Genomic DNA, 48,126 nt, shown 5'->3' on the forward strand with positions numbered 1-48,126 from the left:
ACCATCTCCGTCCAGGTCGCCATAGGCCGAACCGTTGGAAAAAGAAGGATCAGCAAGCCCCCACTCCTTTGCTTTGTTCTGAAAGCGCAGCTCCCCCAGGTTGCTGAACGCATAGTTGGATACCGGGTTGGATGGAATTTGATCGATGAGGCGGGTGATGATGTTTTGTTCTTTTTTTAATACCTGTTGCCTGATATCGGCATAGGAGGCAGCAGCATACTGGATATAGTCCTGGTCGGTAATATCTTTTAAAATGCCGTTGGCCACAAAGATGTCTTTATTGCCATCAAGGTCCATATCGGTGATGAGGGCACCCCAGCTCCAGTCGGTAGCATGTACGCCTGCAAAGCGGCCGATATCGGTAAAGCGAAAAGCTGTGTCGCGGCCCTGTACACCCGAATGTAGTTGGAGTGCGTTGCGTACAAATTGCTTGTAGTACCCGCTTTCAAAGTTGTTGCGGAACTTATCCCAATTTTCAAAAACTGTTTTTGTTTTAACCCTCGACTCCCCTTCCGGAAGCATGTCGGTGACATATACTTCGGGCCAGCCATCGTTGTTGATATCAGCAATATCGGCACCCATGGCATTCATGCTGATCTCCTGCATGTACTGCTCCAAACATTCCTTAAAGCTTCCATTTTTTTTATTGATGTATAGGTAATCGCGTTCAAAAAAATCATTGGACACATAGATATCAGGCCAGCCATCTTTATTGATATCAGAAACAGAGACGCCTAATCCAAAGCCCACCTGGCTGCTGAAGACGCCGGCTTGTTCAGTGATATTGGTAAAATGGTTGCCATCGTTGCGAAAAAATTTATTGCCGCCTAAGGTATCCGGAACATTGCGCTGGTCTTTTACCAATTCATAGTTTCCTACAGAGCGGAACGAGTTGTTGAGGAGGTAACAATCGAGGTCGCCATCGCGGTCGTAATCAAAGAAAGCAGCATGGGTAGAGAGCCCTTTATTTTCCAAGCCATATGCATGGGCACTTTCCGTAAAGGCTGGCTTTCCACCTTTGACAGAGCCATTATTGATGAATAATTCATTGCTTCTGTGCGTGCCTTTGATATCCCCCGACTTGCAAACATAAATATCCAACCAGCCATCACCGTTTACATCTGCCATGGTTACACCGGTGCTCCACACACCTGCCGATTGCAGTCCTGCGGCATCGGTAATGTCTTCAAATTTGAAGTTGCCTTTATTGAGATAAAGCTTATTGGAACCCTGGTTGGAACAAAAGAAAATATCCGGAAGGCTGTCGTTGTTGATATCACCAATGGCCACACCACCACCGTTAAAATAGTTGCGAAAGGTATAAGGGTTGAAGCTTTCGTTGTATGAAATGCTATTGGAAAAACCAATCCCGGTTTGGGATGCGGGAAGCAGGGAGAATAACTTCGGTTGATCATCCTTGTTAGTACAAGCTACCAACAGTAATACTGGTAGCAGGAAAGCGCAAGCGGCTTTTGCGTAGTAAAAAAAAGCGGAAACAAACAGGGATCGGGAAAATGGCATAAGCAATACGCTTTTAAGATAGCACAAAACATCAACCCACAAATCAGGCGGTCTGCTGACGGCCATTCTATCTTAAAACCTTTCTGTAAAAGATTGCGGGAGAAAAAAGGAAACCGGATGATAGAAATCGCCCGGTGTTCCGTTACTCTGCATTATGAGAACATGAGAAAAACTTGTAAAAAGGAAGCCGGAGCAGGTGCAGTTACTGCATGACAGCCGGCTACCTTTCTGCTATCAATAACCAGGATTTTGTTTCAGGTTCTTGTTGGCATTGAGCACCACTTCCGGAATGGGGAAAATGTTCACATGCGTACTGGCATCGGCGGGGTGGAAACGGAAGGCACTGTTATAAGTACCAAAACGAATCATATCCTGCCTGCGGGTTGTTTCAAAGAACATCTCGCGACCACGTTCTGCCATAAAGGTTTCTGCAGTCATAGTAGTGTAAGGTGTTACACCGCCATGTACGGTTCGGATCTGGTTTACAATGGCGAGAGCTTCGGCATTGTTCCAGTTGGCAGCCTTGCGGGCAAGTGCTTCTGCCTTGGTGAGCAGGATGTCGGCATAGCGGAAGATCACCCAGTCGTTGCTCAACTGGCCGGTCATACCGCGGTAGAACTCGTATTTGCCGATCCTTGCTCCCGACTGGCGCCATGCACCGGGCTGGAGTTCGTTGATATAAGGCGTAAAATTGATCTGGCCGCCATCGGGGTCGGTGGCATCTGCAGCACCATCAATCAGGGGCGATACACCATCGCCGCGGAACTGCGGGCCAACGATGAAATTTACCAGTCGCTTGTCCTGTGTGCCGGTAGTGGCTGTGCCTTTTTGATCCAAACCCACCACGGTACCCTGAGGGCCGGGGTTTTGAGCCGGGTCAATGTAGGAGTTGTAAAACTCCTGTACGCTGGCCCAGCCGTTCCAGGGCTGTCCACCCATCTGGTACGAATCCTGGCTGCCCATGTGCAGGGTCATGTGCGGCAACTGAAAACCTGTTGCCTGGATTTCATCGTAAGGAATTACCCAGATAAATTCTGAAGAACCTTTGTTGTCTTTTTTGAAGTTATCGCGGTAGTTGGCCATCAGTGCATAGCCCTTACCCGAGTTGATGATCTCGTCGCAGGCTTTGATGGCTTTGTCCCACTGCGGCCCTGCACCATATACTTCGGCATTGAGGTACAGTTTTGCCAGGGTTGCCTGTGCGGTATAGTAGTTTACACGGCCATAAGTGGAGTTATCGTTGGGACCTGTTTTCTGCAGGTCAGCCATCACATCGTTCAGCTCCTTTTCCACAAAATCATACACCTGCTTACGGGTATTATTGGTGGGCGGCGTTGTGTTTTTAAAGTCGGTGCTGATGGGCACATTTCCAAACAGGTCGAGCAGCCAGTAGTAGTAAATGGCACGCAGGGCTTTCAGCTCGGAAACAAACTTCTTGGAGGCGGGAGTACCCAACGGCTCCAGGATCGACAGTACACGGTTGCAGGTATTTACACCTTTGAACAGGAAATCCCAGGTGCCGCTGATCTTGGGATCGTTGGCGCGATAGGTATGTAGTTTCAGGCGCACCCAGTGGCCGCCATCGCCCCAGTCGGGACCGCGGGTAGGCACCACCACTTCATCGGAAGGCACTTCCTGGAGGCACATGATATTGCCATCGGAGCCAAAGCTGCCATAAAGGTTGGTATAAGCCGCTGCGATAATGGACACCACTTCCGCATCGTTCTGGCCAAAGTTGTCGGAGGTAACCCGGTCGTACAGCAGTTCCTTTTCGTCCAGCCGGGTGCAGGAAGCAGCCATCAGCAGGGCAAGGCAACAGAAGTTCCGGACAGATAAGATTTTCATATCAAAAGAGATGAGGATTGTTAGAGATTAAAGCTTCAGATTTACACCAAACGTGTAGCTGCGGGTACGTACCCAGCTGTCGCGGTTGTCTACACCGGGCGCCAGGATATTGCCGCCATAGCTATAGCGTACTTCAGGATCAACACCGGTATAGTCGGTGATCACAAACAGGTTCTGACCGTTTACAAAAACACGGAGGCCTTTGATGGTCTTGTCGCCTTTGAAGTTGAAATCATAACCCAAGGTGGCGTTATCCAGTTTTACAAAAGAGGCACGCTCCACGTACAGGCTGCTGAAGGTTTGACCAGCTTTCAGTGCAGGGTTGTAGTACTTGGATTTTACTACGTTGTAGCTGGAGATAACCGTAGGCGTCGAGTTCTCGAAGAAGGCGCGATAGGTATTCACCAGGTCGTGGCCAAAAGAACCGCGGAGAAAAAAGTTCAGGTCCAGGTTCTTATAGCGGAAGGTGTTGGTCCAGCCGGCTTCAAACTTGGGCAGGCCATTACCGATCTGTGTTTTGTAAGCATCGCTGCTGGTTTCCTTACCGTTTTCATCGGCAAAGAGGAACTTACCATTGGCATCCACACCTTTGTAAATGGGTCCCCAGATAATACCGATCTTCTGGCCTTCAACGGCACGGGTGATCTGGGTGGCTTCCTGGCCGGGCGAGCCCAGGTTGGAAGCACCAATCACGTTACCTGCCAGGTCCTTATTCAGCTTGGAAAGCTTTACGCTGTAGGTAGAGAAGTTGGCACTGCTGTTCCAGGTGAAATCGCGGTTTTTGAACACGTCATAAGCCACCAGCAATTCCACGCCCTTGTTTTCCATGGTTCCGATATTCATCCAACGACGGTTGGTAGGATATGGCGGTACGGGAACGGTGGCGTTGAAGAGCAGGTCGGTGGTCTGGCGGTTGTAATAATCGAAGCTACCGGTGAGGCGGCTGTTGAATAAAGAGAAGTCCAGGCCAATATCAAACTCGCCCTTTTTCTCCCATTTCAGGTCGGGGTTTTCGTTCTGGGTTGGCTCGTACGAAGGACCAAATACACCGTTGTTCAGGAAGGAACGGCCGGTAGGGCCATAAAGAAACAGGGAGAGGTATGCACTGGGGGGTAGGGCACCGGTTACACCATAGCTTCCCCGCAGCTTCAACGAGTTTACAGTTGGAATATCTACCAGTTTGTCGATGTCCAGGCCAGCAGAGATGGCAGGGAACATACCCCACTTATTGTTTTCACCAAACTGGGTAGAACCCTCACGGCGAAGGCTAGCCGAAAGGAATGCAAAATCGCGGTAGTTCAGGTTCAACCTGCCAAAGAAAGCTACCAGTCGTGAACCATTCTTGTAACTGTTGGATTCGGCACGGCCATTTTTAAAATCCAGTGCGCTGGAAATATTTTCCGCAACGGCATCGGTCAGGAAGTTACCGGCACGGATCAGGAAACCTTTATTTTCAAAATCCTGGTACGAGTAACCGGCAACGGCTGCAACTCCCAGGTCGCCAAACAACTTGGTATCGTAGGCAAGGGTGTTTTCGTACAGGCGGTTCAGGCTTTCATCATCCTGTTTTTGTGCCAGACCATTGCGGGTGAAGCCACTGCCACCCGAAAGCAGGCGGGTATCGAAAGAGGTACGCGGCAGGTAGGCCCAGCGGTAATTGCTGGTGGTTTGCTGCGCATAGCGGGTAGAAAACTTCAGGCCTTTGATGAGTTCGTAAGTTGCCGAAGCGTTGAAGTTGAGGCGCTTGTCCTCACCTTTGTTGGTATTCTGCTCCAGCACCGCCAGTGGGTTGGCATATTCCACGAAGTTCTGCTCCACGTAGCCGCTACCGGTCAGGTTAAGGTTGGGATCGGTGGTACGCAGGGGCGCCGTGGGGTTGAAAATGGTAGCATACTGGAAGGCTCGGTCGAAACCAAACTTAGAAGAACGGCGGTTGGCAGTTACATCCACAGTAAGGGTCAGCTTATCCTTCAGCGCCTTTTGGGTTACGCCCACGTGGCCGTTCAGTTGGTCGAAGCCGGTATTGATGGCCACGCCCTGTACATTGCGGTAGTTGAGCGAAGCAATATAGGTGGCGCCACCGCCACCGCCCGAAAGTGAAACGTTGTGGATCTGCGAAAGCGCTGTGCGGGTAATTTCTTTGTTCCAATCGGTCTCGGCTCCCAGGTTGCGGCCTCCGGCAGCTTTAAATTCAGCAGCACTCATATGGGGCGTAAACATGCCGGGCTGTTCGGCGGTTACGGTTCCATTGTAAGTAAGCGTGGGAATACGGCCACCACGCTTGGTGGTAATGATGATTACACCCGAAGAACCACGGGTACCATAGATGGCTGCCGAAGCGGCATCTTTCAGTACATCCACGCTGGCGATATCATTGGGGTCAACGGTGTTGATGTCGGCACCAATCTGTCCATCGATAACCACCAGGGGTGATGCGTTGGCGCCCAGGGTGGAAAGACCACGCAGACGGATAGCAAAGCCACCGTTGGGATTGCCACCAGGACGGGCAATTGACAAACCTGCCACCTTGCCCTGGAGGAGTTGGGCCACATCACTGATATTGCCCTTGTTGAATTGCTCAGGAGATACGGTGGCTACGGCGCTGGTCACTTCTTTGCGGCGCTGGGTACCATAACCTACCACCACCACTTCGCCCAAACTGCTGTTTTCCATCCGCATGGAAAGGTTGACCGTAGTGTTGCCCCCAACCGGCATTTCGCGGGTGCCAAAGCCAATAGAGGAAAATACCAGTACTGCCTGGTTGTTGGCTACAGAAATGGCGTAATCACCATTGCCATTGGTGAGGGTCGCATTACGGGTTCCCTTCTCGGTAACGGAAACGCTGGAGATGGCTTTTCCAAGACTGTCGGTAATGCGGCCGGTGATGCGTAAGCGGTTTTCGGCTTGTGCCGATGCGAGCAAAGTGCTTGCGCTAAAGAGTAGGAGTAGCAGCAAATAATGGATATTCTGCCGGAGTATGGGTACGGCATGCACATTCCGCTGCGGTGCGCAGTTGGTTTTCAATTTCATGTGGCAAACATTTGTTTAGAAGTGATGGCGATTAAGTGGCAAAAACACACTTATTCCTTCCGGTAGTGAAATAAGGCAGAAAAAGTGGTAGGCCTTGTGCATTATGTTTCATTTCCTGTTCATTTTGTCTCAATGTTGCAGGAATATTTGCAGCAGGCTATTATAGTTGATGGCGCAGATGATTGCGCCTATGTTTTTGATAAATTTTTCGATACTACGGCGGTTTGGAAAACCGGAAAAGGAAAGCAATGACCAATACAGGTATAAAATACGGTTATTCAAGGGTAACTATTGGACGCATGTCCACAGGGTAAATGATCGCACAAGGTTTGATGCCCTGGCATAAAAAAAACGGCAACCTTCCGGCTGCCGTTTCTATTACATCATTTTGAAACCATCCTTTTCCAGCTTTCTATATTTTTTATCATCAAAAACATAGAGGTAAGCTCCTTTCCGCGATGATTCTTTTTCTTTTTCTTCCAGCTTTTGCAGAATTTCAAAAGAAAGAATTTTACGGGTGAAGTTGCGCTTGTCCAGCTCTGTTTCGTAGATGGCCTCGTACAAGGCCTGCAACTGGGGCAGGGTAAACTTGTTGGGCAAAAGCGCAAAACCAATCGGGTAGTTGGCAACTTTTTGCCGCAGCCTTTCCCGCGCCATGCTGATCATCTTTTTATGGTCGAAGATCAGCGGGGGTATTTCGTCCATGGCAAACCACTCGGCCTGGTGCGACTCCATCAGTTCTTTGCTGTAGTCGTCAATTTTAATGAGGGCATAGTAGGCAATGGATACCACGCGGCCTCCGGGGTCGCGGTCCACTTCGCCAAACACATGCAATTGTTCCATGTAAATATCGTGCAAACCGGTAAGCTGGTCGAGGATGCGTTTGGCGGCATCGTCCACGCTTTCGTCTTTTTGCACAAAACCACCCATCAGCGACCATTTGCCTTTCTGGGGTTCGAATCCCCTTTTGATCAGCAGGGCTTTGAGTTGTGTTCCGTCAAAGCCGAAGATGATACAGTCAATGGCCAGCAGTAGTGGTTCGTAAGGCTTGTATTCGGCGATCACAGTAAGGCAGTTTCATTAAAAATAAAGACAGGAGCGCACCGCAACCATGCTGCACACTCCTGCCCTTTTGTTTACCAGAACTTGATATAGAAAGCACTCAGGATGAGCAGGGTGGCCACGATGAGCGCCAGCGTACCGGGCTTCACCTTGAACATCGATGCATCGATCTCAATTGCTTTGGGGTTCTCTTTAGGACCAAACAGGGAAAGCACCACCATCACCAGTACAGTGAAGAAAAAGGACCAGCCCATGCAGATCAGGAAAGGAATTTCTACAAAAGTTTGGGTAACACCGTTTACTTCTTTGGTATACTGGTAAGCCGTGTACAACAAGGTTTCGTTGCCAAATGTTTCAGGCAGTACGGTGCTGTTGAACAACAGGGAAACTAGGAAGCCGGTGATGATACCTGCTACCGCAGCTGCACCCGTTGTGCGTTTCCAGAACATACCCAGGAGGAACATGGCCAGGATACCAGGAGAGATAAAGCCGGTGTATTTCTGGATAAAGGTGAAACCACCTTCGCCGCCAATACCCAACAAGTCTTCCCAGGTAAAAATGAGGGCAATAATCATGGCTGCTACCGCTACAATACGGCCCGTCCATACCTGCTTTTGCTCAGAAGAATCTTTGGCAAAATATTTCTTGTGCAGGTCAAGGGTGTAGATGGTGGCGATGGAGTTTACTTTTCCCGCCAGCGAAGCCACGATAGCCGCGGTGAGTGCCGCCAGCGAAAGGCCTTTCAAACCATTGGGCAGGTAACCAAGGATGGCAGCATAAGCACCGTCTTTGTTGTCTAATGTAAGGTGGCCATGCTTAACCAATACCCATGCAGCGATACCGGGCACCATCACCACAATGGGCATGAACAGTTTCAGGAAACCGGCAAACAGGATACCATTTCGTGCAGTGGTCAGGTCGGCACCAAGCGCACGCTGGGTAATGTACTGGTTACAACCCCAGTAGTTGAGGTTTACAATCCACTGGCCTGCGAAGTACATCGCAATGCCGGGCAGCACCACGTATTTCTGAATGTCGAGGTTGGAAGAATTCGCATCCGGCTTGGGGAAGATCATCTTGAAGTGCTCGGGCGAATCGGCCATCATGGCTTTGAAGCCGGCGATGGCATTGGCACCCACACCCAGTTTGTCACCCACAATGGTCAATGCCATCCAGGTAGTAGCAAGGCCCCCGATGATGAGTACCGCCACCTGGATTACGTCGGTGTAACCAATCACCTTCATACCACCCAGGGTGATGATAAGCGCCATAATGGCCAGCACAATCATGATGGTGTGTAGATAGGCACCACCCAACAAACCGTTGATGGCAACGGCACCCAGGTAAAGGATGGAGGTAAGGTTCACAAACACGTACAAAAAGAGCCAGAAAATAGCCATGATCAATGCCACCGTACCGTTGTAACGGTTGGTAAGGAACTGGGGCATGGTCATGATCTTGTTCTTCAGGTAAATGGGCATGAACCATACGGCGATGATGATCAGCGCAAGGGCAGCAATCCATTCGTAGGCCGCAACAGCGGTACCTACAAAGAAGCCGTCACCACTCATTCCAATGAACTGCTCGGCAGAGATGTTCGATGCAATCATCGAAGCACCGATGGCCCACCAGGTAAGGGAACCTTCGGCGAGGAAGAAGTCGTGTGTGCTCGTTGCTTCTTTTTTCTTTTTGCTGTAGATCCAGTAACCATAGCCGGCTACAATCACGAAGTAGATCAGGAACACGACATAGTCGCTCCAGATAAGCCCATTTTTCATAATGGAAGTAAGCGTTGTTTTTGTGACAGAAAAAGGTGCGACTCAAGGGCCGCACCTTTTCAAAAATAGGGATTAACCTTTTACTTGATGATAAACTTCACTCCAGCGCAGTTCCTGTTTGAAGGAATGCAGGCGGGTGTGTTCGTCAATCAGCACACACTCAATACCGGCAATCTCAGCAAAGTCCGCGAGGTGCTCGGTAGTGAGGTTCTGGCTGTAGCAGGTGTGGTGGGCGCCACCGGCATAGATCCAGGCTGCGCAGCCGGTCTTCATGTCGGGCAGGGGCTTCCACAGCACGCGGGCTACGGGCAGCTTGGGCAAATCGTGCTGGGGTGCTACCGCTTCAACGGTATTTACCAGCAGGCGGAAACGGTTACCCATATCGATGATAGATGCGTTGAGGGCAGCGCCGCCATCTACGTTGAAAACAAGACGTACGGGATCAGCCTTTCCACCAATACCCAGTTCGTGGATCTCGCACTTGGGTTTAGCGTTGGCAATGGAAGGACAGATCTCCAGCATGTGCGAACCAAGCACCATCGAGTTGTTGGGCTCGAAGTGGTAGGTATAGTCTTCCATGAACGAGTTGCCGCCAGGCAGGCCGGCACCCATCACTTTCATGGCACGTACCAGCGCAGAAGTTTTCCAGTCGCCTTCGCCACCAAAGCCATAGCCGTCGGCCATCAGGCGCTGGGTGGCAATACCGGGCAGCTGGATCATACCGTGCAGGTCTTCGAATGTATCGGTAAAGCCTTTATAGTTGCCGTCTTTCAGGAATTTGCGCAGACCCAGTTCAATGCGGGCCGCATCGCGCAGGGCTGCGTGTTTTTCCGCACCTTGCTGCAGTTCGGGCGCCAGCTCGTAGCTGGTTGCGTATTCGGCAACCAGGGCATCTACTTCGCTTTCACCGATGGCGTTGATCACGGCAACGAGGTCGCCGATGCCATGGGTGTTCACCATGTAACCAAATTTCATCTCGGCTTCTACTTTATCGCCATCGGTAACGGCCACAAAGCGCATGTTGTCGCCAAAGCGAACGAAGCGTGCACCCTGCCAGTCGGCCCAGCCGGCGGCGGCGCGGGTCCATGCACCCAGTTGCTGCAGCACTTCTTCATCCTGCCAGTGACCTACTACCACCTTGCGGTTGATGCGCATACGGCTCATGATAAAACCAAACTCACGGTCGCCGTGGGCGCTTTGGTTCAGGTTCATGAAGTCCATATCGATCTCACCCCAGGGGATGTCGCGGTTGAACTGTGTATGCAGGTGTGCGATGGGCTTCTGCAGGCTTTGCAGGCCACGGATCCACATCTTGGCAGGCGAAAAGGTATGCATCCAGGTGATCACACCGATACAGGCAGTAGCGGCATTGGCCTCGGCACATACGCGGTAAATTTCCTCGGGTGTAGTAACCACAGGCTTGAATACCACGCGTACAGGAACAGCGGAAGCTTCGTTCAGGGAAGCAGCAATTTCCTGCGAATGCGCAGCTACCTGCTTCAGGGTTTCTTCACCGTACAGATGCTGGCTGCCGGTAACAAACCACACTTCAAATTCTTTCAGATTGATCATTTGGGGTTCTGCTTGTTATATTGTTTGGTTATGATTTAAAAAATCGCCGAGGCGGATCTCTGATGTAGAGATCTGATATCTTATTTAGCTAAAATATCTACGTCTTTCACGCCCGTTGGAAACCACACCATCATTTCGCTCTTACCACGGTTGGCCCATGCGTAATACGGAATAGCGGTGAACGGTTGCTTTACCGTTGTAACGCTGTTGTTGTCCACTTTAACTGCAGGCACCGTGCTTTTTAATACCATCACGCCGTTCAGCAGGTTAGGCTGATATTCGGGTGTAAAGGTGGTGGATTGCGGCACCATGATGTTGGCAGCACGGCCACCATTGTCCCAGCCTTCGGCGCAGTACACCAGGGGTCCGCGCTGCAGGGCAATCTTGCCCTGGTCGTCCACCAGTTTTTCGTGTGCAACGATCTGCTGTACTTCCATAGGTAAGTTTACTTCCACCACATCACCCTTCTTCCAGGTGCGGTTGATGGTAGCAAAACCCTTATCCACGTTGTAGCTTACCTGCTGGCCGTTTACCTTGATCACCACTTCTTTGTTGTTGGTGGTAGCAAAACGGTACAGATCGGAAGGCACCACCTGTTGTTGCGCCCATCCCGGAATGCGCACTTTCAAACCAAAGGCAATACTGCTTTTGGGGCTTACAATGAACTTCAGGTCGCCGCTCCAGGGATAGTTATGCTGCTGCTCGATCTTTACATCTTTGTTTCCCAGTTTCAAATCGGAAACACTCACCGCAAAGAGGTTGACATAAATATCATTGTCCTTTTGCGCATACATATAACCGGGCACTGAAGGCAGCAGTCGGGTTACATTGGTAGGGCAGCAGGAGCAGTCGAACCAACCCGAGCGCTCCGCTTCGAGGCTGCCATGGTGAAAACTGTTTTTCACCTGCATGGCATTGGTATAAAAGAACGATTTGCCATCGAGGCCCACACCGGAGATCAGGCCGTTGTACAGGCTGCGCTCCAGCACATCGAGGTACTTGGCATCGCCGTGCAACAGGAACATGCGGTGGTTCCAGTATACGTTGGCAATGGCCGCACAGGTTTCGTTGTAGGCAGTGCCATTGGGCAGGTCGTAGTTGTCGCCAAAGCGCTCACCCGAAGGCACGGCTCCTATCCCACCCTGCACATAATACTTTTTGCTCACCATGTTGTTCCAGATGCGGTCAACAGCATGGAGGTAAGCGGTATCGCCGGTAAGGGCTGCGATATCGGCAACAGCGCTGTATAGGTATGCGGCACGCACCGCGTGGCCGATGGCTTCCTCCTGTTGTACTACAGGCTTGTGATCTTGCCAGTATGCACCATTCTTCCAGGGATCTTTATTGGTGGAATCATAACCATTAAAATGACCTCTTTCATCAATAAAGTCTTTGGCCGACGCGAGGTATTCTTTTTTACCTGTGATGCGATAGAGTTTTACCAAACCCATCTCCACCACTTCATGGCCGGGTGCCACATGATTTTTACCGGGACCAAAAACCGAACAAACGAGGTCGGCATTTTTTAAAGCGATATTGAGCAGGTTCTTTTTGCCGGTGGCATAGTAATGCGCTGCAGCGGCTTCAAAGAGGTGACCCGAGTTGTACAACTCATGGCTCAGTTCGCGTTCCTTTTCCCAACGCTGCGTTCCTGCCCAGGCATGCGGTGCAGCAGGGTTGATGGTTCGTGCCGTGTACAGGTAACCATCAGGTTCTTGTGCCCTGGCAACCTTGTCAATGAGCGTATCGATATAGCCTTCCAGCTTTTTGTCGGGGAACAAGCTCAATGAAAACGATGCGCCTTCAATGGTCTTGTAGATGTCTGTATCATCAAATGGAAAGATGGTACAGAACTTTCCCTCGCGGGCAGCCGCCATTTCAAAGTTCTTCACCCTTCCCGTGTTCTCGCACCGTTCAAAGGATGCGGGAATGGTAACCGTATGGTTCGTTTTGATGCGGGGCAACCAGAACTGGTCGTTCAGGTGCACCTGCGTGAAATTAACCGAGCGGATCGGGTAATCGGTTTGCTGTGCACGCCCTGTGAGGGCAGCAAGCAAGGCGAAGGAAAGGATGACTTTTTTCATATGTGGTTTTTGCAAGCTGGTTGGTGAATGGTGAATGGGCAATGGTGAATGGTTGAAAACCAAGCGGCTGTTTACAGTTAATTATTGATTACTGATTATTTATTATTATGGGGAACGAAGCTTTGTCTGACATGGAATAATAAGTAATCAATAAATAATAATTCCATTATTCACCATTGCCCATTCACCATTCACCACCTCATTGTCCATAATAAGAATGCGGCCCATGCTTGCGCTCGTAGTGCTTTTTGATCAAAGCATCCTTGAGGCGCGGCGCGTTGGGATTGATCTGCTCGGTGAGGGTGGCCATCTTGGCAACGGTTTCGAGCACCGCGCTGTTGTACACCGCCTTGTCGGCATTCTTGCCCCAGGTAAAAGGTGCATGGTTGCCCACCAGGATCATTTCGCACTCTTCGTAGCTCAGGCCACGTTCTGCCAGGCAGTTCATGATCTGGAAGCCGGTTTGGTATTCATAGTCACCTGCTATCATCTCGTCGCTCATGGGCGGCGCACAGGGAATATCCACCGTAGTATGATCGCCGTGGGTAGTACCGTAGTTAATGATGTCGCGTTGCGCCTGCGCCCATGCAGTGCCATACACCGAATGGGTATGCACCACGCCGCCGATCTTTTCCCAATGCTTGTACAACACCGCATGGGTAAGGGTATCGGAAGAAGGACGGAGGTTGCCCTGAACGGTCTTACCGTCGAAGTCAACGATTACCATCTTATCGGGAGAAAGGTCTTTGTAGGGAACGCCGCTTGGTTTGATGGCAAAAACACCCAGGCTGCGGTCGGCCGCACTAACGTTGCCAAAAGTGAAGAGAACCAGCCCCAGTTCAGGCAGCTGCATATTGGCAGCATAGGCTTCTTCCTGTATGTGTTGATACGGATTTACGATCATGCTTCAGTGAGTTGGTTTTGTGCTACAGGCTTCTTCGTTTGTGCTTCAAGGAAAGCTCCGGTCTTGATGTATTTCTTGTAACGCTTCTCGTAAACGTCAACCCGTGCAGGGTTGGGTGTGTATTCGGCATCAAAGCCCTGGCCCATGGCCTGCATGGCGGCTTCAACGTTGGGATACAATCCGGCAGTGGTGGCAGCAAACATAGCGGCACCCAGTGCGCAGGTTTGCTCCGACTTGTGTACGCGGATGGGCATGCCAATTACATCGGCCATCATCTGCATAACAAAAGGCGATTTTTTGGCAACGCCACCCAAAGCGATCAAACCTTTTACAGGCACGCCTTCAGCGATAAAGCGGTCAACGATGGCCTTGGCGCCAAAGCAGGTAGCTTCCACCAGGGCACGGAACATGCGCGGCGCATCGGTACCCATGTTGAGGCCGGTAAATGCGCCTTTCAGCAACTGGTCGGCATCGGGCGTACGGCGGCCATTGATCCAGTCAATAGCCAATTCGCTGCCTTCTTCAGGTTCCAGCAGGTCGGCTTGCTTGCTCAGCTCGGGAATGAGTTTATCTACGGCTTCTTCCACCAGTTTCTTGGCGGTATCGGCATCAATGATGGATGATTGGGAAAGCACATGTTGCAGCGGCCAGGCCAGCACATCGCGCAGCCAGGCATAGGCATCACCAAATGCCGACTGGCCGGCTTCCATACCCAGCATACCGGGAATAACGGAGCCGGGCACCTGTCCGCAAATACCGCGAATCAGCTTGTCGCCCACTTCGGCTTCGGGCGCCACCAAGATATCGCAGGTGGAAGTACCCATTACCTTGGAGAGATAGTAGGGTTCAATTTGTCCGCCTACAGCACCCATATGGCAATCGAAGGCACCGGCACCGATTTGTACATCGGCAGGCAGGCCTAAACGCTGTGCCCACTCGGCAGAGATGGTACCTACAGCGGTATCTGAAGTATAAACTTCCGTATACAATTTTTCGGTAAAGCCCTTCAACAACGGGTCGAGGGTTGCAAAGAAATCATCGGGAGGCAGTCCGCCCCACTCTGCAGCCCAAAGACCCTTGTGACCCGCAGAACATACGCCACGCTTGATCTCGGTAGCTTTCTTGCCACCGGTGAGCAGGAAGGGAATCCAGTCGCAATGCTCTACCCAACTGTGGATGGCGGCACGTACGGTTTCATCGGCACGCAGGATGCGCAGCAGCTTTGCCCAGAACCACTCCGAAGAGTAAATACCACCTACATATTGCAGGTAGTTGGTATCAAACTTCTCCGCATGAGCGTTGATTTCGGCTGCCTCGCCAGTGGCCGTATGGTCTTTCCACAACACGAACATGGCGTTGGGGTTTTCGGCAAACTGAGGCAGCATGGCCAACGGAGTACCGGTAGCATCAACTGCAACCGGTGTAGAACCGGTGGTATCAACGGAGATGGCCTTTACGTTGGCAGCAATGGCCGAACCGGCCTGCAGCAGGCAGCGCTTGATGGTATCTTCCAGGCCTTCGATATAATCGAGGGGGTGCTGGCGAAACTGGTTGGCAGCTGCATTGCAATACCGGCCTTCTTTCCAGCGGGGATAATAAAACACGGCGGAAGCTACTTCGTTGCCGTTCTGCGCATCTACCAGTACCGAACGAACCGAGTCGGAACCGTAGTCAACACCTATCACGTAGGCTTGGGACAAGCTCATGGAATACTATTTTGGGAAGGAAAGATAAGCGCTTTTCTAGAAGTGTCAAATTTACATTTATAATTTTTTCTCTTAGCCCTGCAACCCTGTTGAAGGAATGTGGACAAGCCCATCAAATGCGGAATTATTGTAATCAAAACGAAGCATGGTTTAATTCCCTAAAAAGGTTTAAACCGTCTGGTTTAGGGTTGTGCAAGCGGGTAACTTAAAGGCTCTTGCAAAATAGAATTTACCTCGTCAGCTGGTGCAATAAGGGGCAAGGAAACACAAAAGCGGCCACCGGTCTCCTGAATGACAACTTCAGGTTGGTTCAGCAAACGGTACTTGGCTGCGATATTGTTCAGACCGATGTGGGTAGAATGTACTTTTCCCAACTTACGTTGCAGGTTGTTGCTCACCACCAGCCATCCCTTGCTGTTGGTTTCAATACATATCTGCAAAGGCTTTTCGCGGTGGGCGATGTTGTGCTTGACCGCGTTCTCCACCAAAAGCTGCAAGGTAAGCGGCGGCAAAAGGTGATTCATATACGAATCGGGCACCCCTACTGAAAGCGAAACGCCCGTACCACTGCTGGTTTGCAACATGGAAAAGTAAGCCCTGATGAATTGCAGTTCGGTAGCCAGCTCCGTTAGTTCAACCGAATTGTTGCGCAAGAGGTAGCGATATACCTGGGTCATTTCACCCAGGTAGGTTTCTGCCTTTTGCACATCATCGGTCATCAGGTAAGAGAGCGCATTGAGGCTATTAAAAAGAAAATGCGGGTTCACCTGGCTTTTCAAAGCATTGAGCTCGGTTTGCAGTTGCAGCCTTTGCAAGGCTTCGTTTGCCCGGATGCTTTCTTTCCATTTTTCAAAACTGTAAAAGAACTCATAACCAAGGGCGGCAACCGCTGCGGCCACCAACATTACCAGGGTTGCATTAAAAGCTTTGTGCAGGGTAAACGCAAAACCGGCAAAGGGCAGGGATGCAAATACACCCAGCAGTACAAACCCGCCGGCAATATCCATAATTGCATACAGGAGAAAGGAAAGGGTAAGCCTTTGTAAGGTCCTGCTCAGTTCGGGGTACTTTTTGCGGGCATAAAACATCGACCGCATATTGGTATAGGTAAGCAGCAAACCCAGGATACAGGTAAGCAGTGTGGCAGCGATAAAGATTTTGCCTTCGGTAAAATAGCGGGTGCCCCAGATAAAATAGTTGGCCAGCACAATGATGGAAGGCGTGGCCACGAGGTGCAACACCCAATCTTTGAGGGTCATTTTATACGGCAGCCGGGAGCATATCGAACCTCGTTTGTTACGCATAGATGCAACGGTTGGTTGCGGAATTGGTGATGGTTTTACCAAAGGAAAGCGGGGAGGCATCACATGGGGTAGGGACAAGCCCGCTCAAATTACAAAATACCGCAATGCCTCAAAGCGAAAATTGACAGGGGTCGTATACCCAATAAAAAAGCCGCTGTCCCAAAAGGCAGCGGCTTTTATAAAAAGGAAAAATGATCCTATTAAAGGGCAGCAACAACAGCGTTCTTGCGCTGCATTACTTTCTGAACGGCCTTTACAATGTGGGCTGCGTCCAAACCGTATTTGGTCATCAGTTGTGCAGGGGTACCGCTTTCGCCGAAGCTATCGTTAACGGCAACGTACTCCTGGGGCACAGGATCGTTTTGTACCAATACCTGCGCGATGGAATCACCCAAACCACCCAGGCGGTTGTGCTCTTCGGCAGTAACCACGCAACGGGTTTTGGCTACCGATTTCAGCACGGCCTCAACATCGAGGGGCTTGATGGTGTGGATGTTGATGATCTCGGCATCAATGCCCATTTCAGCCAGCTGCTCACCGGCAAGAATGGCTTCCCATACCAGGTGGCCGGTAGCGAAGATGCTCACGTCGGCGCCTTCGTTTACCATCCATGCCTTGCCTATTACAAACTCCTGGTTGTCGGGCGTAAAGATGGGCACTACAGGACGGCCAAAACGCAGGTACACCGGGCCATGATGCTCCGCAACAGCGATGGTGGCAGCCTTGGTCTGGTTGAAATCGCAGGGGTTGATCACGGTCATGCCGGGCAGCATTTTCATCATGCCCAGGTCTTCCAGTATCTGGTGGGTAGCACCGTCTTCACCCAGGGTAAGACCAGCATGCGAAGCGCAGATCTTTACATTCTTATCGCTGTAGGCGATGCTCTGGCGAATCTGGTCGTACACACGACCGGTAGAGAAGTTGGCAAAAGTTCCGGTAAAAGGAACCTTGCCACCAATGGTCAAACCGGCAGCGATGCCCATCATGTTGGCTTCGGCAATACCGATTTGAAAGAAGCGCTCAGGAAATTCTTTGATAAAGGCATCCATTTTCAGGGAGCCTACCAGGTCGGCGCACAGGGCAACCACGTTGGGGTTGCGGCGGCCAGCCTCCAACAGACCGGCACCAAAGCCGCTGCGGGTATCTTTCTTTTCGGTGAAAGTATATTTCTTCATGTTGAAATAGTCTGAATGGTAAATGAGGCAATTAGCTAATGTGATAATAGGCTAATGTGCTAAGGAAACAGCCAAGTGGCATTCTTTTATTAGCTGATTAGCACATTAGCTAATTAGCTCATTCAACTGGTAATCTTCCAGCTTGGAATGCAGTTGCTCCAGTGCCTGGTGCAGTTGCTCGTCGTTGGGTGCAACGCCGTGCCATTTGTGGCTGCCCATCATGAAGTCAACGCCATAACCCATGCCGGTTTTCATCAGTATGCAAATGGGCTGGCCATTACCGCAGAGGCTTTTCGCCTGCTCCAGGGTAGCTACCACTTCGTCCATATTGTTACCGTTCATTTCCAGTACCTGCCAGCCAAAGGCTTCTACCTTGGCGCGGAGGTTACCGAGGGGCATTACCTGGTCGGTAGAGCCGTCGATCTGCTGGCCGTTGTGGTCAACAATCCATACCAGGTTGTCTACCTTTTTGCCGGGCGCATACATGGCAGCTTCCCAGATCTGGCCTTCGTCGAGCTCGCCGTCGCCGGTGAGCACAAATACTTTTTTATCATCGCCATTGAGCTTCTTGGCCTGAGCAGCACCAATAGCAACTGAAATACCCTGGCCCAGCGAACCCGAAGCGATGCGTACACCGGGGAGACCTTCGTGGGTGGTGGGGTGGCCCTGCAGGCGGCTGTTCAGTTTGCGGAAAGAACCCAGTTCGGAAACAGGGAAATAACCGGAACGCGCCAGCACGGAGTAGAAAACAGGAGAAATGTGACCGTTGGAAAGAAAGAACAGGTCTTCACCGGTTCCATCCATTTTAAACTGCGGGTTGTGCTCCATTACCTTGAAGTAAAGGGCTACCAGGAGGTCGGTGCAACCCAGCGAACCACCGGGGTGGCCGCTCTGGCATGCATGCACCATACGTACGATGTCGCGACGCACCTGCACCGCGACGCCTTTCAAGTCGTCGATTGTATGTTGTTGGCTCATGATTGATTTTAATGTCGTGAATGGTGAATGGTGAATGGTCAATTCAAGAGAATAATTAGGTGAGTGGTACCTAGTTAAGGATACTTTCACCATTGACCATTCACCATTGACGGTTTACGCTACTGCTGCTTCGGCCTGCATTTTCTTGGCGTCCTCGATGAACTTGGCCAGGCCGAGGTCGGTGAGAGGGTGCTTCAGCAGACCCAGGATGGGCTCGAGCGGGCAGGTGCACACATCGGCACCGGCAGCTGCGCAGTCGATGATGTGGTTGGGGTTGCGGATAGAGGCCGCCAGGATCTGGGTTTTGAAACCCTGTACGTTGAAGATCTGTGCGATCTGCTCGATCAGTTGCACACCGTTCCAACCGCTGTCGTCGATGCGGCCCAGGAAAGGCGATACATAGGTAGCACCTGCTTTGGCGGCAAGGATGGCCTGGCCGGCAGAGAAGATCAGGGTGCAGTTGGTTTTGATACCGTTATCGGTGAACCATTTAATGGCTTTGATACCGTCTTTGATCATGGGCACCTTCACCACGATGTTGGGGTGAATGGCAGCCAGGGCCTTACCTTCTTCGATAATGCCTTCGTAATCGGTCGACAACACTTCGGCAGAGATATCACCATCCACCAAGTCGCAGATTGTGCGGTAATGTTGGTGAATGGCTTCTTCACCCTTGATGCCTTCTTTGGCCATCAGTGAAGGGTTGGTGGTCACGCCATCCAGGATACCCAGGGCGGCTGCTTCTTTGATCTGCGCCAGGTTGGCGGTGTCGATGAAAAACTTCATGAGTAATACTTGCTTGAGGTTTATAAAAAATGTTTGGCTCTACTAATTTGTTTGTGGTGATGCGATGAACATTCAATTTGCCATGCACCGGGTTGTTTCCCTAATCCAGCACCAGCACAAAACCGCCATTGGGTTGCATGGTCACGGGAAGGTTTTCGGGAAGGGCTGGAATGTTTTGGGACTTGAGCTTTTGTTCGTCTCCGCTGTCTGTAATCAGTTGCCCCATTTTCCTGCCAAACTGTTGCAGCGGCAGGTTAATTGTCATGGACCCGGCAGTGCCGTTGAGGCCTGCAAGGTACCACCTATTCCCATTACGGCGGGCAAGCACCACGCTTTTACCCGGAAAGCCATCGATAAATTTTACTTCATCCCAGCTGCCCGGAAGCTCCCGAAGGTACTGTTTTATAAAATATGGCATGGTAGCCATTCCCTCTGGCGACTCGGCAAAATGCTGTACCCCCGACAAGAACACCACCGAAAGCGCCAGCTCAAAAGCAGAGGTTGTGCGACGCTGCACCGGAGTGTAAATGCGGTTGAGGTTCATGGGTGTAAAATCCATGGGGTCAAAGGCATTGCGGGTAAAAGGCAGCATGGCCGCATGCGTGGGTTCGGCATCTGCATCGGGCTGGGTAAAGGTGATGAACTCAAAACCCTTGATGGCCTCGGCAGTTACAAAGTGGGGATAGGTGCGTTGCCAGCCACGTGGCAGGGTAGCCCCGTGAAAATTGATCATCAGCCCGGCGTCTGCAGCATCTTTCAGAATATCGTGGTAGTACCTGATTACCGAGCGGCCATCGCCACCAAAGAAGTCGATCTTCAGGCCTTTGATGCCCAGGCCCTTCAGGCGGGCAAATTCCTGCATGCGGCTTTCATGGGTCAGCAATTTATTCTTGGGTGTATACTTTACCGTATTCCAATCACCGGCTGAATTGTACCACAGGAGCAGGCCTACGTTCTTGGAGGCAGCATACTGTGCCAGTTCGGCCACTTTTTCGTACCCGATCTTGCGGTCCCAGTCTGCATCAATGAGGCAGTACTCCCACTGCATATCGGCAGCATAATCGATGTATTTCTTTTGCTCTTCGTAAGTAATGAAATCGTCCTTGCTATTGATCCAGCTCCAGGATGCCTTGCCCGGCTTGATGAAAGAAGTTTTTGTTGTGGTGGCAGGCTTTGCCAGGTCGGTACCCAGCGTGCTTTCCACGATAGTGGCCAGGCTGCCTACGGTGAGCACCCGCCAGGGGGTGGCAAAAGGCAGTTTGCCCTGGGGCAGCAAGGCGCCGTCGCCCATTACTTCGCGGGCATCCGGAAATGCTACGCGGTACTCCCCTCCTGCCGATGCGGAATCGAGGCGGGTAGCGCAATAATTGGTATCGAGGTTGGCCTCGGTTATCAGCATCCAGTTTTTGCCGGTGTTGAAAAGCGCAGGATACACCCAGCCAGCCTTGGTGGGTGCCGGGGTGCCTGCTGCAATACCTTGCTGGTAATGTTCTTCGTAGGCAGGGTTGCTCCGCTCCCATCCTGTTTTGGCCACCTGCATGGGTTGCAACCAGGCTTTTGACCCGGCAGGCAGGTGAAAAGAAGTTGCTTCTGCCGTAACCGTTTTTTGATCGGTTGTAGTTCCGGGAAACTCATAACGAAATGCCACGCCATCATTGGACACCTGGAACACCAGGTTCATAGGTTGCCCCTGTGCATTGCGGGTTTGCAGCACCTGCCTGTTGGCCTGGTAGGTAACCGCCTTTTTTTTGCCCGTAAATAATTGGTAGGAATCAGCAACTTTTTGCAGTTGGGAAAGGGCTGTACTCTTTAGGCCTTTGCTAAAATCACCATCGGCACGCACCAGGCCAAGGGCCGAAGTGTCGAGCACCACAGTGTTGTTGTGGGTGATAAAATATTTCGGTTGCCCATTTCTGTTAACCCATGCCTTTACCTGCAGGGCGCCATCCGGGCTTTTAAGGGAAAGGGTGTGTTGCTGTGCAGCGGCTTTTTGACAAATACCAGCGGCAAGCAACAAGGAGAAAGAAAGGCGAAGGGAATGATTCATTTCAGAGACGGTGGCATAACAAAAATTTGCGTGCAGGCTTGCACCTGCACGCAATGGTTTTATTTCTGGACCGAAACCTTATAGGTAGTTTCAGTATGGTATTTCTGGCCGGGTTCCAAAATAGTGGTGGGGAACTTGGGCTGGTTGGGCGAATCGGGGAAGTGCTGGGTTTCCAGGCACAGACCGGTGTGCTTCTGAATGGGCTGGCCTGCATTGTCTTTCAGGGTACCATCCAGGAAGTTGCCCGAATAGAACTGAACACCGGGCTCGGTGGTAAACACTTCCAGCTGGCGGCCGCTCACCGAATCGCTGAGGGTTGCAATCTTTCGCTGGCTGGCAGTCTGGCCACCATTCAGCACATAGTTGTGGTCGTAGCCACCTTCCACCTGCGCAATGCGGGCGCCGATGGCAGTGGGCTGACGGAAGTCGAAAGGCGTACCCTGTACCGGCTTCAGTTCACCGGTGGGAATCAGGCCGGCATCAACGGGCGTATAACGGTCCGCATCGATCTGAAGGGTGTGGTTCAATATAGGATTGGCCACATTACCCGTGAGGTTGAAATAGCTGTGGTTGGTGAGGTTCACCGGTGTTGCCTTATCGGTAGAGGCATCGTAGGTGATCTTCAGCTCATTAGCATCGGTGAGCGTGTAGGTTACGGTCACGTCGAGGTTGCCGGGGTATCCCTCCTCCATGTCTTTGCTCAGGTAGTGTAGCGTAATGGAAGCATCGCCGGCAGCAGGTGCCTTGGTTATATCCCATACTACTTTGTCAAAACCTTTCTTGCCGCCATGCAGGTGGTTGGCGCCGTTGTTGGTAGCCAGCTTGTACGTGGAATCGCCAATTTTGAACTGGCCTTTGGCAATACGGTTGCCATAGCGGCCAATAAGCGCACCGAAATAAGGAGGCGGCGCCATATAGCCTTCCAGTTTATTGAAACCAAGAACGATGCTGCTCTTACCACCGTTTTTGTCGGCAGTAACCCAGGAGGTTACAATACCGCCATAGTTGGTGATGGTAACGGTGTCGCCGTTCTTGTTAGTGAGGGTGTAGAGGGATACTTTTTTACCGTCTACTTCGCCGAAGTCTGCTGTCATGGCTGTTTTTACAGCAGCAGTATCAGCATTCGTGCCACCCTCGCTGCTGTTGTTGTTGCCACAGGAGGCAGCCATCAGTGCAAGGGCTGCAATCGCTAGAAAAGAAAGCTTTGTTTTTTTCATACCTACTTGTGTAAGGTTTATTGGTTGATTCGTTTTGGGCAGTTTAAGGTAGGGAAAATGTGAATGGGGAAAGGTGAATAGTGATTGGTGATTGGTGATTGGTGATTAGGTATTGGGTATTGGGTATTTTCTAAAAGCACCACTATCACTCAGATGTGCAATACCTAATACCCAATACCCAAAACCTCATTTCGCAACCACCGGCCATCCATCTTCCCAACGCATTTCCTCGATGCGGAGTTTGGATGCGCCTTTATCAGCTGCATCGTATCCATGGAATACCAGGTAATCTTTTCCGTCGAAAGTGTAAGCCGAGTTGTGGCCTACGCCATGCCATTCTTTATCGCCCTGCAGCACAATGGTACCGCCACCGGTGCGGATATCCTTACCTGCTTTATCCAGGAAAGGACCTTTTACATTTTTTGACCGGCCAACGATCATTTTGTAAGTGCTTTGCTCGCCTTTGCAGCAATAATCAATCGACGCAAAGAAGTAGTACCAGGAACCCTTTTTAAACACAAAAGGTGCTTCGATGGCATTGCCACCGGCATCTTTGGGATTATTGTCAACAGAAGGCGGATTCTCAACCGAGGAAGCAGGTTTGCGGCTGGCTACGGTTGGAATCTTCGTCACATCTTCTGCAGTGTGGAGCCAGTCTTTGGTGAGCTGTACCATCTTCAAGCCATCCCAGAAAGAACCAAAGACCATGAAGGGCGTACCTTTTTTATCGGTGATGATGTTGGGATCAATGGCATTCCAGTTGGTTTTGCCGGGGTACGACTGGATCACCCGACCATGATCGGTCCAGCCAAAATATTTTGAAGCAGAGTCAAGGGTTTTAGTGGTAGCCACACCAATAGCTGAAGTGTTTTTGCCAAAGGCAGAAACAGAATAGTACAGGTAATACTGTCCATTGTGATAGCTGATATCCGGTGCCCAAATATGGCCGCGGAAGCCTGGGATGGTATCAACAGCCCATTGCGGGGCTTTGGCAAAAACCGGTGCTTCCTTGCGCCAGTTTTGTAAGTCTTTTGAGCTCCATACAGAAATACCAAAACCGGTGCAGAACAGGTAGTAGGTATCTTTTTCCTTAATCATCACCGGGTCGTGTACCGGCACCTGGCGCGTAGGCAGTACAGCACCAACCGGTAATTGGCGGGGCTGGGCAAAAGCAGTAACGGAAAGCAGCAGGAGTAAAAAGGGTAAGATTCTTTTCATGGCTTTGTTTGGGAAAAGAAACCTATAAGGTTTTAAAAACCTTATAGGTTTGGAGGAAAAAACACCTAACAGGTCTTTACGACCTGTTAAGTGTAAAATAAAACTTACTTATAGGCAACCCTTACCACGCTGAACGAGTAAGGCTTGGCTTCCATTTTCACCGCCTTGCCTTTGATGGCAATGGAGCTTTCAACAGGTGCCAGGTTCTTGGGTTGTTCCAGGCTGTTCACCACGTTGAGGTCATTGCTTTGCAACAGGAAGAGTTTACCCTGGCTGGCAAGGCTTTTCACGCCCTTCAGGTCGAGGTTCACCTGCTGGGGCTTACCCGACACGTTCACCACTTTTACAATCACCTCCTTGGTTTTGGTATCCAGTGCTGCCGAAGCGTACAGGCTGTCCTGGCCGGCTACCACGTCTTTATTCAAAGTGATCGGAAGTACCTTATTGCCCTTGTTGAGTGAATACAGTTGCTGCACGTAGTAGTTGGGGGTACCATAAGCACGCAGGTTGTCAACCCAAATCATGTCGGGTGTCCACTGCCAGCCTTCAGCATGCGCAAACAAAGGTGCATAGGAGGCCATGGTTACTACATCGGCATTGCGTTCCAGGCCGGTCATGAAAGCAGCTTCTGCCAGGGCAGCCTGCCAGCTGTTCTTGTTGTGGATACTCACCACCTTATCGGTTTGTGCGGCATACTCACCGGCAAAAACTTTAGGCCCTGTGCGGGGATAATTGTCGTAGCGGCGGGCATTTTCCAGGAACCATTCAGGGCGGCGGTAGTAGTGCTCGTCGATGATATCGGCGTTCATGCTCCGCAACTCCGTATTCAGGTAATCAAAACGGTCGCCATTGGGATCTGTACCCGAAGAGTTCACCAGCTTGATATCAGGGTATTTATCCTTGATGGCCTTGGTAAATACTTTCAGTCGCTCCACGTATTGAGGGCCCCAGTTTTCGTTGCCCACACCCATGAACTTAAGGTTGAAGGGTTCAGGGTGGCCCAGCTCCGCACGCTTGGCGCCCCACTTGGTGGTAACGGCACCATTGGCAAATTCAACCAGGTCGAGTGCATCCTGGATATAGGGCTGCAGGTCTTCCATGGGCACCAGTTCGGCAGTGTTGAACTGGCAGGCCATACCTGCGTTCAGGATGGGCAGGGGCTCGGCACCGATGTCTTCACAGAGCTGGAAGTATTCAAAGAAACCCAATCCAAAAGTTTGGAAATAATCGGGTGCAGGACGGTGGGCAAATTCAAAGTTCCAGCGGTTGATGATCAGCTGTCGGTCTTCGAGTGCGCCAATGGTTTTTTTCCACTGGTAGCGCTGGTCGAGGTCGTAGCCTTCCACGATGCAACCACCGGGGAAGCGTACAAAGCCAGGCTTCATATCAGCCAGCATTTGGATCATGTCGGCACGCATGCCACCGGGACGGCCTTTCCAGGTATCGCTTGGAAAAAGGGAGATCATATCAAGGTCCACTACTCCATTGCCTTCAAACCATACACGCATACGGCCCTTGGGCACCGTAGCGTTGGCTGTGAAAGAAGCTTTGGCAGTATGCCAGTCTTGGCCAGCCTGCGACAGGTCAACAGCCGTGCCGCCATAGGTTTTACCCAGGCTGTCTACCAGTTCTACATACAGCTTTACACCGGGTGCAGCCTGGCGGTACATTACGGAAAAATCGTAGCGCAAACCATTCTTGATACCCATGCCTTTGAAGCCTTCGTTGGTGAGGCCCAGGTCGCCACGGGCTGCATTTTTTACAGTAGCCTGCAGGTAGCGGGGATTGGCAGGTTTGTCGGCGCGGTTCATGATGATCAGGTCGCCTTCCTGGAATTGCTTGCGGGTAATGTTCCAGCCCATCAGGGGTTTGAAAAATTCGAATGATCGGTTCTTCACCAGTTCGGCATAGATACCGCCATCAGCGCCCTGGTTGATGTCTTCGAAAAATACACCCCACATGGTAGGCTGTATATCTGCCTTGGCAGCAGCCACGTTTACCTGCAGGTTTTTTTGAGCATCTGCCATTGCAGGTGCCATGAATGCCGCAGCACCCACACACCATTTCAGCAGTTCGCGTTTCATGTTCATGCTATCGTTTGTGTTTTGTTTTTTATGACTTTGTCAAAAACGGAAGTAAATACGCCTATCACTTCTTTTTACCCCAAACTGCCCTACCATTGTTGTTGAGGCCAGTGAAGACGATCGTGTTCTTCTTGTTCTCCCAGTCACGGCCTTTTTGCACATACACCTTATCGGTGGTGCCGTTGCTCCAGCGCAGTTCCAACCAGGGAGCGGTATAACTCCAGGTATTGCCGCCGCCGCTATTAAGGCTACCGTCAGCATTGAGCGTCAGGTCTACAGCGCTTTGATAGTCGGGCGAAAGCTGCTCGTTTTCATAACCCGGCACCACGTTGTAATTGAGGTAAATCTGCTCCCAGCTGCCGGCTATATCTGCTTGGGCAACAGCAGCATTATCTTCCAATGCATAACGCTCCGGCGAGGCCACCGGCCAGCCATCTGCCGTCCAAAACAGTTTGCGCACATGCAATACCATGTAGGCACGGTTTACTTCGGGACGGCCCTGGTGACCAATAAAAAACTGTCCATTGCCATCGGTAAATACCGATGGGTGCGAAACCCCTGCCCAGCCGGCATGACCGCTGAACTTATAAGGCGCTACGATCATGGGCCCGTGGTCGGACTGCGTGGTTACATCTACGCCGTTCCAATCAAGGAAAGGCCCGTTGGCATTGCGCGAACGGTACACCCTTGTGTTGTACTTGGTAGATAACCAGTCGTAGGCAACAAAAAGGTAATAGTACTGGGTAGTAGGATTGTAAATGATCTCAGGGCCTTCCAGGTTGCCGTTGTACGTATTGCCCGTTTTGCCGCGGCGCACCACCAGGCTGCCTTTATCGCCGCTTGATGCTGCAAGTCCTGTTGCAGGGTCCAGTTTTACTTCAAACAAACCATCCCATGCCGAACCATATACCATCCAATGCTCACCCGAAGGCGTAACGGTAACGGTTGGATCGATGGCATTGGTACCCGGGCCATCAGTTGCGGATTGTACTACCAGCCCGCGCTCTGTCCATGGACCTTCGGGGTTGGAAGCAGTAAGCAATCCTATTGCACTTACGCGGAAACCGGTAGAAGCAAGCGAATAGTACAGGCGGTATTCGTTACCCACCTTCATGATATAAGGTGCCCAAATACCGGTATTTGGCGCAGCGTTCATGCCCCTGATGTACTGAACCGCCTGTGCGGGCAAGCCATTTAGTGCCTGTCCTACATAACTCCACTGCACCAGGTCTTTCGACTTGCGCACCATGATGCCGGGACCGGGCAGGGTATTGCCATAAGAGGCATCGGTGCTGTAACAGTAATACCAGTCTCCTACCTTCAAAATCGAAGGATCGTGGGTATTATAAGGCCCCCAATTATACCGGTTTTCGAATGAAACCAGGTTGGGGTAGGTATCTGTGATAGCGTTGATGTCAAAAGAAGTAGTGGGCGGTGTAACAACAGGCGGATCTACCGGTGTAGGATTGGGTGCCGGCGAATCTTTTTTCCCGCAGGATGTGGCGCCTCCCATCAGCAGCAATGCCGCTAAAGCAGTGATGCAAATATTTTTTGGCTGGGCAATCTTCATGTTATTAAAAGGCATAAGCTTGATTGGGGAGAACACCTGACAGTTTTAAGGAAACCCCTAACAGGTCTCGAAGAACTGTTAGGGGTGGTAAAACCTATAAGGTTTTGAAAACCTTATAGGTTTCTTACATTATTTCAACTCGAGCACTACTACCGAGAAAGGTTGCATTTTCACGGTGAGGGTATTGCCTTTCAGGCTCGCACCTTTAAACGCTGCGGGCTGAATTTTATTAGGCTGCGCAAAAGTGTTGTAGTCCTGCAGCTTGGCAGAAGAAAGCACAGTGCCCGTTACGGTTTTGTATTGACCGCCTTCAATGTTGATGGTCACTTCCTGTGCCTGCGTAGCGTGCACGTTGGTAAGCGACACATGCGTTACACCCGCCTTGTCTTTGGAAGCCGAAGCCGATACAGCAGGCAGGCTTTCATTGCCGAAGGTGTAATTGTTGGTCTTGATATTCAGGGGCAGCAGGGTTGCATCCTGGTGCACCTTGTACATATCCAGCACATGGTAGGTTGGGGTCAGCAGCATCTTGTCGCCCTCGGTGAGGATCACCGACTGCAGCACGTTAACCACCTGGGCCAGGTTGGCCATACGCACCCGGTCGCTGTGGTTGTGGAAGATGTTGAGGGTAGCACCGGCGATCATCGCATCGCGCATGGTGTTTTGCTGGAACAGGAAGCCGGGATTGGTACCGGGCTCCACATCATACCAGCCACCCCATTCGTCTACCACCAAGGCCACGTTCTTTTTGGGATCGTACTTGTCCATGATGCGCACATGCTTGGTGATGAGCGAATCCATAAACAAGGCACTCTTCATGGTTTGGAAGTACTGCTCCTCGGTGAAGGTTGTAGAAGGACCTTTCTTGTCCCACTTGATCACCGAATAATGGTGGAGGGCCAGGCCGCTCAGCATGTTGTTCGGGATATTTTTCATGAGCACTTCGGTCCAGTTGTAGTCGGCCGAGTTGGAACCCGAAGCAATACGGAACAGCCCGCCGGTATTGGTCCAGTCGCTCATGAAGGTGGCGTATTTGCGGTAGGTGTCGCTGTAGTACTCAGGCGTGAAGTTGCCACCGCAACCCCATGCTTCGTTGCCCACACCCCAGAACTTTACCTTCCAGGGTTCTTTCCTGCCGTTCTCCACACGAAGCTTACTCATGGGGCTTTCGCCACCAAAGTTTACATACTGTACCCAGTCGGCCAGCTCCTGCACGGTGCCGCTGCCTACATTACCTGCCAGGTAAGGCTCGGTGCCCAGCAGTTCGCACATGTTGAGGAAGTCGTGGGTACCAAAAGAGTTATCCTCGGTAACACCACCCCACCATACGTTCACGATCTTGGGGCGCTGCGCCTTGGGGCCAATACCATCTTTCCAATGGTAGGTGTCGGCAAAGCAGCCGCCAGGCCAGCGCAGGTTGGGTATCTGGAGCTTTTTAAGGGCGGCGATCACATCGTTGCGCACACCGGCGGTGTTGGGCACACGGGAGGTATCACCTACATACATACCGCCATAGATACAGCGGCCCAGGTGTTCGGCAAAATGGCCGTAAATGTGTTTGGAGATCACCTGCTGCGGCTTATCGGCCTGCAGGGTGGCTGTGTTTTGCGCATGGGTCAGGGAAATTGATCCGGCAAAAGCAAGCAGACCAACGATGGATTGCTTCATCTTCATGAATGGAAATTTGCGGTTTTAATGGCGTCAAATCTTTACTGGCCGGGCAACCGGAGGTTTTACCCTAAAGAGGCTTTATCCACATTCCCCGTGCAGATTTTTCTTGCGGTAGTACAGACTTTGCAAGCAAGTTCTGGAGCGAATATGACAAGCAGGGCAAATACAACAGGCACCCATCTTTCCAGCTTAAAGAAAGCCGGGGTTCGAATTTAAGTGTATTTTTTACAATTATTATTTTCTGGCAAAAAAATCTCGGTTTTCCACATTTATGTTGATCAAAATAGCGGTAGTGGAAAGGGCAATTTTTATACAGCCGCTGTAAAGTAGTCCGTTCCTCTTACACATAATCGGATATCAGGGGCAGCCAGGATGGGAACACGGATACAACGGATTGGAACGGATATCTGTTTTCATCCGTTTCATCCGTTCAATCCGTGTTCCTATCCTATCTGTGCAACCACTGAATCCTCATAGGGCCCAAAAGATACCGTAAGATATCACCGGGAAGTGCCGGCTTTCAGTACCGCAAGGCTATGGTTGTTTCGTGCAGCCAGCAGAAGCCTGCCTTTATTTGCCGTGGGTACCAACAGCAGGTCTTTTACATCCCCATCGAGTGCCAGCCCGGAGCGGGAATAAGGCATAGGAGTGAATGCACCTTTTCCATTTCCTTGCAATAACAACCCATAACCGGCATCGTAGCGGCCGATCATCGCATCGGCTTCGTACTCGTTTCCAGCAAGCAGGATATCTTTTTTACCATCGCCATCAGCATCAAAACAAAGAATGGCATTTACAGGTGCAAACTGTGCCTGTACGGGTAAGGCATGCTCCAGGAAACGACCACCTCCCCTGTTCTCGATCCACACCGTTTGCATATGATTGCAAGCCAGTTCCTGCCAGCCTTCCCTGCCATAATCAGTCAAAAGACCATTCATGGTTACTGATGCAAAATCTTTGTGGAGCAGGTATTTTTTCTTGATGGCAGGAAAGCGGTCAGCCAATTGGTTGCGGTCGGCGGCAGGAAACAACTGGTAAGCACCGTCTTTGTCTTTCTGGAAATAGGCAGGGATAATGTCAATTGTACCATTCTTATCTACATCCTTTGTGAAGATCTGGAAAGGCCTTTCAGCAGACACGCGGTACCGGTTATTGGCGCCCATATTGCCGGCAACAAAATCGGTATCGCCATCGCCATCCAGGTCGGCAGCGGCAAGGGAGCGCCACATGCCATTGCCTGTAGCAAGTATTGCTTGTGCTGTTGTCTCCACCAGTTTGCCGCCCTTATTCTGAAAAAAGCGAATCGGCATCCATTCGTTGCACAAGACCAAGTCGGGTTTGCGGTCACCATCCAAATCCTGCCACATTGCATCGGTAACTAACCCCACCGACTTCAGCGCGGGACAAACCTGGCCTGTTACATCTGTGAAGCGGCCACCATTGTTTTGCAACACCATACTGGGTGAAGCCTGCGGGTACCGTTGCGGCACTACGTAGCCGCCAACAAAAAGGTCCTGGTCACCGTCGCCGTCGTAATCGGCGGCAGCAAGAGCTTTGGCGATCATGGAAATTCCGGGTGGCAGGGCCGCATCGTTGCGGGAGAAACGGCCCTTGCCATCATTGTTGTACAAACGCAGGGCATTGTTGGGGCTACCTGCAGGAAACTCTACGCTGCCGCCACTAACCAACAGGTCGAGGTCGCCATCTTTATCAGCATCAAAGAACAGGGCACCCAGATCTTCTTCGGGTTTACCGGCAGATACCAAATCATTGCCCAAGAAGCTGCCATCCCCCTTTTGCAAAAACAGTTTACCCGACTGCATAGCAGCACCGCCAATAAAGAAATCCTCCAACCCATCTCCGTTCACATCACCGGCAGCCATGCAGGGCCCGAGTTGGGAATATTTCTGTAAAAGGCCCCTTTGGGCACCATAGTCGTAAAACTGCATTTCAGCATGGGTAAACAGGAGCCCTCTACCATTCCATGCTGCAAACAAAGGTGCTTCGGCAATGGCTTTTGGCATTATTGCATCCAAAGCAGCGCTATAGTTTACCACCAGCAATACATTTGTTCTGGGTGCAATAATCACCTGCTGTTTACCATCAGGCCAAACAACTTTGATTGAATCCGCTGGCGCTTTTCCCAAACCAAAATGCAGGCGCTGGTCAACGCAAGATGAAAAGCCCCGTACAGGGTATTGCTCCAAAAACTGGGTGCTGTCTTTTTGGTAAAGGAAAAGTTTAGCACCAATGCCGTTACGATTGGCTACTGATCCTTGCAGTTGTACGGAAATAAAATTGTGAACCGTGTCGGATACTGCTGATCGCAGTTCATTGCGGTACACAAATGCTTCCTCGTTCATATTGTTCACCACCAGGTCGAGGTCGCCATCATTATCCAGGTCGGCATAAGCGGCGCCATTGGAAATGGATGGATTATTTAAACCAGTTTGTGCCGTGAGGTTGTCAAAACCCAGTTGGTGGTTGTTGCGAAAAAAGTAGTTGTCCACTTTTACCGAACCATAATCATCCAGGCTCTTGTTTAGTATATCGATGGTTTGTTTGTCGGGGCGCGAAGAACCGCCTCCGAAATTGTAGGAAACAGTAGCCGCCGTGCGTTTGTTTTTAAATGCCGTAAAATCGTTATTGGTAACATCCTTTGCCAGGCCGTTGGTGATGTGTACATCTTTCCAGCCGTCATTATCAAAATCGGCAAAGAGGATGCTCCAGCTCCAGTCGGTTTCGGAGATGCCTGCCAGCTGGCCGATCTCGCTGAAGAAAGGTTCCGTGCGGCCATCCACCTTGCGCATGCCGTTATTCAACTGGAGCACATTGCGCATAAAGGCTGGCTCGTATCCCATGCGCAGCTGCATCTCGTATTTCTCCTGGCTGAAGACGGTAAACATCATTTTCTTGCGTTCGTTGTCTTCGGGCATCATGTCGAGAGAGGCAATATCCTGCAGGCCGTCGTTGTTGATGTCGGCGGCATCGGTGCCCATGCTGTTGTAGCTCTGGTGGCGCATGGCTGTGGCAATGCGGTTGGAAAAAGTGCCATTCCCATTGTTCAGCCAAAGCAGGTCGTTGGCTATATAATCGTTGGCGGCAAATACATCGGGCCAGCCATCGCAGTTTACATCCGATACCACGATGCCCAAACCATAACCATCTTCTTTTATTCCAGCTTCAAGGGTAACATCTTTAAAAACGGGATGACTACCTCCGGCCACAACACCTTCATTCCGATACAAACGATCCTGCGCCACGGCATTGCCGCTGGTGTCTTTTGGCATCAGGTTGTTGGCGGTATTATCATACAGGCGATGGTTGAGCAGGTAACAATCCAGGTCGCCATCACGGTCGTAATCGAAAAATGCAGCCTGCGTTGAAAAGCTGGTATCAGCCAACCCATAAACTGCGGCTTGTTCGGTAAAGTGCAATTTGCCATCGTTGATGAAGAGGAGGTTTTTTCTTTTAGCACCTTCATGGCTGTGGGATGAGCACACATAGATATCCTGGAAGCCGTCGCTGTTGATATCCACTACGCTGATACCGGTAGCCCACTGGCCGGTACCAACACCGGCATTCTCAGTAATATCCTCAAACCGCATGTTGCCCTTATTCAGGTACAACCTGCTGCTCACCATGCTGCCACCCAGGTACACATCGGGCAGGCCATCGTTGTTGAAATCGCCGATGCCTACACCGGAGCCGTTGTACATATACTCGTTGTCGAACACATGCACCGAGTCGCTTTCAGTAATCTGGTTATTGAAAGTGATACCACTTTCGCTTCCTTGCAGAAGGGTAAAATAGAGCGAGCCGCTCTGCAGCTTTTTGGTATTGCAGGCAAACAGTAAAATCAAAAGGCAAGAGACCGCCAGTATAGAACGAAGCATAAAGAAAAGTTGGAGCAACTAAATGTCTTTTGTTCGTAGGGGTAAGGGAAGGAAGGACCATGGACCATAAAGTAAAGACAACGGACAACGGACTACAGACGGCTGATGAGACTACATGTTGTCGTCAGTCGTCTGTGGTCTGTGGTCTGTGGTCACCCTATAGGAAACCGTTCCAGGTTGCAAGCTAATAGCACCTAAACTTTAATCCTTCCATAAAACGACAAGTTCCCGCCACTTTTCGGTGAACAGGAACTTGTCATTATTGATATATCTGATTAGTTGGCCGGGTTGGGCTTCAGGTTTTTGTTTACATCCAGTTCGCGCTGCGGGATGGGCAGGTATTCGTTACCGGGAGTCCAGGTATTGAAGTCCTTGTCATGCGCCTTCAGCTCGGCGAGTTTGGCTGCGTCGTACAACCAACCCCAACGGATGATGTCGTGAATACGCTGTCCTTCGATTGAGAATTCCAGGGCACGCTCATGGGCAATCTGGTTGCGCATGGCTGCCTGGCTCAAACCGGGCTTGGTGGTAGCCAGGTCGGGCAGACCGGCACGGCTGCGTACACGCTGGATGAAGGGGTAAGCTTCAGCAGTGCGGTTCAGTTCGTTCAAAGCTTCAGCATACATCAGCAGAACGTCGGCAAAGCGGAGGATGCGGTAGTTGATACCACCTTCCACAACTTCGGCAGCTACACCCTGACCATCGTAGGTATACTTACGGGGATAGATCTTGTTCTGAGGGTTGAACCATGCACGGCCATAGGCCTGGGTGCTGTTTTCAGTGGGTTCGTAAGAAGCAATGGTTGCCAGCAACCGGGGATCCAGTTTGTTGGCGGTAGTGCGCTCCTGTTTGAACTCATTGTAGATCCAGGTTGTAGGCAGGTAGTCGGAGAAGCCTGCGCCTTCCATACCATAGGTGATGGAGAAAGCTTCAGCAGTGCGCCACTGGGTGCTGGGATTGCCCGTCCAGTTCATTACAGTACCACCAGTTTTGTCGAACTGAATTTCGAACAGCGACTCCGCGTTGTTCTCATTCACGTCCTTGAAGTTGTCGGCATAGTTCGGCATCAGTGAGTACACGTTCAGCAGGTCACCGGAGAAGAACTTCGCCAGTTCGGCAGCGGCCTTGTTGTAATCTTTACGATACAGGTATGCTTTACCCAGCAGGCCTGTTGCTGCGCCCTTTGTAGCACGGCCTTTCTGGCCAGCGTCGAGGCCGGTAACATTAGCGTAAGAAACAGGGAGCTTGGCCTGTGCGGCAGCCAGGTCGGTGTAGATCTGGTTCCACAGGGTTTCTTCAGAAGCGGTGGCAGGATAAAAATCACTTGCACTCTGTGCAGAGCTGGTGATCACCGGAACCGTTTTGAAGTTGGTGGCCAATGTGAAGTAAGCAAAACCACGCAGGAAATGCGCCTGGCCTATCAGGCGATCTTTTTCAGCTGCGGGCAGCACATCGTTGCTGTATTTGCCTACATTTTCAAGTGCCTGGTTTGCACGGTTTACAACAATATACAGGTCGCGCCAGATCCACTCAACAGGACCCGAAGTGGTGGGGATGATGAATTGACCGGTAAGCTCCAGGTCGCCCCAGGGGCTGTCACCGGCAAAGTCGTCACCGCGGCTGTCCTGCAAACCGGGCAGCGAACGCTGGTAAGTGCCATCCGTGATCAGGCCGTTGTAGATGGCGGTAACCGCTCCGTAAGCCTGTTCTTTAGTTGTATAGTAGCCTTCGTTTGTGAGGTTGTTGGGATCCACCTGATCCAGCTTTTTGTCACAACCCATCGTCAACAGGCAGCAAGCGCCAATGATGTATATAGACTTTTTCATGAGAATTTGCTCGATGTTTTTAGATTAAAAACCTACCTGCACACCAAACATGAAGGTGCGGGGCTTGGGGTAAGAACCGAAATCAAAACCGGGGTTCAGCACACCCGAAGTAAAGTCGGGGTTGTAACCATAGTACTTCTGGAAAGAGTACAGGTTCTGCGCAGTGAGGTACACGCGGGCTTTGGATACACCTTTTACCAGGTTAGTGGGCAGGGTATAACCAACAGACAGGGTGTTGATGCGCAGGAAAGAACCATCCTGCAACCAGTTGGGACGATCAGAGTCCTTGAAGTTGTTTACATCGGCATCGTTCAAACGGGGGATGTCGGTGTTGGTGTTGGTGGGGGTCCAACGGTTCATCATGTCGGTGCTGTAGTTGAGCGAACCGGCAGAGTGGTGCAGATCGCGGTACATGCGGCTCAGCACTTTGAACTTGGCGCTACCCGATGCAAATACAGAGAAGTCGAAGCTCTTGTAAGCACCCGAGAGGTTGAGGCCATAGTTGTAACGGGGAATAGCGCTACCCAGCGATACGCGGTCGAAAGTTTCATCTACAATACCATCGGGTTTGCCGTTGGGACCGCTGATGTCTTTGTACTTCACATCACCAGGAGCCAGCACAGCGCCAAACTGCTTGGCATGTGCGTTGATCTCAGCCTGGTTCTGGAAGATACCTTCGTATACAAAGCCGTAGTGTTCGCCAATTTCACCCCCTACAACGGTGCGGGCACCTACGCCATACAGGGGCTCGTTGTTGCCACCCAGGCTCAGTACCTTGTTCTTAACAGTAGACAGGTTAGCAGACACGTCGTAAGTGAATGCACCACCGGTTTTGTGGTAAGTGGCAGAAAACTCGAAGCCTTTGTTGGACAGGGTTGCAGCATTTACTACAGGCGCAGTATTGATATAACCGGTAGACAAAGGAATGGGAACGTTTACCAGGATATCGGAGCTCTTAGCATTGTAGTATTCAGCAGAGAAGTCCAGTTTGTTGTTCAGGAAAGTACCATCGAAACCAAAGTTGGCAATGGCCTTTTCTTCCCATTTTATACCGGGAGATGCCACCAGTGTTTGCGAACCACCAACATAGCGGGTACCATTAAACGCATACACTACGCCTGTGTTGAGTACACCCTGGTATTGGTAGTCGGCAATCTTGTCGTTACCCAGTACACCATAAGATGCACGTAGTTTCAAGGACGATACAAGGTTGCGGGGCAGGTTCCAGAAATCCTCGTTGCTGATCTTCCAGCCAATAGAACCGGCAGGGAAATTACCATAACGGTTGTTGGGGGCAAAACGCGAAGAACCATCACGACGCAGGGTACCGGAGAACAGGTACTTGTCGCCATAAGAATAGTTCACACGGCCAAAATAAGAACTGAGGGTTGCGATATACTCGTAACCATTGGCAGAAGTAGTCTGACCGTTAGCAAGGGTCATTACATAGGGTGTAGTGAAACCTTCGGCGTGGCCGTTGCGGATCAAAGTATTGTTCTGGCGGTACGACTGTCCCAACAGGGCCTGCACACTGTGCTTACCCAGGTTCAGGTCGTAGTTGAAGGTGTTTTCAATAGCCGAGTTGGTGAACGTACGGGTGTTGTCGTCCAGGCGGGCACGGTCGGTACTGAAAAATTTACCCAGGTTGAATACAGGTACAAAAGAGAAGTCGCGGGTCTGTGTTTTGTCGTAGCTCACGCTGGAACGGAAACGCAGGTTGTGCGCATTGTTCTTCAGCAGCTGCAGTTCGCCATACACGTTACCAAAAGTGCGGTCAACATCTACCCAGTTGGTAAATATGTTGTTCACCGCAATAGCGTTAAGCGAGTTGGCACCATTGAACTCCGAGTTGGAACCACCAAAGCCATTGAGCATGGTGGCATCGTACACGGGCATGGTAGGAATGGCCGACACCAGCGATACAATCATAGGCGGAATACCACCCAGGAGGATATCGTCGCGGAAGGTCAGCGAGTTTTCGTGCGAATGGGTATAGTTAAACGTCTGACCAATTTTGAAGATGCCTTTTTCAGCCGTAGTGTTTACACGGGCAGAGTAGCGCTGGTAGGTAGGACCATTGCCTGCATATGTACCCTTGTTGTCGAAATAATCAAGGGATACATTGTAGGTGCTGTTGGCACCGCCACCAAATACGCTTACGTTGTGGTTCTGGCGGCTGCCGGTTTTCAGGCCTGCGTTCTGCCAATCGGTATCAATGTTCTTTACATAGCCGGGATTGGAAGGATCGTTGGCGGGAAACAGCGGGCGGCCAGCGTTTACGCGGGCTTCGTTGTTCAGGGTCTGGTATTGCTGACGGTTGGTTACGTCCTTGGTTTGCCAAACTTTGTCTACACCGTAGTAACCGTTGTATTCAATTTTAGCAGCCGTGTTTTTCTTACCCTGCCTGGTGGTGATGATCACCACACCGTTGGCAGCTGCGGCACCGTAAATAGATGCGGCAGATGCATCTTTCAGTACCGAAATGGACTCAATGTCGTTGGGGCTGAAGTCGCGGATAGAAGTACCTACAGGCACACCATCTACAACATAGAAAGGCTGGGCGCCGCCAAAGGTGCTGAAACCACGGATGCGTACGCTGGGAGCGGCACCGGGCTGGCCATCGGAAGTAACCTGAACACCGGGAGCGCGGCCTTGCAGCAGCGAGGAAATGTCGTTGGTACTAACCTTCTTGGCTTCCGCCACGTTTACGGTAGCAACGGCACCGGTAAGGTCCTTTTTACGCTGGGTACCATAACCGATTACCACCACTTCGTTGAGGCTGGTAGAACCGTCAACCAGCTGGAAGGCCAGGTTGCCATCACGCACCGACCCTTCCTGGACCTGGAAACCAACAGAGCTAACCACCAGCACGGAGCCGGGGGCTGCATTGATGGAAAACAGACCATTGGCATCGGTGGTAGTACCATTTCTGGAACCTTTCACCACTACGGAGGCGCCCGCTATGGGTTCACCTTTCGCATTGGTTACTACTCCCTTGTAGGTTTGCTGAACGTTTTGGGCGTGCACCTCAGTGGAATGCAGCATTAATGCCGACACTGGGGCCGCCATGAGGCTGTATTTAAACAGCGCTTGGCAAAACAATCTCATAGACTGTAGTTATTGTTAGGATTGAAAAAGCATCGTTGTTCCGCACAAATCCAAAATCACATAAATAAATGTATTAAATACACTTATTAAATTCCGGGGTGTGAATTTAAGTGTAAATTTTACAATTATTAAATTTTCGTAAAATTTTTTCGCAACACAACTTTTATGCATTCGTAACGAACTACAGTTCAGCATACGAACGCACAAAAGCTTGCTCCAGCCTGGCTTTGCAGAAAAAGGGTGATATGGTATTCGGGGCTGTTTGCAGCCGGGCGTTGTGCCCAGGGAAATGGGTGAAGGGTTGAAAAACAGGGCCGAAATTACAGCCTAGCGGTTGAAAGTTTGCGGCATTTTAAAAAAGATGGTCCTAAGCGCAGGATCGTTATAATTTGGGGCAAAACAGATGCTGTTGGTGTAAGCAGCAAACTCTTCCCTGGCGTGCATGGTGGTAAGCACCACGGCATTCATTCCGGCATTGGCTGCAGCTTCTACGCCTTTGGGGGCGTCTTCAAAAACAATGCATGCTTCAGGTGCCATTCCCAGCAACTCCGCTCCTTTCAGAAAAGTTTCCGGGTGCGGTTTGCTGGTGGTCACATCATCGGCGCTAACAATGGCTCCGAAATAGTGGCGGATGCCCAGCCCGTCAATCACAAAGTCGATATTGGCGGTAATGGCAGCCGAACAGATGGCCATTTTGATACCGGCCTGGTGCGCTTGCTCCAGGAAGGCATCCAATCCTTCAATGAGTTTCAGATGGGGCTTGAAGGCTGCCTGGTACTGCTTTTCCTTTTCAACCGACAGGTATTCAATTTCCTCGGGTGAAAACCGGTTGGGACCAAAGATGCGCAGGAGCACTTCCGCATTTTTGCCATACATCTCCTTTTTTACCTCCGCATAATCCAGGCTTGCACCCAGTTGCCCGGTAAGCACCTGGTACCATGCCTGGGTGTGGTATTCCATATCATCGATCATGGTACCATTGAGGTCGAAAAGAAAAGCCTTAAATGTATTGTTCATGATGAGCGGGCTTGAAACTAAGCGGGCAATAAGCGTATGGCTGACGGTTGCAATTACTGCAGCCAGCGGCAAACCCGTAACAAAAATGGGGCTGCAAATTTATTCGGTTGCAAAAAAGAGCGTTCTGGCTCCTACCATTCTTTAAACTTTGGCCTATTATTTTTACCGCCAAAGCCCCCTAGAAGCCCGCAGAAACAAGCCTGGCGGCACTTAGATCAGATTTTTACCTTTACGGCTACACCTCAGGGAGTTTTACCTAATTATTTTACTATTGATACCTGAATGGCTATAGCTTTGCTCCGCCTTTGGCAATTGAACATTGAGTTGCCAACGATTATATGAATCATACTTCCCACAACAAGGTATCCGCCGCCGGTTTAATGGTAGCGCTGGGTATCATCTATGGCGACATTGGCACTTCTCCGCTTTACGTGCTCAATGCCATTCTCAAGGACAAAACGGTTACGGATACCCTCATCCTCGGTGCCCTGTCGCTGGTGATCTGGACCCTGACTCTTCAAACCACCATCAAATATGTAATGCTGACCCTCAAGGCGGACAACCGTGGTGAAGGCGGCATTTTTTCATTATATGCACTGGTGCGCCGCAAGGAGCGCTGGCTTGTATTTCCGGCAATGATTGGCGGTGCCGCCCTGCTGGCCGATGGCATGATCACACCGCCCATTTCGGTTACATCGGCCATTGAAGGTTTGCGCAACATCCCGCTGCTGCATAGCATCTCCGACCATACCATTGTGGGTATTGTGCTGGGCATCATCGCTGCCCTGTTTTTTATGCAGCAGTTTGGCACCCACAGCATCGGCCGCCTTTTCGGGCCTGTAATGGGTATCTGGTTTGGTATGCTGGCGGTGCTTGGGCTGTCGCACATCTTCGACGATTTGGCTGTCTTTAAAGCTTTTAATCCCTGGTATGGCATCAACCTGCTGATCAATTATCCCAAGGGCTTCTGGCTGCTGGGTGGCGTGTTTTTGTGTACCACGGGTGCCGAAGCGCTGTACAGCGACCTGGGTCACTGCGGCCGCGGCAATATCCGGGTGTCGTGGGTGTTTGTAAAAACCTGCCTCATCCTCAACTACCTTGGTCAGGGTGCCTGGCTCCTCTCCCACCATCACGGCGCACTCATTACCGGCGACCTGATTGAAAGCGGCTTCAACCCTTTTTACGGCATCATGCCCAAATGGTTCCTGCTGGCAGGTATTGCCATCGCCACTACGGCCGCCATCATTGCCAGCCAGGCCCTGATATCGGGTTCGTTTACCCTTATATCAGAAGCCATCCGCCTCAATCTGTGGCCCAAAATGAAGATCAAGTACCCGTCTGAAGCACGGGGACAGTTGTATGTGCCGGGTATCAATGCCATGCTTTTCCTGGGTTGCTGCGGCATTGTGCTGTACTTCCAGAAAGCTACCAATATGGAAGCGGCCTATGGCCTGGCCATCACCATGTGTATGATGGCTACCACCATCCTGTTTACCAACTTCCTGGTGATGCACCGCACCAAGGCTCCGTTTGTTTGGCTTTTCCTCATCGGGTACCTCGCTATTGAAGCTGCTTTTATGGTGGCCAACCTGGAGAAGTTTCCGCACGGTGGTTATGTAACCCTGATTGTTGGCGGCATCCTGTTTGGCATCATGTACGTGTGGTTCCGTGCCCGCAAGATCAAGAACCGCTACGTGGAGTTTGTACGCCTGGAAAACTATGTGCCCAAGATCCAGGAGTTGAGCAACGACCGTTCGGTGCCCAAGTACGCTACCCACCTGGTTTACCTTACCTCAGCCGACAACCACAACGAGATCGAGCATAAGATCATCTACTCGATCCTGAACAAAAAACCCAAGCGTGCCGATATCTACTGGTTCATCCACGTACATACTTTGGACGAACCTTATACTACTGAATACCAGGTAGAGCATGTAATTCCCAACGATATCATCCGCGTGGAATTCAGGTTGGGCTTCCGGGTGCAACCCCGCATCGACCTGCTGTTCCGCAAGGTGGTAGAAGACCTGGTAAATAATAAAGAAGTAAACATCACCAGCCGCTACGAAAGCCTGGAGCGCCGCAACGTGGTTGGCGATTTCTCTTTTGTGGTAATGGAAAAATACCTGAGCCAGGACAACGACCTGCCCTTCTTTGAGCGACTGGTAATGCGTGCCCACTTTATGCTGAAGGACATCTCGCTTTCCGAAGAACGCAACTTTGGACTGGATACCAGTAATGTTGTGGTAGAGAAGTTCCCGCTGGTAGTGGCGCCGGTTACCAATATCAAACTCCGACGCACCTACAGGGGTGAGGAAATGGAACAAATAGCTTAAGCAGCAAGTACTTAAAAGCCCGGATGATCCATCCGGGCTTTTAATTTATCTGGAGTGGCGTTTTATCGTACGATCTTACCATCTTTTACTACCAGCAATACTTTCCTGCAATTACGTATATCTGCCGCAGGGTCGTCTTCCACGGCTACCAGGTCGGCAAGCAGACCCTTGCGGATGCGGCCAATACGATCGGCATAGCCAAAAACATCCGCGTTTACTGAAGTAGCACTCCGCAAAACATCCAGCGGTTTCATGCCATAATCCACCATCAATTCCATTTCACGGGCATTGGTGCCATGGGTATACACCCCTACATCGCCGCCCATTACAATGGCAACACCACTGGCAAGGGCCGCCTGAAAGCTTTTTCTTTTAGCCGCAATGCGGGCGGGCTCGGGGTCTACCCCTTTTTTCCAGCCGCCATATTTCAACAGGGCATCGCCTGCAGCCAGGGTTGCACAGAGCGCTACACCCTTTTCCTTCATCAGTTTAAAAATTTCGGCATTCCCCTCATCACCATGTTCGATGGTTCGTACCCCGCCAAGAATGGCGCGGCGCATCCCTTCCACGGTATGGGCATGTGCCACGGTTTGGCGTCCACTGGCGCCGGCTATGGCAGATGCCAGCGCGATTTCTTCCACGCTAAAGGTGGGTGCCGACTGTCCGTCACGGCCCCAGCGGTAATCAGCATACAGCTTTATCAGGTCGGCGCCTTTGCCTATCTGTGTGCGCACTTCAGCGGCCATGCTTTCCAGTCCACTTACTTCGGCAGCACCTTGCGGCACCTCAATATCGGCATTGTGCAGATTGGGGCCGTAGCTGCCTTTGGCCACGATGGCGCGGGTAGCCACAATCATCCGGGGACCGGCAATTACGCCTTTTTCAATAGCCTGTTTCAAGCCCACATCATCGTAGCCCGCGCCCTCGGAACCCAGGTCGCGAACGGTGGTAAAACCAGCTTCCAGGGTAGCGCGGGCATGGTTTACGGCACGGGCAGTCCGCTCGGCACGGCTTTCACGCAGCACCTGGTCGTTCCAGCTTACCTCGTTGTAAGGATGCAGTAAAAGATGGGAATGGCCTTCGATAAAACCCGGCAACAGCGTAGCACCCGGCAAATTGACAATGCGGGTATTGGCGGGCAGTTTAAAGCTCATAGGTCCTGCAGCGGAAATCCGGTTGCCTTCCACCAATACCACCCAACCGGTATGCATCTGTTCGCCGTCAAATACCCTTTCGGGGCGCAGCAGGATCAAAGAATCGCCTTGGGCAGCAACAGCTAAACCAATGATTAAGAAGAGTAAAACAAAGCATTGCTTCATGCAGGCAATTTAAAGGGCTTGTTTGGAATTACTAAATCAAACATCAAAGGCGCTGTTCCAAAAATTCTCCCTTCCGGCACTTTGTTGTTTCCTGAAATAAATCAACAACCCGCATGTGTAATTCTTGGAGGTGCTTCCCGGTGTTTCTATGTTGCAGGTCCGAACGAGCTCCCCGCCTTCCCAACCAATTTACCAGCAAATGAAGCCCTTCTTTTTATCCTGTAAACAGGTTATGCTGCTAACCTGCTTGTTGATCGCCGGCTTTTGTGGTTTTACCCAAACCTTTACCATGGGCAAACAGTGCCGTGAGCTGGTTAATGCGGCAACAGCACTGTTGCAGGAAAAGAAGTTCCAGCAGGCACTGGAGGGTTATACCCAAATGGAGCAGTCGTGTAAAACCAGGGACGCCAGGGAACTTGTGTATACCGGCAAAGCTGAAGCGCTCAATGGATTGGGCCGGTACGAGGAAGCCATTGCTGCAAGTGATGCCGCGCTGAAGCTATCAAAAAACAAGAGTCTTGGCGGCTATTTCCAGAAAGCCTATGCACAAAACAAGATGGGTGATGTAGCTGCCTCCAAAGCCAGCCTTGCAAATGTTATGGACTTGACGGAAAAGAACCTGGATACCAGGACCAAGGCCCGGAACTATGCCCTGATGTCCCTGGTGCACCAACGCCAGCTCAACGAACCAGACAGTGCTGCCTTTTACCTCGACAAAGCCATTGCTCTTGATGCCGCCAACCCTGATTTCTACATTCAGAAAGGCGATTTACTGATGGCTGGCCAACACTACGAAGCAGCCTTTGCCCAGTATGACAAAGCCGTAGAAATGGGCCGAACCGACATGGACATGTATGTGATCCGCAGCAATGCCCGGATGAAGATGGTACAGGCTAAATACGGCACCAACAATACCCAGGAACTGCGCAGCAAAATGACGGCTACTGAAAAAGAGCAGGTTTGCCGCGAACTCACCAAGGCGCTTTCGCTTGGATTAAAGGATATGAGAAAGGATATGTTCGCCGCCATGGTGTGCAAATAGATTCTGTTCAACTAATAAAACAGCATATGCAAAAGATACTTGTAGCCCTTTTTACTTTTTCCTTATTGACAGGTTGCGCCACCATGAACAAACAACAGAAAGGTACCATGATCGGCGCTGCGGGTGGTGCCGCCGCAGGAGCCCTCGTAGGGAAAGGCAGCATATGGGGCATACTGGCAGGTGCCGCCATAGGCGGCGCAGCAGGCAACCTGATTGGTAAAAAGATGGATAACCAGGCCAGAGAGCTGCAACAGGCCATACCCACTGCCCAGGTACAAAGGGTGGGCGAAGGCATCAATATGACCTTTGAGTCGGGGTTGATGTTTGCAGTTAATTCGGCATCCATCAGTGAATCATACAAAGCCGATCTGGCAAGCGCTGCCGAGGTTTTTGTAAAATACCCCGAAACCAATATTGTCATCGAAGGGCATACCGATGATACCGGCAAGGACGATTACAACCAAACGCTTTCGGAAAAAAGGGCAAAGGCCGTAGCCGACTTCCTGGTATCCAAAGGCATCAATGGCAGCCGCATTACGCAGAAGGGTTATGGTGAAGCCCAGCCCAAATATCCCAATGACAACGAAACCAACCGCCAGAAAAACCGACGGGTGGAGTTGGGCATTATTGCCAACGACACCATGAAGCAGCAGGCCCAGCAAGGGCAATTATAAATTGCAGATAGGGAGTGTGTTGAACCAGGAGGTGCCAGGTAATCTTACCAAGGCGCCTCCTCTTCATTTATACTACACCGTAAGCTCCCGGTCGCGGGCACCGGTGGGCCACCAGCCCCAAAGCCTGCCATCCTCCACAACGGTTGCCTGCTGGTGCAGCGCCACCGTTGGGCATATATGGTAAGGCAGGGCAAACAGCACATCGCCAATGGCAAAACCGTGGCCTTCGGAAAGGCGCACCACCACATGCTCTTCGGAATGCATGATGGGCAGCGCGTCGGGTGCATTCAGCAATTGGAAGCGGTGCAGCAAATCATTTTCGGAAGCAATGGCTTTATGGCCCAGGTCCAGGGTAAGGCTGCTGGGTGTGGGCATCGACACCACCCGGGTGAGCACCAAGGCCGCCGGTGCAAAGGGCAGGTCGGGAAAAGCATCGCCATAAGCTGCATCCCAGTATATAAAGGTACCCGGGCTGCACTCCCGGTCAGGGTACTGGGCATGTATAGACAGCGTGGGCGTACCGCCTGAAATCATTGCCGGCAAGGCAAAGCCACGTGCTACCAGGTCGCGGCGCAGCTGCTCAATGGGTGCAAAGGCTGCGTCGCAGGCTGCCTTACGCTCCAGGAGGTTAAATTGGGTGATGTGGCCGTCGTAAACATGAAGCCCCAACACTTCCAATCCTTTCAGGTGGCTGCAGGTTTCGTAAAGGTCCACGGCCTGTCCACCAGGAAGGATGCCGCTGCGGTTCATTCCGGGGTTGATGTCGATATAAACCCCAACGGTTGTGGCCAAATGTACCGCTGCCGCAGCAATAGCCTTAGCCGGAACGGCATGGTCTACCAGGCAGGAAAAACGGGTGCTGGGATATTTATCCACCAGGGCCAGCAGCCTTTCTACCTTGGGCCCTACGGGCTGGTAGGCCAGCAACACATCGGGTGCACCGTTCATGGCCAGCAATTCGGCTTCGGCAACGGTAGCGCATTTAAAACGGGTAATGCCTGCCTGTAGAAATAAAGAACAAATGGCGGCACACTTGCTGGTCTTAAAATGCGGCCGCAGCCTTTCGGGGTCGCCCACCAGTTCTAAGGCCTTTTGAATATTTTCTTTTACCCGGTCGGCATACACCACCAGGGCGGGCGTATCGGTTTGGGCTATCCCATCAAATACATACCATTGGGTAGCCGTTGCGGCAGAATCGGTTGTTGGCATAATGCTTTCGTTGGTTTTGGAAAAGGGTAAAAGACCATGCCTCATCAGGCACCGGCACGCAGGCGGAAGAGGGCTTCGATCTCTACGGGTATATTTCCCGGTAGCGAACCTACGCCAATGGCGCTGCGCACACCCACACCCATGTCGGGCCCCCATACCTGGGCAAATAACTCGCTGCAGCCATTGATCACAAAGGGATGTTCTTCAAAGTGGGGCTCGGCGGCCACCATTCCCAAAACTTTAATTACCTGTTCAATTTTGTCGAGGCTGCCCAGGTGCTGGCGTAGTGTGGACAGAATAGCCAGACCTACCTGCCGGGCAGCCATCTGGGCAACGTCTTTATCCATATTATAACCCACCCGGCCGATGATATAGCTGCCATCGCTTTGCAATGTGCCATGCCCCGACACGTACACATAATTGCCGTCTACAAGGCAGGGTTTGTACACACCCAGGGGCGGGGGTGGTGGGGGCAAAACCAGTCCCAGTGCTTGGAGTCTTTGTTCAGGGCTCAGTTGTTCCATAAGGCTAAAGTTAGGTGCTTAAAAGGGAGAAATAACGGATCAGTACTGGCAGGGCCATAGGGTTGGGGCATTTTTCCAATATGGAGCAACAGGACAAAAAGCAATCGGTCATTCTTTTCAATCCAGGCCTTACTGGCTTAACTTACCTGCAAACTGATGCCATATGAACCGGAACGCTTTTATAAAAAATACGGGACTGCTGGCTGCCGGGCTCCTGCTCCAGGGTGTACCAACACTTGCGGCCACACCCCCCAAGAACCCGCTACCCCGGTGGAAAGGATTCAACCTGCTCGACTTTTTCATGCCGACACCTACCACCAGGGCAAAACCCACCACGGCAGACCATCTTAAATGGATGCAGGACTGGGGTTTTGATTTTGTGCGCATCCCAATAGCCTACCCTTACTATCTTAAATTTGACCGCAGCCGCCCCATTCACCCCGATGAAGTACTGCAGTTTGATGAGGCCCGCATCAACGAAATTGAGCAACTGGTGTACCTGGCTAATAAGCAGGGCATTCATGCCAGTATCAACCTGCACCGGGCACCAGGCTACTGTATCAATGCGGGATTTGTAGAACCATATAACCTGTGGCAAGATGCCGCTGCGCAGGAAGCTTTCTACCAGCACTGGGCAATGTGGGGCCAACGTTTCCGCGGCCTTTCTGCCAAACAGGTAAGCTTCGACCTGCTGAACGAACCCGCTATGCGTGCAGACATGAACGACCAACATTCGCCTTCTTCGGCACTGCCCGGCGAACTGTACCGCAAGGTGGCCCTTTCAGCAGCGGCGGCCATCCGGAAGGCCAATCCGGCGCACCTGGTGATCGCAGATGGCAACCGGGTGGGCAATGATGTCATCCCGGAACTAAAAGGAACGGGCATTGCCCAAAGCTGCCGTGGCTACTTCCCGGGCATTATTTCCCATTACAAAGCTCCGTGGGCCAATAAGAACCCCGATGCCCTGCCCGAACCAAAATGGCCGGGACAGGTAGGCAACCAGAACCTGGAAAGAGGCATGCTGGAAAAATATTACCAGCCCTGGATTGAGCTGGCCCAAAGCGGCACCGGTGTGCACTGCGGCGAGTGTGGCTGCTGGAACAAAACGCCACATGATGTGTTCCTTGCCTGGTTTGGCGATGTGCTGGATATCCTGAAGAATGCCAATATTGGCTTTGCCCTCTGGAACTTTATCGGCGATTTCGGCGTGCTCAACTCCGGCCGCACCGATGTTGCTTATGAAGACTTCCAGGGCATGAAGCTGGACCGAAAGCTGCTGGATTTGCTGCGGAAGTATTGAGAAGGTTTGGAGCAAGGTTTTTGGGTCCTGGTTTTTAAGCGCTTTTGTGTCGGCAGCTACTGTTGCTGAATCGTTTACAATGGAATGTTGAAACAAGTGTAGCTTGACAGTGTTTTAGGGTTAGGCCATGCCAACGCATACCGGCATGGCCTGGTTTATTCGGAGCACCTGGGTGTACAAGGGGATGCCGAAACAAGTTCGGGATGACAATGTCTAAGGCTTCTGTCATGCTGACGTCGCAGCATCTCCTGCTTTCTCCAGGGTACCTGTAAACACAAGGGGATGCCGAAACAAGTTCGGCATGACAGACACTGCAGACCGGA

Annotated in this window: 31 protein-coding genes; 5 read left to right on the plus strand and 26 right to left on the minus strand. The window is 51.3% G+C overall.

The genetic code is table 11. The features are described 5' to 3' along the window. The 23 genes from BUE76_RS16265 to BUE76_RS16375 form a co-directional block, all read right to left on the minus strand. Positions 1–1,521, minus strand: a 1,521-nt coding sequence (locus BUE76_RS16265; RefSeq protein WP_143313440.1) for an FG-GAP repeat domain-containing protein, incomplete at its 3' end; no start/stop codon positions are given. Positions 1,522–1,755: 234 nt separating this feature from the next. After that, positions 1,756–3,366 carry a RagB/SusD family nutrient uptake outer membrane protein gene (locus BUE76_RS16270; protein WP_073042779.1) on the minus strand — a complete coding sequence of 537 codons (1,611 nt, stop codon included), beginning with the start codon at positions 3,364–3,366 and terminating at the stop codon, positions 1,756–1,758. Positions 3,367–3,393: 27 nt separating this feature from the next. Then, a complete protein-coding gene (locus BUE76_RS16275; RefSeq protein ID WP_083596487.1) occupies positions 3,394–6,396 on the minus strand; it encodes a SusC/RagA family TonB-linked outer membrane protein in 3,003 nt (1,000 codons plus the stop codon). 378 nt (positions 6,397–6,774) lie between these two features. Further along, a complete protein-coding gene (locus tag BUE76_RS16280) occupies positions 6,775–7,461 on the minus strand; it encodes an NUDIX hydrolase (RefSeq protein WP_073042781.1) in 687 nt (228 codons plus the stop codon). A gap of 71 nt (positions 7,462–7,532) precedes the next feature. Then, positions 7,533–9,236 carry a sodium:solute symporter family transporter gene (locus tag BUE76_RS16285; protein ID WP_073042783.1) on the minus strand — a complete coding sequence of 568 codons (1,704 nt, stop codon included), beginning with the start codon at positions 9,234–9,236 and terminating at the stop codon, positions 7,533–7,535. 72 nt (positions 9,237–9,308) lie between these two features. Further along, positions 9,309–10,808 (minus strand): L-arabinose isomerase, encoded by a 1,500-nt coding sequence (gene araA, locus BUE76_RS16290; RefSeq protein WP_073042785.1) that lies wholly within the window; start codon positions 10,806–10,808, stop codon positions 9,309–9,311. 80 nt (positions 10,809–10,888) lie between these two features. Next, positions 10,889–12,892, minus strand: a complete 2,004-nt coding sequence (locus BUE76_RS16295) for a glycoside hydrolase family 127 protein (protein WP_073042787.1) — start codon at positions 12,890–12,892, stop codon at positions 10,889–10,891. Positions 12,893–13,091: 199 nt separating this feature from the next. Continuing rightward, positions 13,092–13,796 (minus strand): L-ribulose-5-phosphate 4-epimerase, encoded by a 705-nt coding sequence (locus BUE76_RS16300; protein WP_073042790.1) that lies wholly within the window; start codon positions 13,794–13,796, stop codon positions 13,092–13,094. Then, positions 13,793–15,502 carry a ribulokinase gene (locus BUE76_RS16305; RefSeq protein ID WP_073042792.1) on the minus strand — a complete coding sequence of 570 codons (1,710 nt, stop codon included), beginning with the start codon at positions 15,500–15,502 and terminating at the stop codon, positions 13,793–13,795. The genes BUE76_RS16300 and BUE76_RS16305 overlap by 4 nt, the downstream gene beginning before the upstream one ends. A 182-nt stretch (positions 15,503–15,684) precedes the next feature. After that, the gene (locus BUE76_RS16310; RefSeq protein ID WP_073042793.1) at positions 15,685–16,806 is read right to left on the minus strand and encodes a sensor histidine kinase; all 1,122 of its coding nucleotides are present in this window, start codon (positions 16,804–16,806) and stop codon (positions 15,685–15,687) included. A gap of 200 nt (positions 16,807–17,006) precedes the next feature. Then, a complete protein-coding gene (locus BUE76_RS16315; protein ID WP_073042795.1) occupies positions 17,007–17,981 on the minus strand; it encodes a transketolase family protein in 975 nt (324 codons plus the stop codon). Positions 17,982–18,086: 105 nt separating this feature from the next. Further along, positions 18,087–18,959, minus strand: coding sequence for a transketolase (locus tag BUE76_RS16320; protein ID WP_073042797.1), 873 nt, complete (start codon positions 18,957–18,959; stop codon positions 18,087–18,089). A gap of 114 nt (positions 18,960–19,073) precedes the next feature. Next, positions 19,074–19,745, minus strand: a complete 672-nt coding sequence (gene fsa / locus BUE76_RS16325; protein ID WP_073042799.1) for a fructose-6-phosphate aldolase — start codon at positions 19,743–19,745, stop codon at positions 19,074–19,076. A 100-nt stretch (positions 19,746–19,845) separates the two neighbouring features. Further along, the gene (locus tag BUE76_RS16330) at positions 19,846–21,792 is read right to left on the minus strand and encodes a glycoside hydrolase family 97 protein (RefSeq protein ID WP_073042802.1); all 1,947 of its coding nucleotides are present in this window, start codon (positions 21,790–21,792) and stop codon (positions 19,846–19,848) included. 59 nt (positions 21,793–21,851) lie between these two features. Continuing rightward, positions 21,852–23,009, minus strand: a complete 1,158-nt coding sequence (locus BUE76_RS16335; protein WP_073042804.1) for an aldose epimerase family protein — start codon at positions 23,007–23,009, stop codon at positions 21,852–21,854. A gap of 186 nt (positions 23,010–23,195) precedes the next feature. After that, positions 23,196–24,227, minus strand: a complete 1,032-nt coding sequence (locus BUE76_RS16340; RefSeq protein ID WP_073042806.1) for an arabinan endo-1,5-alpha-L-arabinosidase — start codon at positions 24,225–24,227, stop codon at positions 23,196–23,198. Between the two features lie 104 nt (positions 24,228–24,331). Then, positions 24,332–26,311, minus strand: coding sequence for an alpha-L-arabinofuranosidase C-terminal domain-containing protein (locus BUE76_RS16345; RefSeq protein WP_073043131.1), 1,980 nt, complete (start codon positions 26,309–26,311; stop codon positions 24,332–24,334). Positions 26,312–26,375: 64 nt separating this feature from the next. Then, entirely contained in the window at positions 26,376–27,896 is a 1,521-nt protein-coding gene (locus tag BUE76_RS16350; RefSeq protein WP_073042808.1) for an arabinan endo-1,5-alpha-L-arabinosidase, read from the minus strand. A 114-nt stretch (positions 27,897–28,010) separates the two neighbouring features. Further along, a complete protein-coding gene (locus BUE76_RS16355; protein WP_245798347.1) occupies positions 28,011–29,555 on the minus strand; it encodes an alpha-N-arabinofuranosidase in 1,545 nt (514 codons plus the stop codon). 497 nt (positions 29,556–30,052) lie between these two features. Beyond that, positions 30,053–33,448, minus strand: coding sequence for a VCBS repeat-containing protein (locus BUE76_RS16360; RefSeq protein WP_083596489.1), 3,396 nt, complete (start codon positions 33,446–33,448; stop codon positions 30,053–30,055). A 275-nt stretch (positions 33,449–33,723) separates the two neighbouring features. Beyond that, on the minus strand, positions 33,724–35,274 hold the full coding sequence (locus BUE76_RS16365) for a RagB/SusD family nutrient uptake outer membrane protein (RefSeq protein WP_073042810.1): 1,551 nt from the start codon (positions 35,272–35,274) through the stop codon (positions 33,724–33,726). A 24-nt stretch (positions 35,275–35,298) separates the two neighbouring features. Then, positions 35,299–38,343: a SusC/RagA family TonB-linked outer membrane protein gene (locus BUE76_RS16370; RefSeq protein WP_073043137.1), complete on the minus strand. Its 3,045-nt coding sequence runs from the start codon at positions 38,341–38,343 to the stop codon at positions 35,299–35,301. Positions 38,344–38,709: 366 nt separating this feature from the next. Next, on the minus strand, positions 38,710–39,399 hold the full coding sequence (locus BUE76_RS16375) for an HAD family hydrolase (RefSeq protein ID WP_073043139.1): 690 nt from the start codon (positions 39,397–39,399) through the stop codon (positions 38,710–38,712). Here BUE76_RS16375 and BUE76_RS24535 point away from each other — a divergent pair. Further along, positions 39,398–39,544 (plus strand): hypothetical protein, encoded by a 147-nt coding sequence (locus BUE76_RS24535; protein ID WP_158069986.1) that lies wholly within the window; start codon positions 39,398–39,400, stop codon positions 39,542–39,544. The genes BUE76_RS16375 and BUE76_RS24535 overlap by 2 nt on opposite strands. A gap of 193 nt (positions 39,545–39,737) precedes the next feature. Next, entirely contained in the window at positions 39,738–41,735 is a 1,998-nt protein-coding gene (locus BUE76_RS16380) for a KUP/HAK/KT family potassium transporter (protein ID WP_073042812.1), read from the plus strand. 62 nt (positions 41,736–41,797) lie between these two features. Here BUE76_RS16380 and BUE76_RS16385 read toward each other — a convergent pair whose 3' ends face one another. Then, the gene (locus BUE76_RS16385) at positions 41,798–43,054 is read right to left on the minus strand and encodes a metal-dependent hydrolase family protein (RefSeq protein WP_073042814.1); all 1,257 of its coding nucleotides are present in this window, start codon (positions 43,052–43,054) and stop codon (positions 41,798–41,800) included. 289 nt (positions 43,055–43,343) lie between these two features. On the opposite strand from BUE76_RS16385, the gene BUE76_RS16390 reads away from it, so the two are divergent. Together BUE76_RS16390 and BUE76_RS16395 are read left to right on the plus strand one after the other, a co-directional pair. Then, the gene (locus tag BUE76_RS16390) at positions 43,344–44,096 is read left to right on the plus strand and encodes a tetratricopeptide repeat protein (RefSeq protein WP_216820669.1); all 753 of its coding nucleotides are present in this window, start codon (positions 43,344–43,346) and stop codon (positions 44,094–44,096) included. Positions 44,097–44,122: 26 nt separating this feature from the next. Further along, positions 44,123–44,770 carry an OmpA family protein gene (locus BUE76_RS16395; protein ID WP_073042816.1) on the plus strand — a complete coding sequence of 216 codons (648 nt, stop codon included), beginning with the start codon at positions 44,123–44,125 and terminating at the stop codon, positions 44,768–44,770. Between the two features lie 72 nt (positions 44,771–44,842). On the opposite strand, the gene BUE76_RS16400 is transcribed toward BUE76_RS16395, so the two are convergent. Both BUE76_RS16400 and BUE76_RS16405 read right to left on the minus strand, forming a co-directional pair. Then, on the minus strand, positions 44,843–45,979 hold the full coding sequence (locus BUE76_RS16400; protein WP_073043143.1) for a D-TA family PLP-dependent enzyme: 1,137 nt from the start codon (positions 45,977–45,979) through the stop codon (positions 44,843–44,845). 44 nt (positions 45,980–46,023) lie between these two features. After that, positions 46,024–46,503, minus strand: a complete 480-nt coding sequence (locus BUE76_RS16405; protein WP_073042818.1) for a RidA family protein — start codon at positions 46,501–46,503, stop codon at positions 46,024–46,026. Between the two features lie 163 nt (positions 46,504–46,666). Between BUE76_RS16405 and BUE76_RS16410 the strand changes: the two genes are divergently transcribed. Beyond that, entirely contained in the window at positions 46,667–47,803 is a 1,137-nt protein-coding gene (locus BUE76_RS16410) for a glycoside hydrolase family 5 protein (RefSeq protein WP_073042819.1), read from the plus strand. Positions 47,804–48,126 lie beyond the last annotated feature (323 nt).

The organism is Cnuella takakiae (assembly GCF_001953305.1).
In the GTDB taxonomy this organism is placed as follows: domain Bacteria; phylum Bacteroidota; class Bacteroidia; order Chitinophagales; family Chitinophagaceae; genus Flavisolibacter; species Flavisolibacter takakiae.

Bases quoted from the DNA above. Each gene is read 5' to 3' on its own strand.
- BUE76_RS16270 (WP_073042779.1), bottom strand. From the start codon at position 3,366: ATGAAAATCTTATCTGTCCGGAACTTCTGTTGCCTTGCCCTGCTGATG.
- BUE76_RS16275 (WP_083596487.1), bottom strand. From the start codon at position 6,396: ATGAAATTGAAAACCAACTGCGCACCGCAGCGGAATGTGCATGCCGTA.
- BUE76_RS16285 (WP_073042783.1), bottom strand. From the start codon at position 9,236: ATGAAAAATGGGCTTATCTGGAGCGACTATGTCGTGTTCCTGATCTAC.
- araA (WP_073042785.1), bottom strand. From the start codon at position 10,808: ATGATCAATCTGAAAGAATTTGAAGTGTGGTTTGTTACCGGCAGCCAG.
- BUE76_RS16295 (WP_073042787.1), bottom strand. From the start codon at position 12,892: ATGAAAAAAGTCATCCTTTCCTTCGCCTTGCTTGCTGCCCTCACAGGG.
- BUE76_RS16300 (WP_073042790.1), bottom strand. From the start codon at position 13,796: ATGATCGTAAATCCGTATCAACACATACAGGAAGAAGCCTATGCTGCC.
- BUE76_RS16305 (WP_073042792.1), bottom strand. From the start codon at position 15,502: ATGAGCTTGTCCCAAGCCTACGTGATAGGTGTTGACTACGGTTCCGAC.
- BUE76_RS16310 (WP_073042793.1), bottom strand. From the start codon at position 16,806: ATGCGTAACAAACGAGGTTCGATATGCTCCCGGCTGCCGTATAAAATG.
- BUE76_RS16315 (WP_073042795.1), bottom strand. From the start codon at position 17,981: ATGAAGAAATATACTTTCACCGAAAAGAAAGATACCCGCAGCGGCTTT.
- BUE76_RS16320 (WP_073042797.1), bottom strand. From the start codon at position 18,959: ATGAGCCAACAACATACAATCGACGACTTGAAAGGCGTCGCGGTGCAG.
- fsa (WP_073042799.1), bottom strand. From the start codon at position 19,745: ATGAAGTTTTTCATCGACACCGCCAACCTGGCGCAGATCAAAGAAGCA.
- BUE76_RS16330 (WP_073042802.1), bottom strand. From the start codon at position 21,792: ATGAATCATTCCCTTCGCCTTTCTTTCTCCTTGTTGCTTGCCGCTGGT.
- BUE76_RS16335 (WP_073042804.1), bottom strand. From the start codon at position 23,009: ATGAAAAAAACAAAGCTTTCTTTTCTAGCGATTGCAGCCCTTGCACTG.
- BUE76_RS16340 (WP_073042806.1), bottom strand. From the start codon at position 24,227: ATGAAAAGAATCTTACCCTTTTTACTCCTGCTGCTTTCCGTTACTGCT.
- BUE76_RS16345 (WP_073043131.1), bottom strand. From the start codon at position 26,311: ATGAAACGCGAACTGCTGAAATGGTGTGTGGGTGCTGCGGCATTCATG.
- BUE76_RS16350 (WP_073042808.1), bottom strand. From the start codon at position 27,896: ATGCCTTTTAATAACATGAAGATTGCCCAGCCAAAAAATATTTGCATC.
- BUE76_RS16355 (WP_245798347.1), bottom strand. From the start codon at position 29,555: ATGAAGATGAAGCAATCCATCGTTGGTCTGCTTGCTTTTGCCGGATCA.
- BUE76_RS16360 (WP_083596489.1), bottom strand. From the start codon at position 33,448: ATGCTTCGTTCTATACTGGCGGTCTCTTGCCTTTTGATTTTACTGTTT.
- BUE76_RS16365 (WP_073042810.1), bottom strand. From the start codon at position 35,274: ATGAAAAAGTCTATATACATCATTGGCGCTTGCTGCCTGTTGACGATG.
- BUE76_RS16370 (WP_073043137.1), bottom strand. From the start codon at position 38,343: ATGGCGGCCCCAGTGTCGGCATTAATGCTGCATTCCACTGAGGTGCAC.
- BUE76_RS24535 (WP_158069986.1), top strand. From the start codon at position 39,398: ATGATGAGCGGGCTTGAAACTAAGCGGGCAATAAGCGTATGGCTGACG.
- BUE76_RS16375 (WP_073043139.1), bottom strand. From the start codon at position 39,399: ATGAACAATACATTTAAGGCTTTTCTTTTCGACCTCAATGGTACCATG.
- BUE76_RS16380 (WP_073042812.1), top strand. From the start codon at position 39,738: ATGAATCATACTTCCCACAACAAGGTATCCGCCGCCGGTTTAATGGTA.
- BUE76_RS16385 (WP_073042814.1), bottom strand. From the start codon at position 43,054: ATGAAGCAATGCTTTGTTTTACTCTTCTTAATCATTGGTTTAGCTGTT.
- BUE76_RS16390 (WP_216820669.1), top strand. From the start codon at position 43,344: ATGGGCAAACAGTGCCGTGAGCTGGTTAATGCGGCAACAGCACTGTTG.
- BUE76_RS16395 (WP_073042816.1), top strand. From the start codon at position 44,123: ATGCAAAAGATACTTGTAGCCCTTTTTACTTTTTCCTTATTGACAGGT.
- BUE76_RS16400 (WP_073043143.1), bottom strand. From the start codon at position 45,979: ATGCCAACAACCGATTCTGCCGCAACGGCTACCCAATGGTATGTATTT.
- BUE76_RS16405 (WP_073042818.1), bottom strand. From the start codon at position 46,503: ATGGAACAACTGAGCCCTGAACAAAGACTCCAAGCACTGGGACTGGTT.
- BUE76_RS16410 (WP_073042819.1), top strand. From the start codon at position 46,667: ATGAACCGGAACGCTTTTATAAAAAATACGGGACTGCTGGCTGCCGGG.